At 71.3% G+C, this 57,536-nt stretch carries 50 protein-coding genes (1 of these 50 cut by a window edge); 21 read left to right on the forward strand and 29 right to left on the reverse strand.

Features of this window, described 5'->3' with window-relative positions; genetic code table 11:
• Positions 1-332: 332 nt before the first annotated feature.
• Entirely contained in the window at positions 333-533 is a 201-nt protein-coding gene (locus ACPXBU_RS17395; RefSeq protein ID WP_425758830.1) for a DUF397 domain-containing protein, read from the reverse strand.
• The gene (locus ACPXBU_RS17400; RefSeq protein ID WP_425758831.1) at positions 526-1,413 is read right to left on the reverse strand and encodes a helix-turn-helix domain-containing protein; all 888 of its coding nucleotides are present in this window, start codon (positions 1,411-1,413) and stop codon (positions 526-528) included. The genes ACPXBU_RS17395 and ACPXBU_RS17400 overlap by 8 nt, the downstream gene beginning before the upstream one ends.
• A gap of 217 nt (positions 1,414-1,630) precedes the next feature.
• On the opposite strand from ACPXBU_RS17400, the gene ACPXBU_RS17405 reads away from it, so the two are divergent.
• From ACPXBU_RS17405 to rocD, 5 genes are all read left to right on the forward strand, one after another.
• On the forward strand, positions 1,631-1,801 hold the full coding sequence (locus ACPXBU_RS17405; RefSeq protein ID WP_393371845.1) for a hypothetical protein: 171 nt from the start codon (positions 1,631-1,633) through the stop codon (positions 1,799-1,801).
• On the forward strand, positions 1,798-2,136 hold the full coding sequence (locus tag ACPXBU_RS17410) for a hypothetical protein (RefSeq protein ID WP_425758832.1): 339 nt from the start codon (positions 1,798-1,800) through the stop codon (positions 2,134-2,136). The genes ACPXBU_RS17405 and ACPXBU_RS17410 overlap by 4 nt, the downstream gene beginning before the upstream one ends.
• A gap of 223 nt (positions 2,137-2,359) precedes the next feature.
• Positions 2,360-3,307, forward strand: a complete 948-nt coding sequence (locus tag ACPXBU_RS17415) for a thrombospondin (protein ID WP_425758833.1) — start codon at positions 2,360-2,362, stop codon at positions 3,305-3,307.
• Positions 3,308-3,847: 540 nt separating this feature from the next.
• The gene (ddaH, locus tag ACPXBU_RS17420) at positions 3,848-4,663 is read left to right on the forward strand and encodes a dimethylargininase (RefSeq protein ID WP_393372421.1); all 816 of its coding nucleotides are present in this window, start codon (positions 3,848-3,850) and stop codon (positions 4,661-4,663) included.
• Positions 4,660-5,874, forward strand: a complete 1,215-nt coding sequence (rocD, locus tag ACPXBU_RS17425; RefSeq protein WP_425758834.1) for an ornithine--oxo-acid transaminase — start codon at positions 4,660-4,662, stop codon at positions 5,872-5,874. Before ddaH ends, rocD begins: the two co-directional genes overlap by 4 nt.
• A 130-nt stretch (positions 5,875-6,004) precedes the next feature.
• On the opposite strand, the gene ACPXBU_RS17430 is transcribed toward rocD, so the two are convergent.
• From ACPXBU_RS17430 to ACPXBU_RS17475, 10 genes are all read right to left on the reverse strand, one after another.
• Positions 6,005-7,159, reverse strand: coding sequence for an FHA domain-containing protein (locus tag ACPXBU_RS17430; RefSeq protein WP_393371857.1), 1,155 nt, complete (start codon positions 7,157-7,159; stop codon positions 6,005-6,007).
• The gene (locus ACPXBU_RS17435) at positions 7,156-7,449 is read right to left on the reverse strand and encodes a 4a-hydroxytetrahydrobiopterin dehydratase (protein WP_393371860.1); all 294 of its coding nucleotides are present in this window, start codon (positions 7,447-7,449) and stop codon (positions 7,156-7,158) included. Before ACPXBU_RS17435 ends, ACPXBU_RS17430 begins: the two co-directional genes overlap by 4 nt.
• Before the next feature lie 75 nt (positions 7,450-7,524).
• Positions 7,525-7,923 (reverse strand): hypothetical protein, encoded by a 399-nt coding sequence (locus tag ACPXBU_RS17440; RefSeq protein ID WP_425758835.1) that lies wholly within the window; start codon positions 7,921-7,923, stop codon positions 7,525-7,527.
• Positions 7,924-8,018: 95 nt separating this feature from the next.
• Positions 8,019-8,393 carry an SCO4402 family protein gene (locus ACPXBU_RS17445; protein WP_425758836.1) on the reverse strand — a complete coding sequence of 125 codons (375 nt, stop codon included), beginning with the start codon at positions 8,391-8,393 and terminating at the stop codon, positions 8,019-8,021.
• Complete coding sequence (locus ACPXBU_RS17450; protein ID WP_425758837.1) at positions 8,390-17,014, reverse strand: DNRLRE domain-containing protein; 8,625 nt, start codon at positions 17,012-17,014, stop codon at positions 8,390-8,392. The genes ACPXBU_RS17445 and ACPXBU_RS17450 overlap by 4 nt, the downstream gene beginning before the upstream one ends.
• A gap of 392 nt (positions 17,015-17,406) precedes the next feature.
• Positions 17,407-18,456 (reverse strand): fatty acid desaturase family protein, encoded by a 1,050-nt coding sequence (locus ACPXBU_RS17455; protein WP_425758838.1) that lies wholly within the window; start codon positions 18,454-18,456, stop codon positions 17,407-17,409.
• Positions 18,457-18,596: 140 nt separating this feature from the next.
• Positions 18,597-22,154 (reverse strand): SCO7613 C-terminal domain-containing membrane protein, encoded by a 3,558-nt coding sequence (locus ACPXBU_RS17460; RefSeq protein WP_425758839.1) that lies wholly within the window; start codon positions 22,152-22,154, stop codon positions 18,597-18,599.
• Positions 22,155-22,202: 48 nt separating this feature from the next.
• Positions 22,203-22,523 (reverse strand): divalent-cation tolerance protein CutA, encoded by a 321-nt coding sequence (gene cutA, locus ACPXBU_RS17465; protein WP_393371872.1) that lies wholly within the window; start codon positions 22,521-22,523, stop codon positions 22,203-22,205.
• Positions 22,524-22,596: 73 nt separating this feature from the next.
• Positions 22,597-23,601, reverse strand: a complete 1,005-nt coding sequence (locus ACPXBU_RS17470; RefSeq protein ID WP_425758840.1) for a 1-acyl-sn-glycerol-3-phosphate acyltransferase — start codon at positions 23,599-23,601, stop codon at positions 22,597-22,599.
• Positions 23,601-24,434, reverse strand: coding sequence for a patatin-like phospholipase family protein (locus ACPXBU_RS17475; protein WP_425758841.1), 834 nt, complete (start codon positions 24,432-24,434; stop codon positions 23,601-23,603). The genes ACPXBU_RS17470 and ACPXBU_RS17475 overlap by 1 nt, the downstream gene beginning before the upstream one ends.
• Positions 24,435-24,599: 165 nt before the next feature.
• On the opposite strand from ACPXBU_RS17475, the gene ACPXBU_RS17480 reads away from it, so the two are divergent.
• On the forward strand, positions 24,600-26,060 hold the full coding sequence (locus tag ACPXBU_RS17480) for a serine/threonine-protein kinase (RefSeq protein ID WP_425758842.1): 1,461 nt from the start codon (positions 24,600-24,602) through the stop codon (positions 26,058-26,060).
• 18 nt (positions 26,061-26,078) lie between these two features.
• Here the strand turns inward: ACPXBU_RS17480 and ACPXBU_RS17485 are convergent, their stop codons facing one another.
• From ACPXBU_RS17485 to ACPXBU_RS17525, 9 genes are all read right to left on the reverse strand, one after another.
• Positions 26,079-27,134: a glycosyltransferase family 4 protein gene (locus ACPXBU_RS17485; protein ID WP_425759018.1), complete on the reverse strand. Its 1,056-nt coding sequence runs from the start codon at positions 27,132-27,134 to the stop codon at positions 26,079-26,081.
• Between the two features lie 157 nt (positions 27,135-27,291).
• On the reverse strand, positions 27,292-27,963 hold the full coding sequence (locus ACPXBU_RS17490) for a BON domain-containing protein (RefSeq protein WP_425758843.1): 672 nt from the start codon (positions 27,961-27,963) through the stop codon (positions 27,292-27,294).
• A 185-nt stretch (positions 27,964-28,148) separates the two neighbouring features.
• Positions 28,149-29,882, reverse strand: a complete 1,734-nt coding sequence (locus tag ACPXBU_RS17495; RefSeq protein WP_425758844.1) for a trypsin-like peptidase domain-containing protein — start codon at positions 29,880-29,882, stop codon at positions 28,149-28,151.
• A 62-nt stretch (positions 29,883-29,944) separates the two neighbouring features.
• Entirely contained in the window at positions 29,945-31,492 is a 1,548-nt protein-coding gene (locus ACPXBU_RS17500) for a sensor histidine kinase (RefSeq protein WP_425758845.1), read from the reverse strand.
• Entirely contained in the window at positions 31,489-32,190 is a 702-nt protein-coding gene (locus ACPXBU_RS17505; RefSeq protein ID WP_355033347.1) for a response regulator transcription factor, read from the reverse strand. Before ACPXBU_RS17505 ends, ACPXBU_RS17500 begins: the two co-directional genes overlap by 4 nt.
• A 154-nt stretch (positions 32,191-32,344) precedes the next feature.
• Positions 32,345-32,956 (reverse strand): PadR family transcriptional regulator, encoded by a 612-nt coding sequence (locus ACPXBU_RS17510; RefSeq protein ID WP_357806225.1) that lies wholly within the window; start codon positions 32,954-32,956, stop codon positions 32,345-32,347.
• A complete protein-coding gene (locus ACPXBU_RS17515; RefSeq protein WP_393371892.1) occupies positions 32,953-33,777 on the reverse strand; it encodes a DUF4097 family beta strand repeat-containing protein in 825 nt (274 codons plus the stop codon). Before ACPXBU_RS17515 ends, ACPXBU_RS17510 begins: the two co-directional genes overlap by 4 nt.
• A 265-nt stretch (positions 33,778-34,042) precedes the next feature.
• Entirely contained in the window at positions 34,043-34,987 is a 945-nt protein-coding gene (locus ACPXBU_RS17520) for a lysophospholipid acyltransferase family protein (protein WP_425758846.1), read from the reverse strand.
• Positions 34,984-35,757 carry a GNAT family N-acetyltransferase gene (locus tag ACPXBU_RS17525; protein ID WP_425758847.1) on the reverse strand — a complete coding sequence of 258 codons (774 nt, stop codon included), beginning with the start codon at positions 35,755-35,757 and terminating at the stop codon, positions 34,984-34,986. The genes ACPXBU_RS17520 and ACPXBU_RS17525 overlap by 4 nt, the downstream gene beginning before the upstream one ends.
• Positions 35,758-35,907: 150 nt before the next feature.
• Between ACPXBU_RS17525 and ACPXBU_RS17530 the strand changes: the two genes are divergently transcribed.
• The 7 genes from ACPXBU_RS17530 (at position 35,908) to ACPXBU_RS17560 (ending at position 46,243) form a co-directional block, all read left to right on the forward strand.
• The gene (locus ACPXBU_RS17530) at positions 35,908-36,555 is read left to right on the forward strand and encodes a hypothetical protein (protein WP_393371897.1); all 648 of its coding nucleotides are present in this window, start codon (positions 35,908-35,910) and stop codon (positions 36,553-36,555) included.
• 143 nt (positions 36,556-36,698) lie between these two features.
• The gene (locus ACPXBU_RS17535) at positions 36,699-37,634 is read left to right on the forward strand and encodes an ABC transporter ATP-binding protein (protein WP_393371900.1); all 936 of its coding nucleotides are present in this window, start codon (positions 36,699-36,701) and stop codon (positions 37,632-37,634) included.
• Entirely contained in the window at positions 37,631-38,443 is an 813-nt protein-coding gene (locus tag ACPXBU_RS17540; protein ID WP_393371903.1) for an ABC transporter permease, read from the forward strand. Before ACPXBU_RS17535 ends, ACPXBU_RS17540 begins: the two co-directional genes overlap by 4 nt.
• Before the next feature lie 275 nt (positions 38,444-38,718).
• Entirely contained in the window at positions 38,719-42,483 is a 3,765-nt protein-coding gene (locus ACPXBU_RS17545; protein ID WP_425758848.1) for a multifunctional oxoglutarate decarboxylase/oxoglutarate dehydrogenase thiamine pyrophosphate-binding subunit/dihydrolipoyllysine-residue succinyltransferase subunit, read from the forward strand.
• Between the two features lie 140 nt (positions 42,484-42,623).
• The gene (locus tag ACPXBU_RS17550) at positions 42,624-42,809 is read left to right on the forward strand and encodes a DUF6104 family protein (RefSeq protein ID WP_007464679.1); all 186 of its coding nucleotides are present in this window, start codon (positions 42,624-42,626) and stop codon (positions 42,807-42,809) included.
• A 252-nt stretch (positions 42,810-43,061) separates the two neighbouring features.
• Positions 43,062-45,131 carry a phosphate acetyltransferase gene (gene pta, locus ACPXBU_RS17555; RefSeq protein WP_425758849.1) on the forward strand — a complete coding sequence of 690 codons (2,070 nt, stop codon included), beginning with the start codon at positions 43,062-43,064 and terminating at the stop codon, positions 45,129-45,131.
• Positions 45,128-46,243 carry an acetate/propionate family kinase gene (locus ACPXBU_RS17560; protein ID WP_425758850.1) on the forward strand — a complete coding sequence of 372 codons (1,116 nt, stop codon included), beginning with the start codon at positions 45,128-45,130 and terminating at the stop codon, positions 46,241-46,243. The genes pta and ACPXBU_RS17560 overlap by 4 nt, the downstream gene beginning before the upstream one ends.
• A gap of 21 nt (positions 46,244-46,264) precedes the next feature.
• Here the strand turns inward: ACPXBU_RS17560 and ACPXBU_RS17565 are convergent, their stop codons facing one another.
• Positions 46,265-46,783 (reverse strand): hypothetical protein, encoded by a 519-nt coding sequence (locus tag ACPXBU_RS17565; RefSeq protein WP_425758851.1) that lies wholly within the window; start codon positions 46,781-46,783, stop codon positions 46,265-46,267.
• Between the two features lie 104 nt (positions 46,784-46,887).
• Positions 46,888-47,058, reverse strand: a complete 171-nt coding sequence (locus ACPXBU_RS17570; protein WP_393371915.1) for a hypothetical protein — start codon at positions 47,056-47,058, stop codon at positions 46,888-46,890.
• A gap of 54 nt (positions 47,059-47,112) precedes the next feature.
• On the opposite strand from ACPXBU_RS17570, the gene ACPXBU_RS17575 reads away from it, so the two are divergent.
• Positions 47,113-47,658: a nucleotidyltransferase domain-containing protein gene (locus ACPXBU_RS17575; protein WP_425758852.1), complete on the forward strand. Its 546-nt coding sequence runs from the start codon at positions 47,113-47,115 to the stop codon at positions 47,656-47,658.
• Here the strand turns inward: ACPXBU_RS17575 and ACPXBU_RS17580 are convergent.
• Positions 47,540-48,001, reverse strand: a complete 462-nt coding sequence (locus ACPXBU_RS17580) for a MerR family transcriptional regulator (RefSeq protein ID WP_393371920.1) — start codon at positions 47,999-48,001, stop codon at positions 47,540-47,542. The genes ACPXBU_RS17575 and ACPXBU_RS17580 overlap by 119 nt on opposite strands.
• Before the next feature lie 91 nt (positions 48,002-48,092).
• Here ACPXBU_RS17580 and ACPXBU_RS17585 point away from each other — a divergent pair, with 91 nt between their 5' ends.
• Positions 48,093-49,142, forward strand: a complete 1,050-nt coding sequence (locus ACPXBU_RS17585; RefSeq protein WP_393372427.1) for an aldo/keto reductase — start codon at positions 48,093-48,095, stop codon at positions 49,140-49,142.
• Between the two features lie 84 nt (positions 49,143-49,226).
• Positions 49,227-50,192, forward strand: coding sequence for an alpha/beta hydrolase family protein (locus ACPXBU_RS17590; protein WP_425758853.1), 966 nt, complete (start codon positions 49,227-49,229; stop codon positions 50,190-50,192).
• 117 nt (positions 50,193-50,309) lie between these two features.
• Here the strand turns inward: ACPXBU_RS17590 and ACPXBU_RS17595 are convergent, their stop codons facing one another.
• From ACPXBU_RS17595 to ACPXBU_RS17605, 3 genes are all read right to left on the reverse strand, one after another.
• Entirely contained in the window at positions 50,310-51,272 is a 963-nt protein-coding gene (locus ACPXBU_RS17595; RefSeq protein WP_425758854.1) for a zinc-binding dehydrogenase, read from the reverse strand.
• A gap of 221 nt (positions 51,273-51,493) precedes the next feature.
• Positions 51,494-52,672, reverse strand: coding sequence for an NAD(P)-dependent malic enzyme (locus ACPXBU_RS17600; protein ID WP_425758855.1), 1,179 nt, complete (start codon positions 52,670-52,672; stop codon positions 51,494-51,496).
• 145 nt (positions 52,673-52,817) lie between these two features.
• Complete coding sequence (locus ACPXBU_RS17605) at positions 52,818-53,168, reverse strand: S24 family peptidase (RefSeq protein ID WP_425758856.1); 351 nt, start codon at positions 53,166-53,168, stop codon at positions 52,818-52,820.
• An 83-nt stretch (positions 53,169-53,251) separates the two neighbouring features.
• Between ACPXBU_RS17605 and sodN the strand changes: the two genes are divergently transcribed.
• The 3 genes from sodN to ACPXBU_RS17620 are packed head-to-tail and all read left to right on the forward strand — an operon-like array spanning position 53,252 to position 54,668.
• Positions 53,252-53,656: a superoxide dismutase, Ni gene (gene sodN, locus ACPXBU_RS17610; RefSeq protein WP_357377472.1), complete on the forward strand. Its 405-nt coding sequence runs from the start codon at positions 53,252-53,254 to the stop codon at positions 53,654-53,656.
• Positions 53,653-54,264 (forward strand): GNAT family N-acetyltransferase, encoded by a 612-nt coding sequence (locus ACPXBU_RS17615; protein ID WP_425758857.1) that lies wholly within the window; start codon positions 53,653-53,655, stop codon positions 54,262-54,264. The genes sodN and ACPXBU_RS17615 overlap by 4 nt, the downstream gene beginning before the upstream one ends.
• Positions 54,261-54,668: an ATP-binding protein gene (locus ACPXBU_RS17620; protein ID WP_393371936.1), complete on the forward strand. Its 408-nt coding sequence runs from the start codon at positions 54,261-54,263 to the stop codon at positions 54,666-54,668. Before ACPXBU_RS17615 ends, ACPXBU_RS17620 begins: the two co-directional genes overlap by 4 nt.
• 22 nt (positions 54,669-54,690) lie before the next feature.
• Here ACPXBU_RS17620 and ACPXBU_RS17625 read toward each other — a convergent pair whose 3' ends face one another.
• The gene (locus tag ACPXBU_RS17625) at positions 54,691-55,125 is read right to left on the reverse strand and encodes a hypothetical protein (RefSeq protein WP_393371939.1); all 435 of its coding nucleotides are present in this window, start codon (positions 55,123-55,125) and stop codon (positions 54,691-54,693) included.
• On the opposite strand from ACPXBU_RS17625, the gene ACPXBU_RS17630 reads away from it, so the two are divergent.
• Both ACPXBU_RS17630 and ACPXBU_RS17635 read left to right on the forward strand, forming a co-directional pair.
• Entirely contained in the window at positions 55,124-56,074 is a 951-nt protein-coding gene (locus ACPXBU_RS17630) for a diacylglycerol/lipid kinase family protein (protein WP_393371942.1), read from the forward strand. The genes ACPXBU_RS17625 and ACPXBU_RS17630 overlap by 2 nt on opposite strands.
• Positions 56,075-56,524: 450 nt before the next feature.
• Positions 56,525-56,782, forward strand: coding sequence for a WhiB family transcriptional regulator (locus tag ACPXBU_RS17635; RefSeq protein ID WP_088950012.1), 258 nt, complete (start codon positions 56,525-56,527; stop codon positions 56,780-56,782).
• A 67-nt stretch (positions 56,783-56,849) separates the two neighbouring features.
• Here ACPXBU_RS17635 and ACPXBU_RS17640 read toward each other — a convergent pair whose 3' ends face one another.
• On the reverse strand, positions 56,850-57,536 hold the 3' portion of the coding sequence (locus tag ACPXBU_RS17640) for a sirohydrochlorin chelatase (protein WP_425758858.1). 126 nt of this gene lie beyond the right edge of the window; only the last 687 of its 813 coding nucleotides appear in the window; the start codon falls outside the window, past its right edge; its stop codon occupies positions 56,850-56,852.

The following is a 57,536-nucleotide window of genomic DNA, read 5'->3' on the forward strand; positions in this document are numbered from 1 at the left end:
AGGTCGACCCGGGCCCCGCCGCCCCACAGGTCGACCCGGACCCAACCGCCGCGCAGGTCGACCCGGGCCCCGCCGCCCCACAGGTCGACCCGGACCCAACCGCCGCGCAGGTCGACCCGGGCCCCGCCGCCGCGCAGGTCGACGCGGGCCCTCGCTGCGCAGGTCGACGACGCGAGCCTTCGCCGCGCAGGTCGACGCGTGCCTCCCGCTCCGCAGGTCGACGCCGTCCCCCGGGCCCGCAGATCGACTCGGGTTTCAGGAAGGTGGGGTGTTCAGGTGGGCGGAACGGCCCGACTTCCGGGAAGGCGAGTCGATCAGGGTGGAGGGGTCGGTCAGCTCCGACGCTGGGCGCGGATGCCGCCCACGAACGCGGCCCAGGTGGCGGGAGCGAAGGCCAGCGCCGGGCCGGTCGGGTCCTTGCTGTCGCGTACGCCCACGACGCCGGGCAGGTTGTCGGCCACCTCGACGCAGTCACCGCCGCTCCCGCCGCTGCGGGTGCTCTTGCGCCAGGTGGCACCGGCAAGGTCAGTCATGATGCTCCTCGATGATCGAAGTGATCATTTTCTCTGATTCTGCCTCACTCGGGGCGAGGGCTTCCAGGTCCGACCAGACATGTTCGTACGCGGCCACCTCGGCCGGCTTGTCCAGATAGAGCGCCCCGGTGATGTTCTCCACGTAGACGGTGGTCGGCTCGGTGGACGCCCTCCCGAACGCCTGCGGGAAGTCCAGCAGGACGAAGGTGCCACTCTCGCTGGCCAACGGCGGCCCGGCCGCGAGCGGCAGGACCCGCAGACTCACCGTCGGCAGCGCGGCTACGTCGAGCAGGTGCCGCAACTGCTGCGCCATCGCCCGGCGGTCGGGGATCGTGCGCCGCAGCACGGCCTCGCTCAGGACGACCCGCAGGGTGGGAGCGGTGGGCAGCCGGCGCACGAGGATGCCCTGCCGTTGCAGCCGGACCTCCACCAGCTTCTCCCGATCCTCCTCGCGCATCGTCGGATTCTTCCGGCGGAACAGCTCGCTGGCGTACTCCCGGGTTTGCAGGAGTCCGGGGATCAGTTCCGAGTCATATCGGCGAATCAGCGTTGCGGAGGATTCCAGCCCGACGTACAGCGAGAACCACGACGGGACGACATCGCCGTACGAATGCCACCAGCCCCCGGCGCGAGTCTCCTTCGCCAGCCCGGCGACAATCTCGCCCATGGCCTCGGGCACCCGGTAGAGAGCACACATCGCGCGGGCGTCCACCACGCGGACGGGGACCAACCCCTTCTCGATGCGCCACACCTTCTGCCGTGAGCAGTCCAGCGCTTCGGCTGCGGCGTCCAGCGAGACCGAGGCATCCTCGCGGAGCTGCGTGAGCAGCCGTCCGAGCTGCCGCCGAGGGACCGTGGACCCGCTTGTTTCATCCGTCATGCAACATCACCGCGTCCCTCCTGCAACATCGAACGTTTCGCCCCGTACACAATTCTTTTCCATTCCTCGTGCGTCAATATGGCCTGACATTAGGGCGGCGGTGCGGATTGCACAAGGTGGCCAGGGTGGAACATGCTGTCACGCGTTGGCACCTCCCATGAAACAGCATCGGGAATAGCGTCAGCACAAGACCGTTATTGCGTGGAAGGACACCGCCATGCGCGTGTCGTACAACGAATACCTCTTGGTCACCGCGCTGACCTTCGCCCGTCGACACCGGCCCGTGTGGAGTTGGGTGCGCTGGCGCACCGTGTGCCGCTGCGGCGCGGAACTGCCCTGCCGGGCCCGCCACCGCATCCCGATCAATCGCGGCCACTGGCCGACATGACCGAGTGGAAGCCCGGCGACCTGCTGCTGATCGGCGGGGCGTGCTCGGTGCAGTTCTCCGGCGAGCGGGCGCTGCGCCTTCGGCTGGTGAGTGTCGATCCGCGCCCGACGTACCACGGATGGGTCTGGCTGACGGGCTACGTACTGAATGGCAAGGGCCTGGCCGTCGACAGGCGGGAGGTGTTCGTGCAGCAGGCCGGGGTGCGGCTGCACCCTGCCGTGCCTCCGCCGGCCACCGCGCCCAGGTCGAACAGGTCGGCGCGGCCCGGCGCTGATCGACTCGGCATCGCCGGCGCTGATCGACTCGGCATCAAGGAAACCGGGCGGTCCCGGTAAGCCGGACACCCCGACTTCCTGCAAACCGAGTTGATCACCGCTGAGGCCCGGTCACGGCCCGGGCGTGGGGGCTCACGGCCCGGGCGTGGGGGCTCACGGCCCGAGCGTGGGGGCCCCGTACCCGGGATTGGTGTCAGGAAACGCCCAGGTGGGTAATTCAGGACGGAACCGCGTGGGTGCCACCCCTTCCATCGGCCACCACGCATTTATCAGGAGGTGTGTAGTGGTCAGGATTCCTTCGCTGTCCCGCCGGTCCGAGCCGGCACCGACGCGGGACGAGAACCTCGACGGCCGCGTTGACGGCCGCGACACCCAGGTCGCCGACCGGGACAGCACGGCGGCCGCCGACACGGGCCGGTCCGACGACGTCGCCGGCCGGCCGGTGGTCACCGACCGGGACGCCGACCAGACGACGTACCGCAGTGCCGCCGCGCCCAGCGGCCAGCTCGGCGAGGCCGAGCGGCGTGCCGCCGAGCGGGCCGCGGTGGCCCGAGCCGCTACCGCCCGCCCGATCGACGGCGAGCCCCGCACCGGCACCGCACGCCCAGTGGTGACCGAGGCCCGGCCCGGCACCGCCGGTCCGCAGAGCGAGTCCCGGACCGGCCGGGCGGCGGAGACCGAGTCCCGGACCGCCGGCCCGCTGGAGACCGAGTCCCGCACCGCCGGCCCGCTGGAGACCGAGTCCCGCACCGGCACCGCCCCGACCCTGGCGCGCACCGCCGAGCGGGACGCCGACCTCGACACCACCACCCGCCGGCCCGACGCGACGGACGGGGTCACCACCGGCCGCCCGGTCGACCCGACCCCGGGTGAGACCACGCCGGAGCCGCCGGTGACCCGTGGCCCGAAGCCGCGAGCCAGCCTGCTCGCCACTCTCGGCCTGATCGTCTCCGTCGCCGGTGCGCTGTTCGTGCTGACCGGCACCCTGGCCGGGTACGGCATCGGGCTCGGCGCGTTCGGCGCGGTGCTCGCGGTGCTCGGCCTGATGGCCACCCGCCGCCGGCACGTCGCCGGCAAGACCGACGCGCTCTTCGGCGTGCTGATCGGCCTGGCCGCGGTGGTGATCGGGGTGCTCGCGATGACCGGGCAGTTCGACTGGCCGACCACCGACGGCGACTGGGTGGCACGCTTCCGGGAGTGGCTTGACTCACAGTTTGTCGATCGTTTCTAGCGGGCACTGTTCCGCTCGCCGGTGATGCACCGGCGAACAACCGGCGGTTCGCCGGCAGCCCGATCTCATCCGGTGGTTCACCGGCCGGGCAACACCCTTTCAGGGGCGGCGATTCGCCGCCCCTGAAGTGTTTTCCGGGCCGTGATCGACTCAGCTTCCGGAAACTCGGGGTGTCCCGGCCGCTCCGACACCGCGCTTTCCTGCAACCCGAGTCGATCACGGCCGGCGCACCCCGATCACGGCCCGCACCCGACCACGGCCCGCACCCGACCACGGCCCGCACCCGACCACGGCCCGCACCCCGACCACGGCCCGCGCCCCGACCACGGCCCGCGCCCCGATCACGGCCCGTGCGCCGGGCGCGGCACGCGCTGACACAACGAATCGCTCCTGCGGACCGCTGACACGCAATGAATGTTCGGTCTGCGCAACTCTCAGTGGTGGATCCTGCCGCTGGGGCCGCATAGCGTTGAGTCACGGCGCCAGCCCGTGGGCCACGGTGGCCGGGCGCGCCCAACCCCTGGGAGCAGGACAATGACGATGGACGCCACCAGCCAGCGCCTGTTGATGTGCCGGCCGACGTACTTCGCCGTCGACTACGCGATCAACCCCTGGATGGACCCGAGCGGCCCGGTCGACGCCGCGCTCGCCGTCCGGCAGTGGGAGAAGCTCCGCCAGACGTACCTTGACCTGGGCCACACCGTCGAGGAGATCACTCCGGTGCCCGGCCTGCCCGACATGGTCTTCGCCGCCAACGGTGGCACCGTGATCGACGGCAAGGCGATGGCCGTGCAGTTCCGCGACCCGCAGCGCGCCGACGAGGCGCCGGCCTACCGGGCCTGGTTCGAGGACGCGGGCTTCGAGATGTACGACCCGAAGCACGTCAACGAGGGCGAGGGCGACGTCCTGCTGGCCGGCGACCACCTGCTGGCCGGCACCGGCTTCCGCACGGCGCACGCCTCGCACGCCCAGTTGCAGGAGGTCTTCGGCTACCCGGTGATCACCATGCAACTGGTCGACCCCCGCTTCTACCACCTGGACACCGCGCTGACCGTGCTCGACGAGCGGACCGTGGCGTACCTGCCGGAGGCGTTCTCTCCCGGCAGCCAGGCCGTCCTGCGCCGGCTCTTCCCCGACGCGGTGCACGCCACCATGGCCGACGCCGAGGTGCTGGGGCTGAACGCGGTGAGCGACGGACGGCACGTCGTGCTGCCCGCGCAGGCCACCGACCTGGCCGCCAAGCTGCGCGACCGGGGCTACGAAACCATCGGTGTCGACCTCTCCGAGCTGCGTAAGGCCGGCGGCGGACCGAAGTGCTGCACGCTGCGACTCCGTCAGGGAAAGGCAAGCAAGTGATCGAGGACATGCTGCGGACCCCGTCCGCCGTCCGGGACGCGGAGAAGTACACCGCGCACAACTACCACCCGCTGCCGGTGGTGATCTCGTCCGCCGAGGGCGCCTGGCTCACCGACGTGGACGGCAAGCGCTACCTGGACTTCCTCGCCGGCTACTCGGCGCTGAACTTCGGCCACCGGCACCCGCAGCTCATCGCCGCCGCGCACGCGCAACTGGACCGGCTCACGCTGACCAGCCGGGCGTTCATCCACGACCAGTTCGCCGACTTCTGCCGGGAGCTGGCCGAGCTGTGCGGCAAGGACCTGGTGCTGCCGATGAACACCGGGGCCGAGGCCGTGGAGACCGGGATCAAGGTGGCCCGCAAGTGGGGCTACCAGGTCAAGGGCGTGCCCGCCGGCCAGGCCAACATCGTGGTCGCGGAGGGCAACTTCCACGGCCGGACCACCACCATCGTGAGCTTCTCCACCGACGAGGACGCGCGCGCCGACTTCGGGCCGTACACCCCGGGGTTCACGGTCGTGCCGTACGGCGACCTGGACGCCCTGACGGCCGCGATCGACGAGAACACCGTGGCCGTGCTGTTGGAGCCGATCCAGGGCGAGCAGGGCGTGGTGGTGCCACCGGAGGGCTACCTGCCGGGTGTACGCCAGGTCTGCACCGACCGCGACGTGCTCTTCATCGCCGACGAGATCCAGTCCGGTCTGGGGCGTACCGGCAAGACCTTCGCCTGTGACCACGAGGGCGTCGTGCCCGACATGTACCTGCTCGGCAAGGCGCTCGGCGGCGGCATCATCCCGGTCTCCGCGGTGGCCGCGAACGCCGACGTGCTGGGCGTGCTCAAGCCCGGCCAGCACGGCTCCACCTTCGGCGGCAACCCGCTCGCCTGCGCGGTCGCCATCGAGGTGGTCCGGCTGCTGGCCACCGGCGAGTTCCAGCGCCGCTCGGCCGAGCTGGGTGAGCGGCTGCGGACCGGCCTGGAGGGGCTGGTCGGCAAGGGGCTGGTCGGGGTACGCGTCCGTGGCCTGTGGGCCGGTCTGGACATCGACCCGGCGTTGATGAGCGGGCGGGAGGCGTGCGAGCGGCTCGCCGCCCGTGGTGTGCTCGCCAAGGACACCCACGGCTCCACCATCCGGCTCGCCCCGCCCCTGGTCATCACCGAGGAGGAGATCGACCTGGCGGTGGCGACGCTGGCCGAGGTGCTCGCCGGCTGACGCACCGCCCCGCCGAACCAGCGTTGATCATGGAGTTATTGCCACGACACGCAGTGCCGGGCAATAACTCCATGATCAACCGGGGCTCGGGCCGGGACCGGGCCAGGCCGGGGCCGGGGCCGGGGCGGGGTTAGGGGCGGGGTAGGCGCATCGCCATCGTCGGTGCCTCGGCCATCACCGAGGTGGGGGTGAACGGGGCGCCGGTCGGCAGCTCCTCGGCACGGCCGATCTGCACTCCGGGGTACAGCTCCACCATGTCGTTCTCACCGAGCACCCGGGACTGCTGCGGGGCCAGGGGAACGCGGTCCGACTCGGTCATCGAGCCGGCCGGACGGATGCCGGACCCGTTGGTGCTGACGTCGGTCACGATGACCTCGCCGACCCGCAGCTCGAACTGGACGTGACCACGGCTGATCCACCGCCGGGCCTCGTCGTTGAGCCACTGGCCGAGCATGATCCCGCCGTCCTGCTCGGGCGCCCGGCCGGCCACGATCGGCTGCTCCTCGGTGAGCACGAACCGCCGCCGGACCAGGCCGCCGACGCGCACCGCGAGCACCTCGCTCCGGGGCCGGGGGCCGCCGTCGCCGAGGCGTGCCCCGTGTCGGGGGCAGGTCGGCACGCCGTTGCGCAGCGCGGGCGGTGGCTGCGCGGCCGGGCTGCGGTCGGCGCCCCCGGCCAGGTCGGCGAACGCGCCACCCCCACCACCGCCGCCGAACAGCGCGCAACCCGACTCCGGGCAGCGCCACTGTCGGGCCAGCAGCTTCGCCCCGGTAGGCGAGCGCTTGCCGGCGACCGGGGCGTGCCCGCCGCCGACGTGCGCGATGAACGCCGGCCCGCCGGCGCCCGGCACCGGGGCCACCACCCGACCGGGCTGCTCGACCAGCCACGGGAACCGCCCGCGCAGCCCGTCGAAGCGGACCCGGCTGAGCACCGGCAACCCGAGCAGGTCGGCCACCTCCAACATCCGGTCACCCGGATTGTCGAGCACCTCGACGAGCCCGTCGTCGGCCCAGCGACGCACCACCATCCGCTCGTTGGACGTCAGATCGGCGTCGGAGAGCAGAGCCCGGTGTACGACCGCGTAGACCTGGACGCTGTCCTCCTCCAACTCGCGGGAGAGCGCGTCGATGACCATGCCGAGTCGCAGCAGACTGGCCGGCCGGCCGCCGTCGATGTCCTGGTAGCGGATCACCTCGGCCAGGTCGAGCACCGCGCGGGCCAGCGACGGGTCCGTGCAGACCCGACCCTCGATGGCATCCAGAACCTTGCTGATCTCGAATCTCATGCCGCACTCCGGACGATGTCGTCGATTCGCCGAGCCAGCTCGATGTCCCGGTGGGTGACCCCACCGGCCGAGTGCGTGACACAGCGGAAGGTCAGGGTCCGCCATCGGATGTCGATGTCGGGATGGTGGTCAAGCTCCTCGGCCACCGCCGCCACCCGGTCCACCACCGCGATGGCGGCCGGGAAACTGCCGAGCTGGGCCGTACGACCGATACCGGTCGGGTCACCCGACCAGTCGGGCAACCCGCCCAGCTCTTCTCGCACCGCGTCCGCGGTGAGCAGGTCTGCCATGAGCAGACCCTACCGGTGGCGCGCCCGACGAGCCGGACGCGCCACCGGTGTCCGGCTCACCGGACGATCAATTTCTCACAGCCCCAGACGCTCCGCCAGAACCCCGAAACTGGGTGCCACCTCACGCCAACCATCCAAGCCGTAGTAGATAACCCGAGGATCGCCGTGGTCGGAGCGGTATTCCAGCGCTATCGACATATCCGCGCCAAGGTCCCCGATGAGGACGCACCGAGCCGGATCGACGTCGGAGTCAGGGCCGACAAGGTCCAGGTGGACCTCGGGCGCCAGCGCACGGAACAACTCGTTCTGACGCAACATCGATGGAAGATCATAGAAGCGAGGATCGTCCGGATCATCGTCGAACACCTCCCTCAGCACCTGCTCGTCGGGCACCACCCAGCGGCCGGCTTCCATGACCTCGACAAGTGCGAGAGGAAGCGGGAGGCCGCCGATCGAGAATCTCGTGGAAGCCACCTAACTGACCTCTACCCGAACAACCACACCGGACATGTGGCTGAATTCGCTCGCCAACTCGGCTCCCGCCATCCGCGGAACCAATGCGCATCCCACTAACCACCATCCCGCAGGGTCGCGAGCGCCACACCTGCGGCATCCACGATCGCAGCCCAACCCGGTGCCTGCAAATATTCCTCGTCGGAAAGCTCTGTGCCCAATTCCTCGAACAACGAATCGATCGCTCGGGCCAAGTGACGCATCGCGTCGGCTTCCTCCGGAGACCTCAGGTAGGCGCCGATTGCCGCATCCGGATCCTCCAGCACCTGCGTATCATCGTAAAGGATATGGACACGGTGAGTGAACTCGTCATACTCGCCGGGAGGCAGTTCGCGTCGGACCCAGGCAGACCACTGATACACCGGATCCGCCAAGGCCTGCACGGCCCGAACGATCTCATGCCGCATCTCCGGAAAACGGATTTCACTCATGGTCGACTCCAAGACGACCAGTTCTTCCACTCACCGAGCGGGATATGCGCGTTCGTGGGATCCTGGTCGATGGCACCACTAATGGGATTACCATCTCGTCCAACCACCTTGCCGTTGACTCGAACGATCACATGGTCGACCTGTTGGCTCGGGAACGGTGAGTTCGGGTTACCTTGGTCAATCCGCACCCCGTTACCCTGGTTCTTCGGGTCCTGCCAGCGGAAGCCAACACCCTTCTTGTTTGCCTTACCACTCCCCCAGGACGCCGGGAGCTTCTCCCCAGTGTCCGGCCGCCAATCACCACAGTTGTGTACGAGAACCGGCGTGTCGCCGGCTATCACAAAGTACGTGTGGATGTCCTCAACGGTCAGGTTGTAGACCACGGCCTGCTCCGTCCAGCGGCGCGTGCTCACCACCGACAGCTCGCGGCCGTCCGAGCTGCCGACCTGGTCACCCGCGTGCAGTTGCCCCGCCTCGATCCACCGCTGCTCGTCCTCCACCCAGAACGGGTGGCCGGCGGTCGCGGTGATGTCGGCGGTCTCGCCGTCGGCCGCACCGCCCACGGCGACGGTGACGTCCACCAGGTCCCGCTCACCCTCACCACGGATCAACCTGGTGACCGGTTTGGCCTCGGTCTCACCCGTCTCCGGAGAGCTGGCCAGCACCAGATCACCGAGGTCGACGTTCTCGATGGGCTTGGTGCTGCCGTCGGCCATCAGCACCAGGGTGCCCGGCACAAAACTGTTCTTCAGGCAGTTCGTGCCCGCCCGGGAACCGAGCTTCGAGCCGCCGCCAGCGGCCCCGCTACGCACGCCACCCTTGGCGCCCGTGGCTGCGGCCCCCTTCGCCGCGCCACCCCCACCGCCGCCGGCGGCGATGCTGAACGCGTCGAACAACAGGTGCCCGGCTGCCTTACCCGGGTGACCGGCCTTGACGTCGTTGGTCAACCCGTCGGACCAGTCCTTCACGGCCTGACCCGGGTTGCTCAACGTCTTCTTCGCCGCGTCGCCCCGCGCTTTGCCCCGCCCCTTCGCCGCCTCGCTGGTGTCCTTGTCGACCAGGGGATTGCCACCGACCGCGGTGTCGTAGGAGACCTGCGCGAAGGTCTGCGCAGCCTCCTTGACGTCGGAGCCGATCGCGGAAGCCGCGTCCTTCACGAAGTCACCGACCTCGTCGGCGGCGTCGGAGAGCCAGTTGTGACCGTCCAGCTCCACGTTGCTGATCGGGTTGCCGCCGGCGAACGCGTACCGGTTGCCGGTGTACGGGTCGACGGCCAGGCCCAGGTCGTCCAGCGCCCCGTTGTACGAGTCCCGGGAGAGGAACTGGTTGATCCCCGGGTCGTAGTCCCGGAAGCCCATGTCGTAGTCGCCGGTCGACTGGTCGAAGCGCTTGGACTGGAACCGGTACGCGTTGTACGGCGCCTTGTCCGGGTTCTCGGGGTTGCCGGCGTCGGGCTTGTCCACACCGGTGAACTGACCGGCGTCGTTCTTGCCGTAGGCGCTGTAGCCGTAGGTGGCCCGGCCGTCGCCCTTGTCGTCGGTGATCTGGCCGATGTCGGCGGACCCGTCGTAACCGACGTACGAGTCCTCCTGGGTGTTGTCGGTGTTGGTCTTCACCTGCGACAGCAGGTCACCGCCCGGACCGCGCTGGTAGGACTTGACGACCTTGGTGCCCTCCAACTCGGCGGAGATGTCGCCGGTCAGCCCGAGGTACGCGTACGTGGTGGTCTTGCCGCCGTAGGTGCGGGTCGCCTGCCGGTCCAGCGGGTCGTACGTGTAGGTCGTGGTCTTGCTGCCCGGGTTCTTGACGTTGGTGACGACGTGGTCGAAGCCGTCGTAGGTGTAGCTCTCCACAGTGGTCCCGAGCGAGGTCACCGTCTTGAGCCGGCCATACGGGTCGTACGCGTAGTTCGCCGAGGCAAGATCGGTGGTGGCCTTCGTCAGGCGGTTCTTGTCGTACTCGAAGTTGGTGGTGACGTTGTCGACGGTCTGCTTGACGACGTTGCTGTTGGCGTCGTGCACGTAGCTCTCGGTGCCCGCGCCGCTGCCGGTCTTGGTGACCGTACGGACCCGGTCCTGCGGGTCGTAGGCGAAGGTGCTCGTCGTGTCGACGTACGCGCTGCGGTTGTCCGCGTTCTGCTTGTGCGAGACGTCCTTCGACTTCTGTCCGTTGGCCGCGTACTCGTAGGTGTGCTGGTTGACCACCGCGCCGCCGGACTTCTTCTCCACCTGGCTCTGCACCGAGCCGTCGAGGAAGTAGTCGGTGGTGACGACGTTGCCGTTGCCCTTGGTCTCGGTCGCCGTCTGCCCGCGCTTGTTGTAGGTGTAGCGCGTGTACTTCGGCTTCGGGTCCGTCGGCGAGGTCGAGTTCTTGATCTCGCTGGCCAGGTCCCGCTCGGTCTCGTAGGTGTACTCGGAGATCTGCGTGTCGTGGGTGCGCTTCTTGAGCAGATCGTTGGGCTCGTACGAGAACGTGGTGGTGTTCTTGACCGCCGTACTCTTCTTCTCCTCCACGCTGGCGACGCGGTTGAGCATGTCGTACGACACGGCGTAGGTGTCGATGGCCGCCCCGGTGCTGGTATCCAGCATCTTGGCGAGGTTGCTGTTCACGTCGTACTCGTAGGCGAAGTTCTTGCTCGGCGTGCCCGAGCCGGCGCCGTTGTCGGACTGGCTCTTCTTCTTGCCGTCCGGGTAGTAGGACCAGTCCATCTGCCGCGGCGTGCCGCTGGCGCCGGTGACCGTCCGGGAGGTCTGCGCGCCGTTGTTGTCGTAGTCGTACGCGGTGGTGATGTTCCAGCCGACGTCCTTCGAGGTACGGATCCAGCCGTTGTCGAAGAACGTCTGCACGGTGTCGTTGCGGGCCGACTGGTTGTTCGACGGCGGCGCGGAGATCAGCTCCAGGTTGCCGACCTTGTCGTACTGGTACTTCGTGACCGGCGGGGTGGTGAACTGCGAGTCGTCCCGGTCGTACGGTTGCTGGACCTCACGAACCCGGTTCAGCGCGTCGTAGAGCGTGACGGTCGCGAAGTCGTCCGGATCGTCGGTGGTCTCGACCCCGCGCGGGCTGATCTGCCGGCTGAGGTTGCCGACCTCGTCGTACTCGTACTTGGTGGTCCGGTAGGTGCTCGTGCCGCCGGACGACTGGTACGGCACCTTCTGCTCGATCAGGGCCGAACGCTCGTCGTAGTTCATCAACGACCGGTTGCCGTCCTGGTCGATCGCGACGGTCGGGTTGCCGTCCCGGTCGTACTCGACGCCGGTGCTGTTGCCCTTCGGGTCGATCGTCGTCTTGATCCGGCGGTTCAGGTCGTAGGTGAACTGTGCCGTCCAGTCGTTGGGGTCCGACGTCGCGTTCTTCCGCTGGTCGATCTGCTGCCGGACGTTGCCGGCCAGGTCGTAGTCGATGCTGACGCGGCCGTTGAGCGCGTCGGTGACCTCCTTGGGCCGGTTCAGCTCGTCGTAGACGTACACCGTGGCGTAGTCCAGCGTGTCGGCCGCGGTCAGCACGCCCTTCGGCTCGGTCACCTTGCTGACGTTGCCCACCTGGTCGTACTCGTACTTGGTGGTCGACGCCTCGGAGGTGGAGGTGTCCTTCGGCGTGGTGACCGTGCTCGGCCGGTCCAGCGCGTCGTAGACCGCGGTCGTCACCGCCCCGGTCGGTGTCGTCTGTTGGGTGACGTTGTCGTTCTTGTCGTACACCGGAGCGGGGGTGGTGATGTAGATGCCGTTCGCGGCGTCCTTCGGCACCTTCTGCGTCAGCGGGCGACCGAAGCCGTCGTACGTGTAGGTCGTGACGCGCTGCTTCGGGTCGGTGACGGTGAGCACGCTGCCGATCGACGAGTACGTGTACGTCGTGTCCTCGGTCAACGCGTTGGTGATCGTGCGCGGGTAACCGACCGGGTCGTAGTCGGCGTAGTCGGTGCTGTGCTTGTTGGCGTCCGTCGCCTTGGTCATCCGCCCGAACGGGTCGTACACGTAGCTGGAGGTGTAGTCACCCTCGAGGCTCGTGGCGGTGCCCTTGGGGTCGGTCACCGAGGTGAGGTTGCCGACGGCGTCGTACCCGAACTTCCAGTGCCGGCCCTCCGGCGAGTACTTGTCGGTCAGCTCGGCGGTGTGCCCGGCCAACCCGTACCGGTAGTCCATCCGCAGGCCGGGGGTGTTGTTCCGGTTGGCCTCGGGATCCTTGACCTCCAGCGGGTAGCCGGTCACCTGGTCGAACCGCCAGGTGGTGATCGCCCCGCCGGCCTCCTCCAACCGGCTGACGTTGTTGTCCGCGTCCCAGCCCAGGAGGGTGGCCTGGTTCAGGGCGTTGGTGATGCGCGTGGCCCGACCGAAACCGTCGATCAGGCTCTCGGTGGCCCGGCCCTTGGGGTCGGTCACCGTGGTGAGCACCCCGCCGCTGGCGTCGCCGTCCGGGTCCTGGTAGTCCACCAGGGTGTTCTTGAGCAACCGGTCGGTGACCATGTTCACCTTGCCCTGGAGGAACTGGTCACCTGCCTCGTTGTAGGCGATCTTCGACACGGCCGTCCGCGGGTCGACCACCCGGGTCAGACGGGCGTTCTGCGGCCCCTGCGACTCGTCGTAGACGAAACCGAAGGGCTTGGCGTCGGCGGTGCCGGACCCGTCGGTGACCTCCCGGAGCAGGCCACCGTCGCTGTAGACGAAGGACATCACCCGCCCGCTCACGTCGGTGATCGACTTGAGCTGGTTGATGATCTGCCGGTCCTGCAGGTTCGTCAGGCTCTGCTTCGTGCCGTTGACGAACGCGGTGTAGCTGTCCCCCGCGGCGTAGTAGTCCAGGGACAACGTCCGCCGGTTCTCCGGATCGGTGAGGTAACGCAGCACCGCGGTGTCGCGGTAGTCGATCTGCATCCGCTCGTAGGTGAACAGGAGCTGGTTGCCGTTGCGGTCCCGCACGGCACTCTGGTAGCCCTGCTCGTCGAAGACGAACTGGCTGCGGTCCGGTCGCGTCATCGTCCACGCCTGGCTGGTGTCACCGCTGCCGGTGCGTTGCAGGTACAGGTGCACCCCGGCGGGCTGCACGTAGCGCCAGTCCGCGGTGTTCGCGCTGTTGTGCTTGTCCAGCTTGAACAGGTGGGTGGTGCCGTCACCGTCGGTCATCGCGACCTGCTGCGGCCACGTGCTGTCCCCGCCCCGGAACTGCAACGGCGACCCGAGCCGGACCGCGCTCGAGGTGGACAACGACCAGCCCAACCCCATCGACGAGGTGGACGTGTCCTGGCTGTTGTAGGTCAGCCGGACGAATGTCGACACGCCCCGGCTCGGGTTGGCCAGCGGGTTGTAACCGAACACGGCGTTACCCGAGAACTGGTTGACCATCAGCGAGGAGCCGGAGCCCGCGCTGCCGCCGGCGTACTGGTAGAACTTCTCCAGCCCGAGCTGGTCGGAGGTGGGGTCCTCGACGGCCACCGCCTGGTCGAGGGGTTGGATCTGGGTGCCCTCCGACAGCCACTGTCCGGAGTTCTTGTTCCGCAGGTCCCACTTGAGGACGTAGTCCTCCCGGCGATCGCCGTCCCCACCGCCGGCGGGGGCCTTCACTGTGGCGTTGATGGTGACCACGCCGCCGGGTGCCTGCGCCGACGGCAGGGGCGTCTCGATCGGGTTGCCCGCGTTGGTGGCGGGGGTGCCGTCCGGACGCGTCCAGTGGTACGACAGCACCCAGTCCGACGGCGACCACACCGACGACGACGTGGTGTTGGTGACGGTGACCGGCACCAGGTACTGGTCGCCCGGGACCATCCGGCTCGGCGTGTTCGGCGCGTGGTAGGTGCTGGCGCTGTTCGGCACGGTGTAGATGACCCGCAGCCGGGGCCGCAGCGACGGCTCGGCCGCCTCGGCGGAGAGGAACAGCACCCGCTGCTCCACACCGGCCTCGTTGGCGAGCCGGATCTGCACACCCTTGTTGTTCGTCGAGCTGTCCACCCAGCGCTGTACCAGCGGGCCGGCTTCCCAGTTGACCCAGCCCGGGTCACCGTTGAGCGAGCCGACGGTGGACTGCACTGTCGACTCCACGTCGCCGCCCGCCGTGGTCCAGGCGATCCCGGACTGGGCGCTCTTCCACGTCGACGTCGTCTCGCTGAAGTCACGGGTCAGCCCACGGAGCTGGAACTGCTGCTGGCCGGCGCCGTCGCCCTCGGTGTACCAGCCCCACAGGCCGACCTGAGCGTTGACGATCTTGGCCTGCGCGGGCAGCCCGGTGACGTTGGGGAATTTCAGCACCACCCGGCTGTTGCCGTAGATCGAGCCCTTGTTGCCGACCTGAAGCTCACCGCCGGCATCCAACTTGTCCCAGTTGTTGTCCGGCTTGAGGCTTGTCAACGTGTTGTCGTCCGCGCCGGTGAAGAACCTGATCACCTGGCCGGCCTTGGGCAGCCGCACCATCTGGGTCTGCGCCGGGATGACCGTGCCGTCCCGCAACCGCACGGCGATCATGTAGAAGTAGGCCTCGCCGAACTGGCTCGCCGAGTCCGCCGGGGTGGGCGTGGCGTGGGTGTCCGAGTACGTGGTGCGGCCCGGTCGGATCGGGGCGACCAGGGTGGACGCGTTCGGCATGAAGTTCTGCGTCTTGCTGGAGTGCACCTGGTACTCGACCAGGTCGTCATCCGGCGACGACGAGGGGTCGGTGTAGGAGGACCAGGACAGGTCGGCGCCGGTGGCTCGGACATTTGTCACCGGATTCAGCGCGACGCCGGGCTTGCCCCAGGTCAGCACCAGCTTCGGGCCGTGGCCGTCCTCGCCGCCGTAGGAGAAGTCGCCGGACTCGTACCGTGGGCCGCCGTTCTTGTTGGTCTCGTCCTTGCCCTTGAGCATGAAGCCGTAGTTCGTCGCGGGGTTGTCCAGCCAGCTCTGCACGATCGAGCGGACGCTGTAGCTGTGCCAGGCGTTGGTCTGGTTCAGCGGCTTGGTCACCTCCGCCCGCTTGACCAGCCGCACCGCGTCGGCCACGACCTTCTTGTTGGCCACGTCGCCGAGCACCACCTTGTGCGTGGTGCCCGCCTTGAAGCCGTAGGTGCCGATCGACACCCAGTTCTGACTGCCCGAGCCGGTGGTCTGGTTTACCGTCTTGACCACCGAACCGCCGTCGTAGAACACGGTGTAGGGCGCGTTCGTGGCACGGTCCGAGCCCGGCACGTAGTGCACGTACACCTCGTACTGACCGTCCTCGGTCAGGCGCGGCACCCAGGTGAACGTCTGACCGGTGGACGCGTCGGCGTTGTACCGGTACGCGCCGTTGTTCGCCTGGGTGCGGTCGGTGGCCGTGGCGCCCACCCACTCACCGCTGGCGGACACCTTCGCGGTTTCCGCCTCGTCCACCTGCTCCCGGTTCTCCCCGACCTCGGCGAACTTGGCGCTCATGCTGCTCCACGTCGCGGTGGTCTCGCTCCACGCGGCGGTCACCCGACGCGCCTCGAACGCCATCGCGGCGTCGTCGGCGCCACCGTGGGTCTGGTCGAAATACATCTGCAACTGCGCGGAGTCCAGCACGGTGTTGGCCGGAACCTTGGACAGGTCGAACTTGGTGAGCGATCGGAACGTGCCCCCGGTGGAGGCGCCGGCCGACAGCTTCCAGGTGCTGTCGAAGTTCTCCGTCGGGCCACCGGAGGCGAGCATCACGTCCTGGGCCTGGTTCAACGTGGGTTGGACCTTGATCGTCGGATCGATCACCACCGGGTACTTACGGGCGGGGTCGCGCAGCCAGGCATCGTCCGCGGTCACCGTCACCACCGTGCGACCATCCTGCTGGCTGACCCGCTGGCTGACCTGGTAGCTCATCGCCTTGCCGACCACCGACGCCTGGTCGTCGGCACTGTCGTACATGTACGGCCGAGGCATCGTGAACAGCGCCGGCCCCTGCCGGTCCGTGGCGAAGAACGACAACGAGCCGTCGGCCTCCGGCACCGCGCGAACCGAGTCCGTGTCCAGCGTGAACGTGTACGTCGCCGGCCCGCTCGGCGCGGCGGGCAGCACGATCTGCTCCTTGACCGCCGACGGGGTCACCTCGTAGACCAGGTCGGCGCCGCCGAGCGCGCCCGGGTAGGTGACCCGGGACCCCTTCGCCGTCGGCCGCAGGGCCTGCGGGCCGCCGGCGAGCCCGAGGGTCAACCCGTAACCCCCCATCGAGTACGAGAGCACCCGGTCAGTGCGGTCGCCGAACCTGCCGACGAACGTGTTGCGGGTGGCGGCGAAGGGATAGCCCGACGTGTCCCCGGCGGACACGGTCGACTCGATGTCCTGCCAGCGGCCCTTGCCGTCGCGGTAGTGGACCGGCTCGCGGCTGGCCTCGGCCTGCATCCGCCCGTCGGCCAGCAGGTAGACCTTGGTGCTCGCGGTGCGGCGGTCGACCAGCTCCCGGACCCGGCGTGCCGGCGGTATCGCCTCGGCGGTCGTCGGTTGGGCCACCGAGGGCAGGACCTTCGCCGGACCCGGCGGGGTCTCCGGCACGTCCCGACCCTGCGGCGTCGGCGGGCGCAACACCGTGCCCGGCCGGCGTGCCGGCTCCGCCCCGTCCGCCGGTCGCGCAGATGCGGGGCTGCCCGAGACCACCAGCACCACGCCGACCAGGACCGCAATTAGGCGGCGTCCATTACCGACAATGCTCATTCATTTTTCCTTCACGCGAAGCCGACAACGAAGACACAATTGCCCACGGCACATGACGTGCCGGTCGAACTGCCGCGAAGAAGGAATCGGCGCGCACGGAAACAGCGCCGGACACCGCGACGAGGCTCAGAAATGAGTCGGATCAGCGCCCCCCGTGGGTGCCGCAGTGAACCTAGCAAGCGTTGATTGACCTTGGCAACTATTGACCTGTGGCAATTTTCGGCTCGTGTGGTGGCAATGGTGGGCGGGATACGAACATTGGGAAGATCCGGATCTACCGGATGCGTTCCCCGGGGTCGGATATGTCGGCCAGAAACACATCGATGGGGCGGCATCATCAGATGCCGCCCCATCGATCAGTCCGCATTACCGCCGCGCAGCGGCCGTGCCGTTCAGCCGCGCAGCGGCCGGCCCACCTCGTGCAGGTGACCGAGCGCCTGCCGGTACGACTCGATCAGCCCGGTCTCGGCGTACGGGATGCCCTGCTCGGCGCAGTAGGCCCGCACGATCGGCTGGGCCCGGCGCAGGTTGGCGCGCGGCATGTTCGGGAAGAGGTGGTGCTCGATCTGGTAGTTGAGCCCGCCGAGCGTGGTGTCCACCAGGCGGCTGCCCCGCACGTTGCGAGAGGTCAGCACCTGCTTACGCAGGAAGTCCAGCTCGTCCTCGGCGGTCGGCATCGGCATGCCCTTGTGGTTCGGGGCGAACGCGCAGCCCATGTAGAGGCCCCACAGCGCCTGGTGCACGGCGGCGAAGAGCAGCGCCTTGACCGGCGACATGACCGCCAACAGCAGCGCCACGTAGCCGACGGTGTGCGCGACGAGCAGGACGGCCTCGACCGCCCGGTGGCGCATCGGAACTGTGTACTTGCCGTCCTCCCGGCCGACGATCGCCCGGATGCTCGCCACGTGCAGGTTCAGACCCTCCAGAAGCAGCATCGGGAAGAAGAAGTACGCCTGCCGCTGAGCCATCCAGCGGCCGAACCCACGGGTCTCCAGCGCCTGCTCGTGCGTCCACACCAGGGCGCCCGCGCCGACGTCCGGGTCCTCGTCCTCGTGGTTCGGGTTGGCGTGGTGCCGGTTGTGCTTGTCGACCCACCAGCCGTAGCTGATCCCCACCGCCACGTTGCCGGCGAACAGCCCCACCAGCTCGCTCGCGCCCCGGCGTCGGAACATCTGTCGGTGACCGGCGTCGTGCCCGAGGAACGCGACCTGGGTGGTGGCGACCGCCATCACCGCCGCGAGCGGTAGCTGCCACCAGGAGTCGCCGAGCAGGAAAACGGCGATCCAGCCGGCCACGAAAGCGCCGAGGGTGAGCGTGATGCGGGTGACGTACCAACCGGGGCGCCGCTCCAGCAGGCCCGCCTGGCTGATCCGCCGGGACAACTGTGCGTAGTCACTGCCTCGCCGTCGTACCGGCGGTTCCGCCACCGCTCCGAGCGCCATTGCTGCTCCCGATCCGCTTGTGCCTGAACCGGTGCGGCTCGGGCTCGTTGTTCAAGTCTCCGGCTTAGCAGTAGCGCTGAGTAACCCTGACAACCCCCGAATCGGGGGTAGGGCGGGCACTACCCCCGATGGTGTGCGGCTCAGCCCAGCCGGGCCACCGTGGCCCGCAATCGCGCCAGATCACGCCGCCGCCGCTCGTAGGTGGCGGCCAGCCCGACCAGCGCCAACCCGCCCACACCGAGGTAGATCCACCGGGGCAGCAGGTCCCAACCTCGCGCCAGCTCGTGCAACGCCAACAGCGCCAGCACGCCACCGCCGAGCAGCACCGGCGCCTGCCATCGGCGGGTAGCGCCGGCCAGCACCACGCCCAGGGCCGCCGCACCGAGGAACAGTCGCCGCCACGGCTGCGGATCCGCCCCGGCCAGCACCGACACGAGGCTCGGGAGCAGCGCCGCGACCAGCCCCGGGCCGAGGGCCGGCCAGCTGGTCAGCCCCGGCCGGGTGCGCAGCGCCAGCAGACCCGCGCCGAGGGCGAGCGCCGAGGCCGGCAGGGTGTACGCCTCCAGCACTGTCACGCCGCCGGCGGCGAGCAGCACCCAGGCCCCGAGCAACTCGCTGCCGGCGGCGATGCCGGCGAACGCCCACCGCCGGCCGACCGGCTCACCCCGGCGCAGCAGCCGCAGCGCGACGGCCACGCCCCAGAGCACACAGACGGTGGCGAGATGCCGCGCCACCTCGACGGCGAGCACCGCCGCCACGAGCGCGACCGCCTGCGCGGCAGCGTCCAGCACCCGCCCGACCCGGGCCCGCGACGAGGTCGCCGCGGCGACGGCCAGCACCAGCGCGGCCACCGCCAGCAGCGGGTACGCCGCCGCCCGCAGCGGCAACCCTCCGGCGAGCGGTGCGGTCACCGCCAGCGCGGACGCCGCCCCCACCGCGGCCAGGCAACCCGTGACACGTACCTCGACCACGCGCGCCCCGACGGCGACGACGACCGCCGCCACCAGCAGCACTCCCTGCGCGGCGAGCGTGCCGGCTCGGGTGGCCAGCAGCCCCGCCACACCGGACGCGGTCAGCACCACCCCCACCGGTACGAGGACCGGTGCGAGCGCCGGGCGCGCGGCAAGCGCCGCGAACAGCAGCGCGGCCAACCCGGCGAGCAGGACAGCAGCCGGTAGCACCGGCCAGGGCGTGCCGATCGCGACGAGCAGCACCGGCAGGGCGACCGCGACGAACGGCAGCGCGGGCAGCACCCGTGGGCGGACCCGCCGACCGGCCAGCACGACGGCCACCGCCAGCACGGCCAGCGCCAGCCCGCGCGGAAGCGCCGTCGGGTCGGTGACGATCGTGGGCACGCCCGACCACACCCGCCCCCGATCGCCGTACGGCGACACGATCGCCGTCAGCACCGTCGGCAGGGCCGTCAGGACCGCGACCACCGCAAGTACGCCACCCGCCGCCACCGGCAGGCCCCGCCGGGTTGGCTCCCGCTCGCCGGCCGCCGGCCGGTCCCACCGGTCGACGAGCGCGACGCCCAGTGCCGCCAGCGCGGCGTACAGCGGGACGGACTCGTTCCCCGCCACGACGAGCGGCGCGAGTCCGGGCACGGTCACCGCGACCACGGCGCCGGTCACCGCGTACCCGGTCAGCTCCATTCGGTGGCGACGCGCCGCGAGCACCGCGACCAGCGGCAGCCCGGCGGCCAGAAGTGCCAGCCGCGCCTGCCACCAGGTGGGCGCACCCGCGGCGAACAGCGCCACGGCGGCGACCCCGGGGAGCGCGAGCTGCGCGACCAGCAGCCCCACGCCGGCCACCTGCCGGTACGGCCCGGTGTCCGGTCGTGCGGCCAGGGCCAGCCCGACCACGGCGATGCTGCCGAGCGCCACCAGGGCGCCGGTCGGGGTGGCCAGGGCGACGAGCAACCCGTGCCCGAGCAGGACAGCGCCACCGAGCGCGCGGGTGCGCAGCGTGACCGGGCGGCTCGCCGGGCGGGCCAGCACGGCGACAAGCAGCGCCGCCCCGCCGATCAGGTCGACGGCCACCACCGCCGGCCAGGGGGCCGCCCAGCCGACGGGCAGGGCGAGCAGCGCCGCCACCGCGCCGGCCAGGGCGAGCACCGTTCGCGCCCGGCGGGGCAGCAGCAGCACCGTCGCGCCGAGCGCCACCACCACGGCGGGTGCGAGCTGCCAACCCCAGTCCAGGTCCGGGCCCGTCGCGGCCCCGCGCCACGGCGGCAGCGAGCGGCTCACGGCCGCCACCGCGAGCACGGCGGTGATCAGCGCGGCCACCTGGGCCGTGCCGGCCGCGACCAGCAGCGCACCGGCACGCGGCCCGCTCCGCCAACCCCCGACGCCCACCACGGCCGACCCGAGGGCGGCGGAAGGCCCCCGCCCGGACACCTCCGGCCCGGCCACGCCCGGCGACTCCGACTCCGCCGCACCCGGCGACTCCGACTCCGCCGCACCCGGCGACTCCGACTCCGCCGCACCCGGCGACTCCCGCACCGGCAACTCCGCCGCGCCCGGCAGCAGCCGCACCGCGCCGGCCAGCACGAGGGCCACCGTCGCCGCCGCGATCAGCAGCAGTGACGGCCGCAGCTCGACCACCGGGCGCAGCAGCGCGGCGGCGAGCACCGGCACCACCAACCCGCCGGCCACCGCCCGCAGCGCCGGGCCACCGACCAGCCAGGCCGCGCCGACCCCGGTAAACGCGACGAGCAACAGCGGCAACCCGGCCAGCAGCGGCGAACCCGCCGCCCGCCCGACGGCCAGCGGCACCAGGGCACAACTCGCGGCACCGACGAGCGCGATCACCAGACCGACCGCCGCGAACACCCGGCCGACCAGCAGGGCCACGCCGTCCCGGCCGCGCAGCGCAACGAGCACGGCCAGGTCCAGCAATGCCACGGCGAGCAGGACCAGCGCCCATCCGGCCGCACCCGGCTCGGCCTCGACGGCCAACAGCGGCACCACCGGCTGGGCGGCCAGCAGGGCTGCGAACCAGGGGCCGGTCAACCTGCTCCACCGGCCGTACGCCACGGCGACCGCCGCGCTGGCCCCCCCGACCAGCGCGGCGTACCGGCTGCCGGGCCAGCCGGCCACCCCGGCCAGGTCCACCGACCAGGCCGCGTAACCGTCCAGCAGCAGCAACAGCAACCCGACCGCGGCGAACGTCTCCGCCGTGCCGCGCAGCCCCCGACGGACCGCCAGCAGCGGTACGGCCAGCATGAGCGCGGTGAACACGGCCAGGATCAACGCCCGTCCGCCGACCCCCACCGCCGCCCAGGCCACCGCGGTGAACACCACCGCCGCGGTGCCCAGCAACAGTCCACCGAGGACGAAGAGCAGACCCTGGACGGTCCGGGTGGAGGCCTCCGCCGCACCCGCCGGTGCGCCTGGGCGGTCGACCGGCAGTGGTCCGACGACAGGCGTGGGGCGCGCCGCCGCCGGAACGGCCAACCCCGCGCGGACGACCGCCGCCAGCTCGGCCCGCCGCCGCGACGTGGCCGACAGGCGTCCCGCCAGCTCGGTGTACGCGAGACGGGCCCGCTCCACCTCCGGCTCAAGCTGGGCCACCTCTCGGCCCAACCGGAACACCTCGGCGGCGATCGGGTCGGGCGCGCGCCGGCAGCCGGTGCAGCCGGTGCTCAGACCGGCGGGAGCACCACAGGCCGGGCAGGGATATCCGGTGTCATCCACCCGGTCATCATCGGCGGCCGACCCGGGCACGGCCCAGAGTCCGCGTACTCAGGGTCGGGTGTGCTCGAACACCCAGGTCACGTACGCGGGGTCGCCGCTGTCCACCCTGGACACCAGGATCTCCGGCACCTCGTACGGATGGCTGACCCGGATCTGATCCACCAACGCGGCCAACCGGTCCGGTGCGGTCTTGAACTGCACCGACCACTCGGAGCTGGTCTCCACTCCGGACCGCCACCAGTAGGTGCTGTCCACCTGACCGCCCACCTGTGCACAGGCGGCGAGCCGACCGGCAACGGCCGCGGCCGCCAGCACGTCGGCGACCGAACGCGCATCCACCACCGTCGTCACCACGCAGATCTGATCCACGCCCGCACCCTACGCGGCGCCATCGCTTCGAGCCGGCTTTTCGCTCCCGACCGCGAGGCCGCGCGGCGCACGCTCATCGATTCACCGCGATCCAGGCGTCGATCTGCGCCCACCAGTCGAACAGCCAGTCGATGCGCTGCTGCCGTCCGGCCGGCACGTCCTCCGGCGGCACCGACCAGAACCGCATCACGATCTGCTTGTCCATCGGCAGTTCCCGCCACACGTCGGCGACGGTGAGCATCCGGTCCAGCCCGGTGTGGGCGACGAAGATGACCCCGGCGTCCGGGGCCGCGTCCAGCGCGGCGAGCATCCCGCCGGGCTGCGGGGCGAGGACGTGCCGCATCCGCTCCGCGCGCAGGGCCATCCGTTCCAGGCCGAGGGAACGCAGCCGGGCGATGGCGCGCAGTCGCCGCTTGGGGGTGAAGTTGCCGCCCTCGGGAAAGATGACGAACGCGTCGTTGTCGTCCAGGCCCGTGGCCAGGTGCCCGACCTGGCGTACCGTCTCCTCGCCGCGCTCCGGCGTCGGCGCGATGAAGCGGTTCGGCAGCCGGTTGAGCAGCACGTCGATCGCCGGGTCCCACTGGAGGCTGTCCTTCAGGACGATCCGTGGCTCCCGTTTGAACCAGTTGACCAGGCCGTGGATCAGGATGAACGAGTCACCCGGCCCGGCGTGCCGGCAGAGCACCAGCTCGGGCCGGCCGGGCAGTGCGGTGTCCGGGTCGGTGCCCACCACGTCGATACGCAACCGCAGTGTCCAGCGGGCCTGCCAGAACAGCACCCGCAGGAACCAGCCGGCCAGCACGTAGTGTGCGCGCTGGAAGGCCGGGGACCGCACCCGCCAGCCGAAACCGGAGACGACCCAGAGCACGAAGAGCGCGAGCAGCGCGGCGGCGTTCCAGACCAGGTAGACGCAGCCGATCCAGAGCAGCCGCAGCGGGCGTAACCGGCCCGGGACCAGCGGCGACGCGGCTGCGGCGAGGAATGCCCAGACCGGCAACGTGGTGACCACGACGAAGGCGAGCACCACCACGGCGGGGGCGAGCAGCAACCGGCGTAGCCACCTCGGGGGCAGCGGCATCACCGCTCCTGGTGGGTGGCGAGGTAGCGCCGGGAGGCGGTGTACGCCCGGCTGATCCGCCGCCCCACCGCCGCCATGTCCCGGTACGCCCACGGGGTGTCGTCGCGTGGGTTCAGCCCGCCGGTCGGCAGGACGTGCACCTCCACCCCCTCGGGCAGCGCGGCCATCTCCCGGAAGAAGCGGTGCCGGCGGGAGATCTCGAACGCGACCTGCGCGATCTCCCACGGCCGTCGGGGCGGCGTCAGCTCGCGTTCGATCCGACCCACCTGGAGGACGTAGATCCGACGGGCGCCGACGGCCACCGCCTCGCCGATCGGGATGGAGTTGACGATGCCGCCGTCCACGTAGTGCGCGCCGTTGATCTCCATGGGCGGGAGCAGGCCCGGCACCGACGCCGACGCCATCACCGCCGGCACCACCGGACCGCTGTCGAACCAGTGCTCGGCGGCCCGCTCGATGTGCGCGGCGCAGCAGCGGAACGGCACCCGCAGGTCGGCGAACGTGGTGTCCACCCCCAGCTCGGATTCGAGCAGCCGGCGCAGTGGCCGGGGCGAGTGCAGGTGGGTACGGGCGGCGAAACGACGCAACTGCCGGGCGACCGAGTCGCCGTACACCTCGCTCGCCTCCGGCGAGGCCCAGAGCCGGACCAGCCGGTCGGTCACCGCCTCCGACGGGTCGGCGGCGACAAGCGCGCCGTTCACCGCGCCGATCGAGGTGCCGAGCACCATGTCGGGCTGGATGCCGGCGCGGAACAGCGCGCGCAGCATGCCCACCTCGACCGCGCCGAGCACTCCCCCGCCGCCGAGCACGAACGCCACAGGTCCCGCCGCCATGCCCCTCATCCTGGCACGGGCCCGCCGCCGACCGACCGGCCGCCGTCGCCGGGCGGTCGGCGCACGCCAGACACCGCCCGGCGACCGGAGCCGTTGACGGCGTTGACAGGCCGGACGCATTCGCGCAACCTGATACCGCTCCCACCCCTGAGGCAGGTGCGATCGGTGAAGGCAGCACTGCATCCGGGCCGGTTGCTGGCCCAGAGATACCGACTTCTCGACCAGATCGGCGCCGGCGGCATGTCCGTGATCTGGCGTGCCCGCGACGAGGTGCTGGACCGGGTCGTCGCGCTCAAGGTGCTCGCCCCCTCGCTGGCCGCCGACGCGCGGTTCCGGGGCATGGTGCGGGACGAGGCGCGGGCGGCCGCCCAGTTGGTGCACCCCCATGTGACATCGGTGCACGACTACGGCGAGACGGTCGCCCCGGACGGCTCGATCACCTCGTTCGTGGTGATGGAGCTGCTCAGCGGCGAGGAGTTGGAGCTGCGACTCACCGAGGGGCCGTTGCCGTGGACCGAGGCGGTCCAGGTGGGCGCGCAGGTCGCCGACGCCCTGGCCGCCGCGCACCGACTGGGCATCGTGCACCGCGACATCACTCCGGCCAACGTGATGATGACCGGTTCGGGGGTCAAGGTCCTCGACTTCGGCATCGCCACCCGGATCGGCGCGCCCGACGAGGACGAGGACGGCGGGACCTTCGGCACCCCGGCGTACGTCGCCCCGGAACGGCTCGACGGCGCACCGGCCCAGCCGTCCACAGACGTGTACTCACTCGGCGTGCTGCTGCACGAGGCACTCACCGGCCGGGTCCCCTATCCGGCGGAGACCTGGGAGCAACTCAGCGCCGCGCTGGCCGACGGTCCGGCGCCGACGCTCGCCGAGCTGCCGGAGCTGCCTCCGGCGGTGGCCCGGATCTGCCTGCGCAGCCTCGCCCGGGACCCGGCGGACCGGCCGACCGCCCGACAGGTCGCCACCACTCTTCGCGACCAGTTGGCGTCGGCCGACCCGCCACCCACGACCGTCCGGGTGCCCACCCGGCCCCTGCCACCGCAGCCCGTGACCGTCGCGGCGGCGACCGGTGACACGGCGGCCGGCGGGATCCCCACCGGAGACACCACCGTCGGGTCGCGCTGGTCGCGGCGGCGGCTGGCGCTGCTGCTGGTGCCCGTGGTCCTGGTGGTCGCGATCGCGCTGATCGGCGTGGCCCTGCGGCCCGACCAGCAACCCACCCGGCGGGCGCAGCCCACGGCCGGCCCCGTGACGACTCCGACGACCGCGCCGCCGACCTCCGCGCCGCCCGAGCCGACGACGGCACCGCCGGCGGTGCCACGGACCGGCGCACCCACCTCGGACCCGACCACCCTCGTGGAGGCCGCCAACCGGGTCGACGAGCTGATCACGGCAGGGCTCAGCGCCGGCGAGATTCGCAGCGACGTCGGCCTCGACCTGCGCAACGAGCTCCGCAACCTGACCGCCGCGGTCAGCTCCGGCCGCGACGAGCTGGCGCCACCGGTGGCCCGGCTGCGCAACAAGGTCGCGGTCCGCCTCGGCGAGGGTGGCATCAGTCCGGCGTACGCGCAGCGGCTCGACGTCGCCATCGTCGAGTTGGGCATGGCCCGGGTCTGACCGCACGGCGCCCCGGGATCAGCGGGCCGAGACCCCGGCCGACTCGCGTACGTCGTGACCACCGGCGGCGAAGCGCCGGTAGATCTCCGCGTAGCCGTACGCCATCCGCTCGACCGAGAAGTTCCGCGCGACGTGCGCCACGCAGTCCTCCGGGTCGAGCTGCTCCGCCGCGCGCAGGGCCCCGGCCAACTCCCCCGGGTGCGCACAGGCCAGCCCGGTCACCCCGGGCCGGACCAGCTCCGGCACCGCACCCCGGTTGAGCGCGACCACAGGTGTCCCGGTCGCCATCGCCTCCAACATGACCATGCCGAACGGCTCGTCCCACTGGATCGGCATGATCAGGCAACGGGCGTCGACGAGCATCCGCAGCGTCGCCGCGCGGTCGGCGTTGAGCACGACTGTCACGTTCTCGTCGACCAGCGGGGCGACGACCTGCTCGTAGTAGCGGCGCTCGGCCGGCTCGTTGCACTTCCCGGCGAGCAGCAGGGGCAACCCGGCCTCCCGGCAGGCCTGGATGGCGACGTCGGGCCCCTTGTCCGGGCTGAACCGGGCCAGCCACAGCACCGGCCCCCGGCCGGGCTCGGTCTTGCGCGGGAAGCCGCGGATGTCGAGCGCGTTGTGCACGGTGCCGGCCCAGGGCAGGCTCGGGTTCAGTCGGCGCTGGGCATGCGAGATCGCCACCAGGGCCACGTCCGAGTCGATCTCGCTGAGCACGTCGCCGTACTCCCCCACGGGGTTGCCGTGCACGGTCGCGACAGTCGGCACGGCCCGGCGGCCGGCGATCAGCGGACCGATGGTGGTGTGGTCGTGGATGACGTCGAAGTCGGCCGCCGTGATCAGCCGGTTCACCCGGGCCAGGTGGGCAAGCTCGGGCAGTGACTCGCCGAGCCGCTCGTACTGGACGTCGGGCACGGTCGAGACGAAGCCGTCGGCGGCGGTGCCGTGGTGGCTGCCGGCGCCGAACAGGGTCACCGCGTGTCCCTGGCCGCTCAACGCGTCCACGAGCGCGGCGACGACCTGCTCAAGGCCGCCGTAACCGGGTGGCGGCACGGACAACCAGGGCGGAACCACCATCGCGATGCGCAGCGACCGCTCCGGAGGGCGGCCCGCGGGCGGGTGGTTCACGGCCACGAGTCCTCCCCGTTGATCCCCGGTACGACGTGACCGCCGACCGGCGTGGTCGGCGGCGGGTTCCCCGTGACGTCCCGGGTAAACCGGACAAGGCGGACGCTCACCCGCCGACCAGGAGCTGGTCGTGCACCATCCGCACTCCCGGCGCAGACCAGGCGACCCGTTCGACCTGGTCGCGTTCCCACCAGGACCGGACCACCCCGGCGAGGACGAGCGTGTCGCCGTCCACCTCGACGGTCACCCGCTCGCCGCCGATCGTGCGGGCCAGCGCCCGCTGGACGTCCTGACGCAGTCGGTCAGCGACCGGCGGGGCCAGCGGTCGTACCTCGATCAGGTTGGTGATCCCCCGTACGCCGTCGAGCCGGCGCACCTCTCCCTCGGCGGCCCGCCGCTGCCACCCGAACTCGACCTCACCGCGCAGCATCAGCCAGCCGTTGGCCACCGTCACGTCGATCCGTTCGGCGGGCACGAAGCTGTCCCACTCCAGGGCACGGGAGGCGGCGACGGCGATCTCGCCGTCGGTACGCCCCGGCGTGCCCGGCAGCCGCACCTCGATCTCGTCGGCCACCGCCCGTACGCCACGGACCCGCTGGGCACACCGGGTCGCGGCCCAACCGTGGGCGGCACCGTCCACGTACCCGGTCAGGGTGACCACGCCCGCATCGACGCTCACGCCGATCTCGTTCGGTCGCAGTCTTGCGTCCCAGGCCAACTCCGCCAGGACGTCGCGTTGGATCCGCTCGTCGTCGCGGACGTCCACCACCTCGGTCATGGCACCCACCCCCGGTTCCGGTCGCCGAGACCCGCTTCCCGCAACCTGCCGGGCACACGGGTGACGGCGGTTCACCCGATCCGGGTGAACCGCCGTCTTGGGGAGAAAAGCGCGGCGGGTGACGGAGCCGACCCCCTCGGCCCCGCCACCCGCCGCCGGAGGGAGGAAGCAGGTTCAGATATCTGTCAGGACGTCTCGGCGAGCGTCACGGACACCGACTTCTCGGCGCCGTTCCGCTTGAACTGGACCTCGACCCGGTCGCCGACCTTGCCGGCCTGGACCGCGCCGACCAGGTCGTCCGAGTCGTTCACCAGCTTGTCGCCGAACCGGGTGACGACGTCGCCGCGCTGGAGGCCGGCCTTCTCGGCCGGGCTGCCCGGGGCGACCGAGGCGACGAGCGCACCGCCGCCCTCGGCCTGGTTGACGCCCACGCCGAGCGACGGGTGGCTGACCTTCTCGCCGCGCTGGAGCTTGCCGGCGACGTCCTTTGCCTTGTTGCTGGGGATGGCGAACCCGACCCCGATGTTGCCGGTGCTCTGCCCGGAGGTCGCGATGGCGGTGTTCACGCCGATCACCTCACCCCGGGTGTTGACGAGCGCGCCGCCGGAGTTGCCCGGGTTGATCGGCGCGTCGGTCTGGAGCAGACCGGAGATCGAGCTGACCGGCTGGCTCTGCTGGGTCGGGTCCTCCTGCTGGCCCTGGCCGGCCCGGATGGTGCGGTCCCGGGCGCTGAGGATGCCCGAGGTCACCGAACCCTGCAGGCCGAGCGGGCTGCCCAGGGCGAGCACCTGGTCGCCGACCTGCATGGCGTCGCTGTCGCCGAACTTGGCCGGCTTGAGGTTGGTGACCCCGTCGGCCTTGACCACGGCCAGGTCGGTCTTCGGGTCGGTGCCAATGATCTTCGCGGGCGCCTTCGTGCCATCGGCGAAGACCACCTCGACGGTGTTACCGCTGGCGGAGGCGACCACGTGGTTGTTGGACAGCACGTAGCCGTCGGCGGTGAGCACCACCCCGGACCCCTCGCCACTGCCGGTGGTGATCGAGACGACGCTGTCCTGCACGGAGGCGGCGATCTTCGGCAGGTCGGCGCTGTTGAGCACCGGCGCCGCGGTGTAGGTGCGGGTGACGCCGCCGCTGTCGCCGTCGAGAGCGAGGGCGAGCGCCCCACCGGCCACGCCGGAGCCCAGCATCAGCGCGAACACCGCCACGCCGGCGCCGGCGAACTTCGCGATCCGGCCCGGCCGGGGACCGCTCCCGGGCGGCGCGACCTGCGGACCCCACGGCGGAACCGGCTGACCCGGGTGCTGTCCGGGGTGCTGCGGGTGCTGTCCGGGGTGCTGGGCGTGCTGCCCCGGGTGCTGCTGGTGCTGCCCGGGGTGCTGCTGGTGCTGCTGGTGCTGCCCGGGGTGCTGCTGGTGCTGCGGGTACGCCATGCCCGGCTGTCCCCCGCCGGCCCAGCCGGACTGCTGGCCCGCGTACCAGGGAGCACCTGGGTACTGGCCGGCGTTCGGCTGCGGGTAGCCGGACTGGCCGGGCGCGGGGTAGCCGGGCTGGCCGGGCTGGCCGGGCGCCGGGTAACCGGAGACCGGGTACGGCGGCGCGGACGGGGTAGCGGCCGGCGGCTCGTACCCGGTCGGCTGTGCGGCGGCCGGCGGCGTGCTGGCGGGCTGCTCGCCGTAGGCGACGGGTGCGGCCTCGGTGACCGCGGTGGTCTCCGTGTCACGGGTGGTCGGCGTGTCACCCGTGGTCGGCGCGTCACCGGTGACCTGCGCGTCACCGGTGGTCGAGACGACCTGGACGGGAGTGGTCGGGGAGTCGGACTGCGCGCGCTCGTCGCGTGGCAGCTCGGCGGTGGGGTGCGACGGCTCGGCGTCGGTGGGGGCCGGCCGGCGCTGCGGGTCGGACTCGTACTCGGTCATGGCACTACCTTCTCCCTCGGCACTGCAATCAACCTGGAACCGTCCTGGAAGTTGGCTGAAAGTCACTCGCCGACGTCGTCGACGTGGGGCAGCAGCGGCAGCCGGACCCGGAAGGTGGCCCCGCCGCCGGGTGTCTCGGCCACCTCGACCGAGCCGTGGTGGGCCGCGACGAGCGCCGCCACGATCGCCAGGCCGAGGCCGGTGCCGGTGTTGCCGTCGGCCCGCCGCGTGCGTGCCGCGTCGGCCCGGTAGAACCGCTCGAAGACCCGTTCCGCCTGCTCCGACGAGAGGCCCGGACCGCTGTCGGCCACCTCGATGACGGCGTGACCTCCCGGTTCGGCCCGCAGGCGCACCCGGATCTCGGCGTCCGGCGGGGTGTGGGTGAGCGCGTTGGTGACCAGGTTGCCGATCACCTGACGCAGCCGCGCGTCGTCGGCGGAGACGACGAGCGGACCCGATCCGGGCGCGATCTCCAACTCGATCCGGCGGTCCGGGGCGATCACCCGGGCGGCCTGCACCGCGTCGGAGGCGAGCACCGGCAGCTCCACGGGGGTCAGCGAGAGTGGCCGTTCCCGGTCCAGCCGGGCCAGCAGCAGCAGGTCCTCCACCAGCAGCCCCATCCGGGCCGCCTCGTCCTCGATGCGGCGCAGCAGGCCGGCGGTCTGCTCGGGCTCCCGGGCGGCGCCCTGCCGGTACAGCTCGGCGAAACCACGGATGGTGGTCAGCGGGGTCCGTAGTTCGTGCGAGGCGTCCGCGACGAAGCGTCGCATCCGCTCCTCGGAGCGGATGGCCCGCGCCTCGGACGCCTGAGCGGCGTAGGCGGCGTCCCGCGCGGAGCTCTCCGCCGAACGCGCCGACATCTCCGAGGCGGCTCGGGCGGTGAACGCCGCCTCGATCTGGGTGAGCATCGCGTTCAGCGCGCGGGAGAGGCGGCCCAGTTCGGAGGTCGGGTCGGCCTGGCCCTCCTCCGGGTCGGGCACGCGCTGGGTCAGGTCGCCGCCGGCGATGGCGGCGGCCGTTCGTTCGATCTCCACAAGCGGTTTGAGGCTGGTCCGGACGATCGCCGCGCCCACCGAGGCCAGCATGATCAGCACCGACCCGCCGACCAGCAGGTCGATCCAGACCAGCCGCTTCACCGCCTGGTCGACGTCGGTGAGGTGCTGACCGATGGCCAGGGGCTGACCGTTGGGCAGCTGGGTGTAGAGCATCCGCCAGCGCACCTTGCTGTCCTGTGCCCGGACGGTGAAGGGTTTGCCCTCCAGCTTCTCGAAGCCGGCGGCGTCCGACGGGATCGGTGGCAGGTCGCTCAGGACGAAACGCTTGTCGTCGTAGGCCACCTGCCGGCCGGATATCGGATCGATGACCGCCAGCAGGTAGTCGGTCGGAAAGCGCACACCGCCTTGCTGGGCGGTGACGACCTTGTCGATGCTGCGTGCCGAGACACTCAGCTCGGTGTCGACCTGGGTGACCAGGTAACTGCGCAGGAAGATAGTGGTCAGCGAACTGATCACCAGCAGCGCGGCGGCGACGAGCAGCAGCACCGCGGTCACCAACTTGATCCGCAGCGGTACGCCCCGCAGCCGTCCCTTCGCCTGCTGGACCGTGTTCACGCCGCCGGCTTGCGCAGGACGTACCCGACTCCACGCAGCGTGTGGATCAACCGGGGTTGGGTGGTGTCGACCTTGCGCCGCAGGTAGGAGATGTAGGACTCGACGATGTTGTCGTCACCACGGAAGTCGTAGTTCCAGACGTGGTCGAGGATCTGCGCCTTGGAGAGCACCCGGTTGGCGTTGAGCATCAGGTAGCGCAACAGCTTGAACTCGGTCGGCGAGAGCTGCACCCGCTGACCGGCCCGGTGCACCTCGTGGGTCTCCTCGTCCAACTCCAGGTCGGCGAAGGTGAGCCGGGAGGGCGCCTGCCCGCCGGTCGTGGTGCGGCGCAGCACGGCCCGGATCCGGGCGGTCAACTCCTCCAGGCTGAACGGCTTGGTGACGTAGTCGTCCCCACCCAGGGTCAGCCCACGGATCTTGTCGTCGGTGGCGTCCCGAGCGGTCAGGAAGACCACCGGGGTACGCGTGCCGCCCTCACGCAGCATCCGGATGACCTCGAAGCCGTCCAGGTCCGGCAGCATGACGTCGAGCACCACCAGGTCGGGCCGGTGGTCCTTGGCGGCGTTGAGCGCCGCGCTCCCACTTGTCGCGGTGGCCACGTCGAAGCCCGCGAAGCGCAGGCTCGCGGAGAGCAGTTCGAGGATGTTGGGGTCGTCCTCGACGACGAGAAGTCGCGCCTCGGTCTGGGTAGCGGGCATGCGCCCATCATCGGCGACAGGACTGCGCCCGCGCTGGGCACTTCCTGGAAAAAAGCTGTGAGTCACCGCCGCCCGGCGACGGCTTGCACCGCCGCCCGGCGACGGCTTGCACCGCCGCCCGGCGACGGCTTGCACCGCCGCCCGGCGACGCCGGTCAGCGCAGCAGCCTGCGCAGCCCGTCCAGGGCGCCGTCGAGCAGCCGGATCGCGGTGCGCAACTGGGTGTCGCTGAACTGCCGGGCACGCGTCAACCGGCCCACCTCGGCGCTGAACGCGTGCAGCCGCTTGTCGAGCTCGTCGAGCAGCTCGGCCTGCGGCCCGGCGGTCGACGCCGGCCGGGGCGGCGGGGCCGGCGCGTCCCACCGGGTGCGCCGGGTCTGCCGGGTGGCCTCGCTCAGCTCCCGCTTGAGGTCGCGCACCGAGCCGCGTACCTCGCTGCGGATCTCGCCGGCCAGAGTGGAGAGGTCTGCCACCGAGGCCGCGATGTCCGCTTCGAGCGCTTCCAACTCGCCGGCCCGCTGGCGCAACTCCGCGCGACCGGCGTCGGTGATGTCGTACGTCTTGCGGCCACCGGCGGCGGTGTGGCTGACCAGACCCTCGACCTCAAGCCGTTGCAGCCGGGGGTAGATGGTGCCGGCGCTGGGCGCGTAGAGCCCGAGGAACCGGTCCTCCAGCAGGCGGATCAGCTCGTAGCCGTGCTTCGGGCCGTCGTCGAGCAGCTTGAGCAGGTAGAGCCGGAGCCGCCCGTGGCTGAACACGGCGGTCACGGCAGCTCCTCCCCATCGTGGTCGACAGCGCGGGCGAGCAGGGCGATGCTCCCCGAGGTCGCGGAAGCCCAGAGCTTACCTTCGCCGGCGCCGAGCACTCCCTCGCTGCTGCGCAGTGGGAACGTCGAGGTGCGTACCTGCGGAAAGCCGCTGGTGATCCGGCCCGAGGCGGTCTGCAACTGGACGGTGAGGTCGCTGTCCTCGCGGACCCGGACGGTGATGCCGCCCGAGATCGTGGTCAACCGGATCTCGCTGCGCCGAGGGTTGTCCAGGTCGCAGGTGATCGCGCCGGAGACGGTCTGCGCCCGCACCCGATCGGCGGCGCTGTCGGCGATGATCACCTCGCCGGAGACCGTTTCCAGGGTGAGATCGCCGCGGACGCCGAGCGCCTCCACCGGGCCGGAGGTGATGTTCGCGGTGGTGTTGCCGCGCAGCCCCCGGAGGGTGATCTGGCCGGCGGTGACGTGGATCCTGGTCTGCCGGCGCAGGCCGGAGGCGACGAGCGAGCCGGCGACCAGGCCCAGGTCGGCGAGGACGTCGGCGGACACGGCGACGGAGACGTCCACCCGGGGATAGCGGTGGATCATCCGGAACCACCGCAGGACGTCCGACCAGCTCCGGCCGCGTTCCTGACGGATGCTGAGCCGGCCGTCGGCATGTTCGATCCGGACCGGCCGACGGCCGACCTGGGTCACGTCGATCCGGGTCGGCCCGTCGGCGGCGACCACGTTGAGCCGCCCGCTGACCAGGCGCACGTCCAGCCGGGTGACCGGCCCGTCCACGGTGAGCCGCTGCGGGCTCTCGACCGTCCATGCGGCCATGGCATCCCCCTCTCGACGGCGCGCGGACACGCGCCTGACAGGGAGAACAGTAACGCGATACATCGCGACACCACAAGACAGTCGCGAGCTGGCCCCCCTCCAACCGTGGGCCGGCCGCGCCCGTTGATCATGGAGTTATCGTCCGACACGCCGACGACACGCGCGGATAACCTCATGATCAACGCGCGAGGGGGGTGGGGGTGGGGGTGGGGGTGGGTGGGGTGGGGTGGGGTGGGGTGGGGGTGGGGGGTGGGGTTTCGCAGGGTTAGGCTGCTAGATCTAGCCCTGCTCCTACGGCCGATGTCGGCACCGTGGGCACCGCCAGGGCTGCCGCGGTTGCCGTGGGAGCCGGGTGCGGCCGGGTCCGCGTCAGCGCGCCTGCCGCAGGCACCAGGTGTACGGCCGACTCGGCGGCCCGAGCCAGCAACCGCCGGTCGGCGGTACGGGCCGGATGCAGCGCGGCGGCGATCGTCACCGACACCACCAACTCCCGTGCCGCGACCACCCGGACCATCGACCGCAGCAACGTGTCCGCGCCGAGGAAGGCAGCGGCCGTGGTGGTCGTACCGGTGGCCGCGCAGCGGTAGGCGAGCCGCAGCGGCACCACCGGGCTGCCGGCGTCGATGGCCGCCTGGAACGTCGCGGGCCGGAAACCGCCGCCGGGGCGGCAGTCGCCGGCGGCGGCGCACCAGGTCGTCCCCTCCGGAAAGACCGCCACGGACCGGCCGGCGCGCAGCGTGTCGGCGATCCGGCCGACCATGGCCGGCAGCGCGCGCGGCCGGGCACGGTCCACGAAGACGGTGCCCGCCGCCGCGGCCAACAGGCCGAACACCGGCCAGGAGCGGATCTCCCGCTTCGCCACCATCCGGCTGGGCGCGACGGCAAGCACCGCGAGGACGTCCAGCCACGAGACATGGTTGGCGACCAGCAGCGCCCGCCGCCGAGGCAGCCGACCCCGGATCACCAGCCGGACCCCGAAGGCCCGCGCGGTGCACCGGGCCCAACCGCGCACCGCCGCCTGCCGTTCCCGAACCGGCAGTACGGGCAGCAGCACCACCAGGCCGACACCGGCCAGCAGCATGCCGGCCACGGCGACCAACCGCAGCGCCCGACGGGTCACCGACACGGTGGGCACCGCGCCGGTCGGCGGCAGACAGTCGTCGTCGCAACCCGACGACGGCCGCCACAGGTCGTGCGACCCGGCGGTCATCGCTGTGCCTCGCCCAGGAAGTGCCGCAGGTAACGCGGATTCATCCGGTCCAGGCAGAAGAGCACGTAGAAGTCCGCGCAGCCGAAGTCGCTGTCGTACGACGGCTCGCCGCAGATCCACGCGCCCAGCCGAAGGTAGCCGCGCAGCAGCGGCGGCACCGCGACACGGCCGGCCGGATCGGCGGCGGCCACCGAGGGGGCTGTCGCCTCGGCGAACCAGGGCCGCAGCGGGCGCACCCGGAGCGGCGGCGGTGACAGGTGTCGGGCCTGGGCCTGGGTCCACACCTCGGCGACCGTCCGCCCACCGTCGGCCACCGGCACCGACGCGCAGCCGCCGAGCCAACGGGAGCCCCGCAGGTGCAGGTACCGGACGATGCCCGCCCACATCAGGTTGATCACCGCGCCGGAGCGGTGGTCGGGGTGCACACAGGACCGGCCCGCCTCGACCAGGTCATCGCGGAGCGGATCGAGCGCGCCGAGGTCGAACTCGTCCTCGGCGTAGCGTCGGTTGGTGCGGCCCGGCGGCAGCAGCCGGTACGTGCCGACCACCTCGCCGGTGCTGTCCTCCCGGACGATCAGATGGTCGCAGTACGCGTCGAAGGGATCCACGTCCAGCCCGGCCGCACCGGGGAGGAGGGTGGCGCCTAACTCGGTGGCGAACACCTCGTGGCGCAGGCGTTGCGCGGCCGCGACCTGGATGGGGTCGTCGGCGATCAGCAGGGTGTATCCGCTGGTCGTCAGGGGTGCGCCAGCGGCATGCAGAACGGCCATGCAATCTGTGTAGGTGCTCGGGTTGCCATTCACTCGGACCACCGGTGTCGGCAGGATGAACGCCGGCCGGCAGATGCGCCCCACAGGTGGTCGTGCGAGGCTGCGCGACGGACCGGCGACGACGCCGGCAAGCCCCACCGGAGGTCGACGATGCGGATCGAGTCCCGCTACAACGGGCCGCCCGGCTCCGGCAACGGCGGCTGGAGCGCGGGAGTGTTCGCCGCCGGGTCGGGCGGCACGGGCACGGTCGAGGTGACGTTGCGCCGACCGCCACCACTGGACACCGAGCTGAGTCTCACCGACGGCGAGGTCCGTGACCCGGCCGGCGACCTGGTGGCCGAGGTGCGCCCGGCCGGCGTGGTCGATGTCGTCGTACCCCCGGTCGACCTGGACACCGCGGTGGCCGCGGCGGACCGCTACCCCGGCCTGGTCGAGCATCCGTTCCCCGGTTGCTACGTCTGCGGGCCGCAGCGGACCGACGGGCTGCGGATCTTTCCCGGCCGGTTACCGGACGGGCGGACCGCGGCGCCGTTCCGGGTGCCCGAGCGGGTCAGCGCGGCCACGATCTGGGCGGCGTTGGACTGCCCCGGCGGTTGGACGGTGCTCGCGCCGGGCCGCCCGTACCTGTTGGGTCGGATCGCCGCCGTGGTCACCGCGCTGCCGGAGCCGGGCGACGACTGCGTGGTGACCGGGGCGTTGCGCGGCGTCGACGGGCGCAAGGCGCTCGTGCACACGAGCCTGTACGGCCCGGACGGCACGCTGCTCGGCGCGGCCCGGGCAACCTGGATCGCCCGCTGACCTCCGGCCCGTCGTCCGCAGGGCGGATGCGTCTCCACCCTGCGGTGGAGGCGAACATACGGACCGCGCCTGATTGACCTTGTTGCCCCGGGCCGTCACGCTGTGCCACGGCGTACCTCGACGCCACACACGGGAGGAGAACGATGACTGACGGGCAGCGAAGCCCCACCAGCGACGGTCAGATCGTGGTGTCCGGTCTGACGAAGCAGTACAAGAACGTGCGGGCGGTGAACAACCTGTCCTTCACCGTGGCACCGGGGCGGGTGACCGGCTTCCTCGGCCCGAACGGCGCTGGCAAGACCACCACCCTGCGCATGCTGCTGAACCTGGTCACGCCGACTGCCGGCACGACCACCATCAGCGGCCACCGGTACGTCGACCTCACGGACCCGCTGCGGCACGTCGGCGCGGTGCTGGAGGCCTCGAGCGCGCACAAGGGCCGCACCGGCATCAACCACCTGCGGGTCATCTGCGCGGCGGCCGGGCTGCCCCGCCAGCGGGCCGACGAGGCGCTGGCCCTGGTCGGGTTGACCCCGGCGGCGAAGCGCAAGTTCAAGGGCTACTCGCTGGGCATGAAGCAGCGGCTGGGCATCGCCGCCGCGATGCTCGGCGACCCCCGCGTGCTGATCCTCGACGAGCCGGCCAACGGGCTGGACCCGGAGGGCATCCGGTGGATGCGTGGGTTCCTCAAGAACCTCGCCGTCGAAGGCCGCACCGTGCTGGTCTCCAGCCACCTGCTGTCGGAGATGCAGTTGCTCGCCGACGACGTGGTGATCATCGCGGCCGGGCAGTTGGTCCGGCAGGGACCTGTCGACCAGGTCCTCGGCTCGATGGCGCAGAGCGCCCGGGTGCGGGTGCGCACGCCGCAGGCCGAGACGCTCGTCGCTGCCCTGAAGGCGCAGTCGGCGACCGTCGACACCGACGAGCAGGGCGTGCTGCTGGTCGCCGGGGTGGACGCCCCGACGATCGGCAGGGCCGCCCTGGCCGCCGGCGTCGAGCTGCACGAACTGTCCACCGAACGGCCCGATCTGGAACGGGTCTTCCTGGAGCTCACGGCCGGAAAGGCGGGCATCCGATGAACCTGGTCCGAGCCGAACTGCTCAAGATCCGTACCACCAGCACCTGGTGGTGGCTGGCCCTCGGCGCGTTCCTCTCGATCGCCCTGGCGTTCGCGATCAACGCGTGGTTGCTCGTCACGGCGCTCGGTGGCGACGCCGAGAACATCGGCGTCAGCGCCGAGCAGGCGACCGCGCCGGCGCAGGCGGCGAACCTCTACACCTCGGGCCAGTACCTCGGGCTGATGTTCGTGATGCTCATCGGCATCCTGATGGTCACCAACGAGTTCTTCCACCAGACCGCGACCACGACGTTCCTGACGACTCCCCGGCGCACGTCGGTCATCGTCGGCAAGCTCGTCGCCGCCAGCCTGCTCGGCTTCATGTTCTGGCTGGCGACCACGCTCATCGACCTGGCCGCCGGCTCGATCTTCCTGTCCCTGAACGACTACGGCACCCAGCTCGGTGAGTGGCCGGTGCAGCGGGCGCTGCTGTTCAACCTGCTCGCGTACGCCATCTGGACGATCCTCGGCGTGGGCATCGGCACGCTGATCACCAACCAGCTCGGCGCGGTGATCACGGCGGCGGTGCTCTATCTGATCGGCACGCAGGTGGTCGGTCTGCTGTTCCTGCTCCTGTCGAACGTGCTCGACAGCGAGGCGGTACTCAAGTGGCAGGTGGTCTGGCCGGCGGTGGCGTCCCAGGTCATGATCACGGAAGGCACCACGGAGTTCACCCCGTCCTGGTGGGTCGGCGCCCTGGTGCTCATCGGCTACGCGCTCGTCAGCGGGGTCGCCGGAGTCCTGATCACGCGACGTCGCGACATCGCCTGACGGCGGTTCCGACCCCGGGGGCGGCGGCGACACGCCCCGCTCCGGGGTCGGTGCCCGCCCCGCGCGGGTGACCATGCGTTACCAGTCCCGCACCGGGCCGCGCAGCGGTTGCTGAACTTCTGGCATCTTCTGTGAAACCGGCCACGGGACCGAGGCTGAAATGCTTGCGGGATCGGTACGGCGTAGCCTGGGAGACGTCCAGTCCGTGCTCCTAATCGGGCACGAGGGACACACCGCGTGCCACACAACCCGCGTGAAAGAGGCGATTACCGGCCGTGTCGACCCAGCAGACTTCGCAGGAGAACCCACTGGCGGGTTTCGGCCCGAATGAGTGGATCGTCGAGGAGATGTACCAGCGTTACCTCGCCGACCCAACGAGCGTCGATTCGGCCTGGCACGACTTCTTCGCCGACTACCGACCGGCGCCCGGGGCGGCCACGCCCCGCAAGGCCGAGTCGGCGGAGAAGCCGGCCGCCGCTCCGGAGCCGGACGGGCAGCCGGAGCCGGCCGCCGCGGTGAGCCAGCCGAGCGCCACCGCGCAGCCGAGCGCCACCGCGCAGCCCGCCGCCGCCAGCAAGCCGGCCGCCGCGCCGTCGGCACCGGCCAAGGCCGCGCCGGCGAAGGCCGCACCGGAGAAGGCCGCCCCGGCCAAGCCGGCCGCCAAGGCCGCCGCCCCCACCGCCGACGGCCCGCAGACCACGCCGTTGCGGGGCGTCGCCGCGAAGATCGTCCAGAACATGGACGCCTCGCTGAGCGTGCCCACCGCGACAAGCGTGCGCGCGGTGCCGGCCAAGCTGCTCGTCGACAACCGCATCGTGATCAACAACCACCTCGCCCGGGGGCGCGGTGGCAAGGTCAGCTTCACCCACCTGGTCGGCTACGCGCTGGTCCGGGCGCTGGTGCAGCACCCCGAGATGAACAACTCCTTCGCCGAGGCCAACGGCAAGCCGGCGATGGTCCGCCCGGCGCACGTCAACCTCGGCATCGCGATCGACCTGGCCAAGCCGGACGGCAGCCGCAACCTGGTGGTCCCCTCCATCAAGGGCTGCGAGTCGATGGACTTCCGGCAGTTCTGGCAGGCGTACGAGGACGTGGTCCGGCGGGCGCGGCGCAACGAGCTGACCATGGACGACTACGCCGGCACCACGATCTCGCTCACCAACCCGGGCGGCATCGGCACCGTGCACTCGATGCCGCGCCTCATGCAGGGGCAGAGCGCGATCATCGGCGTGGGCGCGATGGAGTACCCGGCCCCCTACCAGGGCATGTCCGAGGCCACCCTGGCCGAGCTGGCCGTCAGCAAGATCATCACGCTGACCAGCACGTACGACCACCGGATCATCCAGGGCGCGCAGTCCGGCGAGTTCCTCAAGGTGATGCACGAGCTGATCCTCGGCGAGCACGGCTTCTACGACCAGATCTTCACCTCGCTGCGCATCCCGTACGAGCCGGTGCGCTGGATGCGCGACGTCGCGGTCAACTCCGAGGGTCAGATCAACAAGACCGCCCGGGTGCACGAGCTGATCCACGCGTACCGGGTGCGCGGTCACCTGATGGCCGACACCGACCCGCTGGAATTCAAGATCCGCAAGCACCCCGACCTGGACGTCCTCCAGCACGGGCTCACCCTGTGGGACCTGGACCGCGAGTTCCCGGTCAACGGCTTCGCCGGCCGGCAGCGGATGAAGCTGCGCTCGATCCTCGGCGTGCTGCGCGACTCGTACTGCCGCCGCGTCGGCATCGAGTACATGCACATCCAGGACCCGGAGGAGCGGCGCTGGGTGCAGGAACGGATCGAGCGCAAATACGAGAAGCCGGCCGCCGACGAGCAGAAGCACGTGCTAAACCGGCTCAACGCCGCCGAGGCCTTCGAGACCTTCCTGCAGACCAAGTACGTGGGCCAGAAGCGCTTCTCGTTGGAGGGCGGCGAGTCGCTGATCCCGCTGCTCGGTGAGGTGCTGGAGTCCTCCGCCGAGAACGGCCTGGACGAGGTCGTCATCGGCATGGCGCACCGGGGCCGACTCAACGTGCTGGCCAACATCGTCGGCAAGCCGTACGAGAAGATCTTCTCGGAGTTCGAGGGCCACCTGGACCCGCGCTCGACGCAGGGTTCCGGTGACGTGAAGTACCACCTGGGCCAGAACGGCAAGTTCACCACCCCCGACGGCGCGCACTCGGTGAAGGTGTCGGTGGTGGCCAACCCGTCGCACCTGGAGGCCGTCGACCCGGTGCTGGAAGGCATCGTCCGGGCCAAGCAGGACCGGATCGACCTCAAGCTGGAGGGCTACACCGTGCTGCCGCTGGCGGTGCACGGTGACGCGGCGTTCGCCGGGCAGGGCGTGGTCGCCGAGACGCTCAACCTGTCGCAGTTGCGCGGCTACCGCACCGGCGGCACCGTGCACGTGGTGGTCAACAACCAGGTCGGCTTCACCACCGCCCCGGAATACAGCCGGTCCAGCCTCTACAGCACCGACGTGGCCCGGATGATCCAGGCGCCGATCTTCCACGTCAACGGCGACGACCCCGAGGCCGTGGTCCGGGTTGCTCGGCTGGCCTTCGAATACCGGCAGACGTTCAACAAGGACGTCGTGATCGACATGGTCTGCTACCGGCGGCGCGGGCACAACGAGGGTGACGACCCCTCGATGTCCAACCCCCAGATGTACAAGATCATTGATTCGAAGCGCTCGGTGCGCAAGCTCTACACCGAGGAGCTGATCGGTCGCGGCGACATCACCGTGGAGGACGCGGAAGAGCTGCTGCGCGATTACCAGGCGCAGCTGGAGAAGGTCTTCAAGGCCACCCGGGACGCCGCCTCGGCGCCCCGGCAGCTCAACCGGCCGCGCCGCGAGGAGGAGCCGGAGCCGCAGGTCGACACCGCCACCGACGCGTCCGTGGTGAAGGCGATCGGCGAGGCGCACACCAACCTCCCGGAGGGCTTCACCCCGCACAAGCGGATCCAGCAACTGCTGGACCGGCGGGCCAAGATGTCCGTCGAGGGCAACATCGACTGGGGCTTCGGCGAGATCATCGCGCTCGGGGCGTTGCTGCACGACGGGGTCACCGTCCGGCTCGCCGGGCAGGATTCGCGTCGCGGCACGTTCGTCCAGCGACACGCCTCGATCGTCGACTCCCGCACCGGCGACGACTACCTGCCGCTGAAGTCGCTCACCGGCGACGGCGAGCGCTCCCGGTTCTTCGTGCACGACTCGCTGCTGAGCGAGTACGCGGCGATGGGCTTCGAGTACGGCTACTCGGTGGAGAACATCAACGCCCTGGTCGCCTGGGAGGCCCAGTTCGGCGACTTCGTCAACGGCGCCCAGTCGGTGATCGACGAGTTCATCTCGTCCGGCGAGGTGAAGTGGGGTCAGCGCTCCGCCGTCACCCTGCTGCTGCCGCACGGCCACGAGGGCCAGGGGCCGGACCACACCTCCGGCCGGCCGGAGCGGTTCCTGCAGATGTGCGCCGAGGACAACATGCGGGTGTCCATCCCGACCACCCCGGCGAACTACTTCCACCTGCTGCGCCGCCAGGCGCTGTCGCCCAAGCGCAAGCCGCTCGTGGTGTTCACGCCGAAGTCGCTGCTGCGGCACAAGCTCTGCGTCTCCCCGGTGGAGGACTTCACCACCGGTACCTTCCAGCCTGTGCTGCGCGACACGGCAGCCCCGGCCCCGGAGGCGGTGAAGCGGGTGCTGCTCTGCTCCGGCAAGGTCTACTACGACCTGTTCCAGGCCCGGCAGGAGCGTGGCGTCACCGACACCGCGATCCTCCGGATCGAGCAGCTGTACCCGCTGCCGGTGGAGGAGATCCGGGCCGCCCTCGCGCAGTTCCCCAACGCGGAGGACTTCGCCTGGGTGCAGGAGGAGCCGGCCAACCAGGGTGCCTGGTCGTTCGTCGCGCTCAACCTGCTGGAGCACCTCACGGACGTCCGGCTGCGGCGGATCTCCCGCCCGGCCGCGGCCGCCCCGGCGGTCGGCTCGGCGAAGACCCACGAGGTCGAGCAGAACGCGCTGATCGAGGCGGCTCTCCCCCGCCCGTGACCTGACCTGTGCACGGAAGCCGGGGCAGGGCCGTTTCACCACGGCCCTGCCCCGGCTCTCGTAGGCCCCGCCGGCCGGTCGACCATCCACCCACCCATCACCCGCCCGGCCCGAGCCGGGCCGAGCACGAGGACGTACCCATGTACTTCACCGACCGTGGCATCGAGGAGCTGGTCGAACGCCGGGGCGACGAGCAGGTGACCCTGGAGTGGCTGGGCGAACGCCTGCGCGACTTCGTCGACCTCAACCCCGACTTCGAAACCCCCATCGAACGCCTGGCCACCTACCTGGCCCGCCTGGACGACCCCGACGACGAAGACGCCTAACGAACCCCCACCGCACCCCCACCGCCCACCGCCCACCCCCACCTCGTTGATCATGAGGTTATGCGCGCGTGTCGTCGGCGTGTCGCGCGATAACTCCATGATCAACGGGGCGGCGGGGCGGGGCGGCAGGGGCGGGGCCGGGGCGGCGGGGCCGGGGCGGCGGGGCCGGGGCGGGGCCGCGGGGGTGGGGTGCAGGGGTGGTCGGGGTGGGAGGGGACCGGTCGGGGGTTCGCGATCTTTTAGGGTGGGGCTGTGGCTCGCAGTGTGTATCTGACTAGCGTGGGGTCCGGCGGAGGCAAGTCGACGATCGCCCTCGGGCTGGCGGAGTTGCTGTCCCGTCAGGTCGGGCGGATCGGCGTGTTCCGGCCGCTGGTCGCCGACACCGGTCCCGACCCGATCCTCGCCCTGCTCAGCGAGCGCTACCGGGTCGAACTGCCACTGTCGGAGCTGGCCGGGGCGACGTACGCCCAGGCGGCGGCGCTTGTCGCCGACGGCCGGCGTGAGCAACTGATCTCCACGGTCGTCGAGCGGTACCGGGCGGTGGAACGGCAGTGCCCGGCCGTGGTCGTGGTGGGTAGCGACTTCGACGACCCGGGCGATCCGGCCCATCCTCGGGAGTTGGCCTTCAACGCGAGGCTGGCCACCGAGTTCGGCAGCGTGGTGGTGCCGGTGGTGGACGGCTTCGGGCAGGAGCCGGCGGCCGTCGCGTCGGCGGTGCGCGGGGCGTACCACGATCTGGCCGACCTGGGCGCGACGGTGCTCGCGGTGATCGCCAACCGGGTGTCCGAGCCGATGACGCTGCCCGATCTGCCGGTCCCCGCGTACACCATTCCGGAGGTTCCGAGCGTCTCGGCGCCGACGGTGGCCGAGGTGGCGGCGGCGCTCGGCGCCACCCTGCTGGCCGGGGACGACGCCGCGCTCAGTCGCGACGTACTGGACTTCGTGGTCGGCGCGGCGCACGTGCCGACGCTGCTGGACCACCTCACCGAAGGCGCCCTGGTGATCACCCCCGGGGACCGGGCCGACCTGCTCGTGGCCGCGAGCGCCGCGCACGTCGCCGGTCAGGCGTCGGTGGCCGGGCTGGTGCTGACGCTCGGCGAACAGCCGGACCCCCGGGTCATGCGGTTGGTGGAGGGGCTGAACACCGGGTTGGCGGTGCTGTCGGTGCCCAGTGACAGCTACGACACGGTGGCCGCGTCCAGCCGGATCGAGGGCCGGCCCAGCACGGCCAACCCGCGCAAGGTGGAGGCCGCGCTGGGCGCGTTCGAGCGCTGCGTGGACACGGACGACCTGGCTCGCCGGCTGCGGGTCAGCCGGTCGACCCGGGTCACCCCGCTGATGTTCGAGAACGAGCTGATCGACCGGGCCCGTTCGCAGCCCCGGCACCTGGTGCTGCCGGAGGGCACCGAGGAACGGATCCTGCGCGCGGCGGAGATCCTGCTGCGCCGCGGGGTGGCCGAGCTGACGCTGCTGGGCCGGCCGGACGACATCACCCGGCGGACCCGCGAACTGGGCATCGACCTCGGCGACGCGAACGTCGTCGACCCGGTCACAAGTGGGTGGCGGGACGACTTCGCGGACGAGTACGCCCGGCTGCGCGCCCACCGGGGCGTCACCGCCGAGCTGGCGCACGACATCGTGGCCCAACCCAACTACTTCGGCACGCTCATGGTGGCGACCGGACGGGCCGACGGCATGATCTCCGGCGCCACGCACACCACCGCCGCGACCATCCGACCGGCGTTCGAGATCATCCGTACCGTGCCGGAGGTCTCGGTGGCCTCCAGCGTCTTCTTCATGCTGCTCGCCGACCGGGTGCTGGTCTACGGCGACTGCGCGGTCAACCGCGACCCGGACGCCGCGCAACTCGCCGACATCGCGATCTCGTCGGCCGACACCGCCGCCCGGTTCGGCATCGAACCCCGGGTGGCGATGCTGTCGTACTCCACCGGCAGCTCCGGCGCGGGCGAGGACGTGGAGAAGGTCGCCACGGCCACCGCCCTGGTCCGGGAGCGCCGGCCCGACCTGCTGGTCGAGGGGCCCATCCAGTACGACGCGGCGATCGACCCCGCGGTGGCGGCGACGAAGCTGCCGGGCAGCCCGGTCGCCGGCCAGGCCACCGTCTTCATCTTCCCGGACCTGAACACGGGCAACAACACGTACAAGGCGGTGCAGCGCTCCGCCGGGGCGGTCGCCGTCGGCCCGGTCATGCAGGGCCTGCGCCGGCCGGTGAACGACCTGTCCCGCGGCGCGACCGTGCCGGACATCGTCAACACGGTGGCGATCACCGCCATCCAGGCGGCCACCGAGGAGGCATCGTGAGTCGGGTGCTCGTGCTCAACTGCGGGTCGTCGTCGGTGAAGTGGCGCCGGTACGACGGGGACCAGGCGCTCGACCACGGCACCGTCGAGCGGATCGGTGAGCCCGGTGGTGGTCCGCCGGACCACGCCGGCGCGGTCCGGCAGATCCTGGACGGACTCGACCTGAGCGGGCTCGCCGCGGTCGGGCACCGGGTGGTGCACGGAGGCCGGACGTTCAGCGCGCCGGTGCTCGTCGACGACGCGGTCCTGGCCGCGATCAAGGACCTGGTGCCGCTCGCTCCGCTGCACAACCCGGCCAACCTGGCCGGCATCGAGGTGGCCCGCGCCGCGCTGCCGGACGTCCCGCAGGTCGCCGTCTTCGACACCGCGTTCCACCACACCCTGCCGGAGGCCGGCGCGACGTACGCGATCGACCGGGACATCGCCGAGCGCTACGACATCCGCAGGTACGGCTTCCACGGCACCTCACACGCGTACGTGTCCCGGCGCACCGCCGAACTGCTCGGCCGCCCGTACGACCAGGTCAACACGATCACCCTGCACCTGGGCAACGGGGCCAGCGTCTGTGCGGTGGCCAACGGTCGCAGCGTCGCCACCTCGATGGGCATGTCCCCGTTGCAGGGGCTGGTGATGGGCACCCGCAGCGGCGACCTGGACCCCACCGTGATCTTCCACCTGCGCCGGGAGGCCGGGCTGTCGGTGGACGAGATCGACGACCTGCTCAACCACCGCAGCGGCCTGCTCGGGTTGACCGGCGTCAACGACATGCGCGAGGTGCTCGCGCGCCGGGCGACCGGGGACCGGGCGGCGGAGCTGGCCTTCGACGTCTACTGCCGGCGGATCACCGAGTACGTCGGGGCGTACTACGCGCTGCTCGGCCGCGTCGACGCGATCGCCTTCACCGCCGGGGTGGGCGAGCACGCCGCGCCCGTCCGGGCGGCCGCCCTGGCCGGCCTGGAGCGGCTCGGCATCGCCGTCGACGACGCCCGCAACGACGGCACGGGCGACCGGGTGATCTCACCCGACGACGCCGAGGTGAGCGTGTGTGTCATCCGGACCGACGAGGAACGGGAGATCGCCCGGCAGACCCGGGACGTGGTCGCCCGCCAGTGACGACCGGTCCGAGACGGCGGATCAGCGACGGGTGTTGCGCCGACGCCGGGCACTCACGGTACGGCGGACCCGGTCCCGGCCGGGGCCACGTCCGGCCCGCGTCGGGCCGGAAGCCCGGCCCGGCAGGGTGGCCGCCCAGACCGTAATTCCACCGATCACGGCGAAGGCCAGACCGAAGGGGACGCCGCCCCAGGCGTTGAGGACGAACACCGAATCATCGGTGTTGCCGTTCTCGGCGAGGAACTCCTCGGGGTGCACAGGATCGACCCACACCCGCAGCACCGTCGGCGATTCCTCGGTGCAGCCGCCGGCCGAGCCGCAGAGGATCCGCTCGGAATACCGGACACCCTCGTAGTCGTATCCGACCTGGATGGTGTCGGTGCCGCCGCCACGTCCGACGGTGTCCCGGCGGTCGCCCACGTCAGCCAGAACCGGCACGCCCTCGGCTCGTAACCGCTCAGCCTTGGTGTGCAGGTGCCACTTGTAACCGGCGATGCTTGTCGCGTACGCGAGGCTGGTGAGCAGGAGCAGGGCACCCACGACGGCCGGACCGCGGCGGATGCTCCGGAGCCTGGTCAGTAGGGACGCAGACGGGTCGTCGTCCGCCGTCTGCGAGCTGGGCGCGTCGGCCCGGTCCGGCACGCTCAGCTCGCGAGCCAGACGACGAGGGCGACGAGCACGACCACCACGACCGCCGCGCCGATGATCAGCGGCAGGCGGGACGGCGACTCCGCCGGCGCGGCGGCCTCCGGGGTCTGGTTGAACGCGCGGAACGCCTCGGTGTTGCCACTGGGGTCGGTGTAGTTCTCAGGCATGCCGGTGACCCTAGCGAAGCCGGTCGCGACGCACCGCCCCGGTAGGGTGCCCTGGTGGACGACCTCGCGCGCCGCCAGTTGGCGAGCATCGCCGAGGTGGTCGAGGTGGCCGCGTCGGCCGCTGTTCCGGTGTGGTTGCGGGGCGGCTGGGCGATGGACTTCCAGCTCGGCGAGGTGTCCCGTTCCCACGTCGACGTCGACTGGTACTGCTGGCGTGCGGACGCGGACCGGCTGGCCGCCCTGCTGCTGGCCCGGGGCTGGCAGCCCGACCCCCGGATGCCGGTGTGGAACCAGCTCGACCTGTTCGCCGCCGAGGTGGAGGTGAGCTTCGCGTACCTGGGTCGGGACGACAGCGGTCGACCGACGGTGGGTGCCGGGCCCTGGGCCGGCACGCCACTGCCGGCCGGGATACTCGACGCACCGCCCGGCCGGATCGGCCCGCTCGTCGTTCCGACGATCTCGGTGCCGGCCCAGATCGAGTTCAAGCAGATGTACCCGGTGTGGATGCCGGAGCGACCCCGCCGTCCGAAGGACGCGGACGACCTGGCTCGACTGCGGGTCTGGCCTCGTCGAGCAGATCCTCGTACACCCCGACCTTGAAGGTGATCAGGTCCAGGCTCTGGGTGAGCCGGCCGATCTGGTCCGTGACGCGCACGTGGTGCTCACGCATGAGCGCGAGCCGTTCCTCCTCGTTGCCCGCGCCTTCGCGGACGAGTTCGGTGTAGCGACGAAGCGCCGGCAGCGGCATGCCGGAGGCGCGGAGGATGATGCAGACGGTCAGCCAGTCCACGTCGTCCTGGCTGTAGACGCGACGTCCGGTGGACCCCCGGCGTACGGGGCTGACGAAGACGCCCTGCTGCTCGTAGAAGCGGAGCGCGTGCACGCTCAAGCCGGTGCGCTCGGCGACCTGTCCGATGCTCAGACCCGCGGTGACCTCACCCATGCCGAGCAGGGTAACGGGGGTTGACCTAGAGCCGACTCAAGCTCCTACCGTGCCAGGTGATCACCAATCAACCACCTGGGAGAGCATCGGCATGCGCTATCGCACCCTCGGCGGCACCGGCATCGAGGTCAGCACCCACTGCCTCGGGACCATGATGTTCGGTGCCGTCGGCAACCCCGACCACGACGACTGCGCCCGCATCGTCCACACCGCCCTCGACCAGGGCATCAACGTCATCGACACCGCCGACATGTACGGCCGGGGCGAGTCCGAACAGATCGTGGGCAAGGCGCTGCGCGGGCGCCGCGACGACGTCGTGCTCGCCACCAAGGCGCACTTCCCGATGGGCGAGGGCCCCAACCAGGGTGGCAACTCGCGGCGGTGGATCCTCAAGGCGGTCGAGGGGAGCCTCCGGCGGTTGGACACCGACTGGATCGACCTCTACCAGATCCACCGTCCCGACCCCTCGACCGACATCGAGGAGACGCTCTCGGTGCTCACCGACCTCGTCCGCGAGGGCAAGATCCGCGCGTTCGGCTGCTCGACGTTCCCCGCCGAGGAGATCGTCGAGGCGCACCAGGTCTCCGAACGTCGCGGCCTCGGCCGCCTGCGCACCGAGCAGCCGCCGTACTCGATCCTGGCCCGCGGCGTCGAGGCCTCGACCCTGCCGGTCTGCCAGCGCTACGGCATGGGGGTGCTGGTCTGGAGCCCGCTGGCGTTCGGCTTCCTCAGCGGGAAGTACCGCAGGGACCAGCCCGTCGACCTGTCGACCGGGCGAGCCGCCCTGCGGCCGGCACAGTTCGATCCCACCATCGCCGAGAACGCCGCCAAGCTCGACGCCGTCGAACAGCTCGTCGACCTCGCGGCGAGCATCGGCTGCACGCTTCCGCAACTCGCCATCGCCTTCACCGTGGCCCATCCGGCCGTCACCTCGGCGATCATCGGACCGCGCACCAGGCCGCAACTGGACGATCTGCTCAAGGGCGCCACGCTCACCCTGGACGACGCGACCCTCGACCGGATCGACGAAATCGTGCCGCCCGGCACGAACCGGTACAACCCAAATGCCGCCTTCCCGGTGCGCGCACTCACGGACATCGCACGCCGACGCCGCCCGCTCGCCGACCGTGCCGCGGCCTGAGCCGGCAGCACACCCAATGACCGGAAGGACACAACGCGTCAATGCCCGCCGAGCACCCCTGCCGGTCGGGGCACAATCGGAAACATGTCGCGTCGCGTCACTCCCGCACTGCTGGCCAGCGCCGTGCTCATGGCCGGTCTGGTCGGCTGCTCCACGCAGACCCGCCCGAGCCAGCACGCGCCGGCACCCGTCGAGCCGAAGGCCGCCGCCACGCCGACACCGCAGGTCCCCGCCGGCAGGGCCCCGCAGCACACCTTCGCGGTCGGCGTACGCCAACTGAAGCTGAACCGGAACGGCCGTGCGCTGCCGACGACGCTCTGGTACCCGGCGGCCGGGCAGTCCGGCGGCGCGGCCAGGCGGTCGGCGGCGGCGGCCGAGGGCCGGTTTCCGGTGGTGATGTTCAGTCACGGCCTGGGCGGTCGGCCGGACGACTACGCCACGCTGCTGACCCGGTGGGCGGCGGCGGGATTCGTGGTCGCCGCGCCGGCCTTCCCGCACACCTCGGCGGGCGCGGACAACAACGTCCTCGACGTGCTCAACCAGCCGGCCGACGTGTCGTACGCGTTGGACCGGGTGCTCGCGCTGGGCACCACGGCCGACGACCCGTTGCGGGGCCGGTTGGACGCCGAGCGGGTGGCCGCGGCCGGGCACTCGGCGGGCGGGGTGACCACCATCGGGCTGTTCACCATCGCCCGGGACGAGCGGCTGGACGCGGGCGTGGTGTTCGCGGGCACGGCGCTCGGCGTGGGCACCGCGTTCGCCGGCGCGGCCGCCCCGCAACTGTTCGTGCACGGTGAGCTGGACGAGGTGGTCGAGTACGCGGCGGGCAAGGCCGCGTACGACAAGGTGCCCTGGCCCAAGGCGATGCTGAGCCTGCCGAACGGCGACCACGGACGGACGATGCTCAAGGACAAGGCCGCGCTGCGGGTCGTGTCGGACACGTCGGTCGAGTTCCTGCGCTGGTCGCTCTACGGCGACGCGGCGGCCAAGAAGCGCATCCCCACCGACGCGACCCGCGGCGACATCGCCACCTTCGACGACCACCTCTGAGCGGGCGGGCGGGCCGGCCGACCAGGGCGAAGATCCGCGCAACATCAGGGATGGTGCTGCCTCAGCGCGGCCCGAGGCAGCAGTTTCCCCGTTGTTGCGCGGATCATGGAGGCCGCGTCAGGCGGTGTGGTCGATGACGACCTTGCCGAAGGCGTCGCCGGAGTGCAGGCGGGCGAAGGCGTCCTCGACCCGGCTGAACGGGACGACGCTGTCCACCACCGGGCGCACCTCGTTGTCGGAGCAGAACGCCAGCAGTTCGTACAGCTCACCCGGCGTGCCCATCGAGGTGCCCAGGATCTCCAACTGCATCGCGAAGACCCGACGCAGGTTGACCGACGGCTCGTGCCCGGCGGTCGCGCCGGAGACCACGATCCGGGCCATCGGGGCGGCCGACTTCAGCGAGTGGTCGAAGGTGGCCGCGCCCACCGTCTCGATCACCACGTCGACGCGTTCCGGCAGCCGGGCACCGGGTTCCACGGCGGTGGCGCCGAGAGCCGAGATCCGGTCCCGCTTGCCGGCGTCGCGGCTCGTCGCGTACACCCGCTTGCCCATCGCGACGGCGAGCGCGACGGCCGCGGTGGCGACGCCGCCGCCCGCGCCCTGGACCAGCACGCTGTCGGCGTCCGCGACGCGGCCCTTGGTGGTCAGCATCCGCCACGCGGTCAGCCAGGCCGTGGGCAGGCACGCCGCGTCGGTCGCCGCCATGCCGTCCGGCAGCGGGATCAGGTTCGATCGGGGTACGGCGACCCGCTCGGCGAGGGTGCCCGCGAAGTGCTCGGAGAGGATGGAGACCCCGCGTGGGTCACCGGGAGTGACGACCACCGGGTACACGACCACCGGGCGGTCCTCCGGGTCCAGCCCCACCGCGTCGCAGCCGAGGATCATCGGCAGCTGGGCCTCGGTGAGCCCCACACCGCGCAGCGACCAGAGGTCGTGGTGGTTGAGCGAGGTGGCCCGCAACCGCACGGTCACCCAGTCGTCGGCCGGGGGCGTCGGCTCGGGCCGCTCACCGACGGTGAGGGCGGCGAGCGGATCGGCGTCATTGAAGCGGGAGGCAAAGGCGGCACGCATGATCGGCACGGTAACAAGCTGAGCGGCCGTTAAGAAGGCGCGCGACGCACGCCGCGCCCGTGCGCCCCGGCCGGCACACAGGCGTGCGGCACATGCCGCGCCGGAACGCCCCGGCCCGGGCCGGCACACAGGAGTGCGGCACGTGCCGCGCCGGAACGCCCCGGCCGGCACACAGGAGTGCGGCACGTGCCGCGCCGGAACGCCCCGGCCCGGGCCGGCGCACAGGCGGGCTAGCGGCGGGCGACGCCGTCGCGGCGGGCGGCTTCGGCGACCGCCTCGGCGACGGCCGGCGCGACGCGCGGGTCGAGCGGCGAGGGGACGATCGCGTCGACGGTCAGCGACTCGGCCACCACGCCGGCGATGGCGTCCGCGGCGGCGACCTTCATCGCCTCGGTGATCCGGGTCGCGCCGGCATCGAGCGCCCCGCGGAACACCCCGGGGAAGGCCAGCACGTTGTTGATCTGGTTGGGGTAGTCACTGCGCCCGGTGGCGACCACCGCGACGTGCCGGGCGGCGACCTCGGGGTGCACCTCGGGGGTCGGGTTGGCCAGCGCGAACACGATGCCGCCGGGTGCCATTCCCGCCACCGCCGCTTCGGGGATCTGCCCGCCGGAGACCCCGATCAGCACGTCCGCGTCGCGCAGGGCCTCGGTGATGTCGCCGTGGCGGCCGTCGGCGTTCGTGGTCGCCGCCAACTCGGCCTTGGTGCCGGTCAGCTCGGTGCGGTGCCGGCCGATGATGCCCTTGGAGTCGCAGACCACCACCTGGTCGGGGTTGACGCCCCCGGCGATCAGCATCTTCGTCACGGCCACGCCGGCCGCGCCCGCACCGCTCACGGCGACCCGCAGGTCGCCGAGCTTGCGGTCGAGCAGGGTGGCGGCGTTGCGCAGCGCGGCGAGCACCACGATCGCGGTGCCGTGCTGGTCGTCGTGGAAGACCGGGATGTCCAGCGCCTCGTCGAGCCGGCGCTCGATCTCGAAGCAGCGCGGGGCGCTGATGTCCTCCAGGTTGATCCCGCCGAACGAGGGGGCCAGCGCCCGGACCACGGCGACGATCTCGTCGGCGTCCTGCGTGTCCAGGCAGACCGGCACGGCGTCCACCCCGCCGAACTGCTTGAACAACACCGCCTTGCCCTCCATCACCGGCAGCGCGGCACGTGGGCCGATGTTGCCGAGCCCGAGCACCGCCGAGCCGTCGGTGACCACCGCGACGGTGTGCGACACCCAGGTGTAGTCGTCCACCAGGGCGGGGTCGGCCGCGATCGCCTCGCACACCCGGGCCACCCCCGGGGTGTACGCCAGGGAGAGGTCCTCCCGGCTGGTCAGCGGCACTGTCGACGTGACGGCCATCTTGCCGCCCCGGTGCAGCAGGAAGACGGGATCGGCGGGGTCCACGGTGGACGAAGACATGGTGGTGACTCCAGGATCTGTCGAGCAGATGTGAGGCGGCCGGGCCTGGCCGCGAGGTGGGCGGCGAGCGGTGGCACGCGGTACGGGGGGTCACCCGAGCACTTCCGAGCATAGTGTCGACACCCCCACCCTGATGTGAGCGGGGTCATAACCGGTGACGACGTACCCGACCGGGGCGCGGCCAGTAGCGGATCACCACCCGTCCCCGTACGTCGGCGACCCCGTACGCCCGGGAGTCGTCGGTGACCAGCTCGTTGTCGCCGCGCAGCCACCAGCCTCCGTCCTGCTGCCGGACCGCCCGCTTCACCACCAGCAGGTCGGGACGGGTCCGGAAGACCGCGACCACCACGTCTCCGGGCCGGATCCGGCGGCCGCCGGGGCGGACCAGCACCGAATCGCCGTGCCGCAACGTCGGCGCCATGGACGGGCCGACCACCAGGACAGCGGTCAACGGTCCGCGCAACGGCGACACCTCAGGCGGGTGATCGGCGCCCACGGGTTTCACCTCCGTCCGTTCGGAAAGCATCCCCAGGAGTAATGTCGCCTTTGATCATCGCAAACTTCCCATGGAGGATCCTGATGCGATTTCCGCGCATCCTCGCGCCCCGCGTAACCGCGAGCGCACACTGCGACCTGCCGTGTGGTGTCTACGACCCGGCTCAGGCTCGGATCGAGGCCGAATCGGTCAAAATGATCTGCGAGAAGTACCAGGCGAACACCGACCCGGAGTTCCGTACCCGCGCCATCATCATCAAGGAGCAGCGCGCCGAGCTGGTCAAGCACCACCTCTGGGTGCTCTGGACCGACTACTTCAAGCCGCCGCACTTCGAGAAGTACCCGAACCTGCACAGCCTGTTCAACGAGGCCACCAAGCTCGCCGGCGCCGGTGGCGTCAAGGGCAGCCTCGACCCGGCCACCGCCGACAAGCTGCTCTCGAAGATCGACGAGATCTCGAAGATCTTCTGGGAGACCAAGAAGGCGTGACCTCTCCGGTCATCCCGACGATCCGGCCGGCACGTCCCGAGGACGTGCCGGCCGTCGTCGCCATGGTGCACGAGCTGGCGGAGTACGAACGGGCCCCCGACCAGTGCCACCTCACCGTCGAGCAGCTGATCTCGGCCCTGTTCCCGACGGCTCCGGATCCCGGCGTGACGTCGGACCCGCCGAGCCGGAGTGGCCGGTCGCCCGCACCGGCGCTCTTCGGTCACGTCGCGGTCGACGAGCGGGACGAACCGATCGGCTTCGCGCTGTGGTTCCTCAACTTCTCCACCTGGGCCGGCGTGCACGGCATCTACCTGGAGGACCTCTACGTCCGGCCGACCGCCCGGGGCTCCGGGGCGGGTCGGCTGCTGCTCGCCACCCTGGCCGAGATCTGCGTACGACGCGGCTACCGGCGGCTGGAGTGGTGGATGATCGACTGGAACCCGGCCGCCGGGTTCTACGCCTCGATCGGCGCGGAGCAGATGAGCGAGTGGGTCCCCTATCGGCTCAGTGGTGACGCGTTGCGGACGCTTGCCGGCCATGCCGCCCCCGCTGGCACGCGTGCGGACGACCGACCGGGTAGAGTCCCCGACCGGGGGGATGAGGCGTGACTCAACTGACTGGCCAGCCAGCGATCGACGACGACGTGGTGCACCTCACGGTGCCCGCCGACGGCGGTTACCTTGGCGTGCTCCGCACCGCCACCGCAGGTCTCGCGGCCCGGTTGCAGTTCGCGCTCGACGAGATCGAGGATCTGCGGATCGCGGTCGACGAGGCGTGCGCCATGTTGCTCGCCATCGCCACCCGCGATGCCGAGTTGGAGTGCCGCTTCGCGGTCACCGAGGACGCGCTGACCGTCGAGGTGACCGTGCCGACCGTGCGTGGTGCCACGCTGCCGGCCGAGTCGTCCTTCGCCTGGAAGGTGCTCACCGCGTTGACGACGTCGGCATCCGCCACGGCCGCCGACGGTCGGGCCACGATCGCGCTGCTCACCCGCCGCTCCGGCGGCTACTGACCGGCTCCGCGCGCCGGGTCGGTCACTGCAGGCCGAGTGCCCGGGTCGTCGGAGGGCTGACCAGCAGCCAGCCCACGCCCAGGCCGAGCGCCATCAACGGCACGCCCAGCCAGCCCAACCCGCCCTGGATCATGAACCATCCGATCGGCAGCAGCATCAGCTGAAGCACGATCGCGGGCGCGCGGGCGCCCGCCCTGCGGCGCGACAGGGCCCGGCCCAGCGCCCAGAGCACGACCGCGGCCCCGATGGCGAACGCGGTCACCAGCAACGCCGACGCCAGATCGGTGGTGGTGGCCGTGAGGTCGGCCCAGACCAGCCATGCCGCGATCAGCCCGACGACGGCCGCCTCCGCCCACAGCAGCCGGACCGCCCAGCGGAGCGTGACGGGGAACGGGGCCGAGTCGATGGTCACGCGCGCCACGATACCCGGGCTACCGGGAGGTACAGTGCCGCCCATGCACGCCGTCCTGGTGGTCAATCCAAAGGCCACCACCACCAGCGAACGCAGCCGGGACGTGCTTGTCCGGGCGCTGCGCAGCGAAGTCGACCTCAGCGTGCGTTACACCCGGCGGCGCGGACACGCGATGGCGCTGGCTCGGGAGGCCGCGGCCGAGGGCGTCGATCTGGTCGTCACCCTGGGTGGGGACGGCACCGTCAACGAGGTGGTGAACGGCCTGATGACGGCCGACCCGCCACCCCGCGCCGGCGACGCGCCGATGGCCGAGCGGTTGCCCGCGCTGGCGACCGTGCCGGGTGGCTCGACGAACGTGTTCGCCCGTGCCTTGGGTCTGCCCCGGGAGTGGCCGGAGGCGACCAGCATGATCCTCGAAGGGCTGCGGCTGGGCCGGAGCCGGACGGTGGGGCTGGGCCGCGCGGACGACCGCTACTTCACCTTCTGCGCGGGGTTCGGCCTGGACGCCGCGGTCATCCACCGGGTGGAGCAGGCCCGGCGCAAGGGCCGGGTGTCCACGCCGACGCTCTATCTGCGCTCGATCATGAACCAGTATTTCTTCGCCTCGGACCGCCGGCATCCGGCGATCGTGCTGGAGCGTCCGGGCGAGCCGGCCGAGGAGGAGCTGGCCACCGTCATCATCCAGAACACGGCACCGTGGACGTACCTGGGCGACCGGGAGGTCAACCCGAACCCGGCGGCGTCGTTCGATCTCGGGCTGGATGTGCTGGCGTTGCGTCAGCTCCGAGTGGCTAGCACAACACGGACAGTGACTCAGTTCCTGGCTCGGCAACCGGATCCGCGCGGTCGACAGGTGTTACGACTCCATGACACGGCGGAGTTCACCCTGCTCTCCAGCCGTCCGCAGGCCTTCCAGCTGGACGGCGACTATCTCGGCGAGCGGGAGAAAGTCAGATTCACCTCCGTTCCCGCCGCACTGAGAGTAATCTGCTAGGTCTCGGGTACTGCCCTAGGTCGACACGGTGGCCGCAACCGATCGACGTGGTCACCGCCACACCGAGGGGCAGGTGCCGGAAATGTCAGCAATGTCACGCGGACTGTACTATATTGATCCTCGGCTGTGGCACACCGGGTAATCGGGAAAGCTTCGAAAACCGGACAAAGGGGCTGTGGGCTTGCTCACCGCCCGGAGTTTTTCCGAGCGTCACCCTTGACATCACGACTGTTCGTGAAAGTATTCACAAGCGAACTTGAGTTACCGGGACATTGCCTGGATATGCTCGACAGGTTGAGCTGTTCCAGCAGGTCCCCGGCGCTGAACGCCTGCTCACGCACTGCCGAATGGACGGACGCTAACCGTCACCATCGGCACTGCGGATGCATATAGAAAAAGCACGACCAAGCAATTGTTCGCCACCCATCCAGAATGAGGAGTGTTGCCGCCATGGACTGGCGTCACCATAGTGTCTGCCGCGACGAGGACCCGGAGCTGTTCTTCCCGATCGGGACGTCTGGACCGGCTCTGCTGCAGGTCGAGCAGGCAAAGGCCGTCTGCAGGCGCTGCTCCGTGACCGACCAGTGCCTGCAGTGGGCGCTCGAGTCGGGTCAGGACGCCGGCGTCTGGGGCGGGATGAGCGAAGAGGAACGGCGGGCCGTCAAGCGGCGCGGCGGCCTCCGCGTGCTGCGCGCTCACTCCGCCTGAACCCAACGACACCGCTGTACGCCCCGGTGGGTCCACCCACCGGGGCGTTCCGCTTTCTGCCCCCGCCTCAGCCGGCCGGTGCCACGACGTGGCCGGACGACTCGTCATCGACCCGGCGCAGCACCACCTCGACCAGCTCCGGCGCGTCGGTCAACGGGGCGGACACCGCCACCGCGCCGGCCGCCCGAGCCGCCTCGGTCACCGCGTCATGGAACAGGCCCGGCGCCAGGAAGTACGCGGACACCGCGACCCGCCGTGCGCCGGCCGCCCGCAGCCGGGAGACCGCCACACCTGCCGCCGGCGGAGCCGCCGAGGCGTACGCCACCCGACAGGGCACCCCGAACTCCGCGCCGAGCGCGTCCGCGGCCTGACCCACCGATCGGCGGGCCCGCGCGTCCCGGGTGCCCGCCGCGGCCAGCACCAGCGCGTCGAAGCGGCCCGGTCGCACCTCGGCGAGCCGTCGCCGCAGCCCGGCCAGCAGCCCCGGATCGACAGTGCCGTCCGCCGGGCCCAGCACGTCGGTCACCCGTACCGTCAGTGGTGACTCGGCCCGCACCGCGGCGCTGACGGCCGCCGGGATGTCCACCCGATGGTGGTACGCGGCGGTCAGCAGCAGCGGCACCAGCACCGCCCGACGGTGACCGGCCACCGCCAGACCGCGCAGCACCTCGGTCGGCCCCGGCTCGGTGTGGTCCAGCCAACTCGCCCAGACCTGTGTGCCGGGCCGGGCCGCCGACACGGCCCGGGCGAGTGC

Source organism: Micromonospora sp. DT231 (genome assembly GCF_049847025.1).
Taxonomy (GTDB): Bacteria; Actinomycetota; Actinomycetes; order Mycobacteriales; family Micromonosporaceae; genus Micromonospora.

What these genes read in the sequence shown, in the direction of transcription:
- ACPXBU_RS17635 (WP_088950012.1), top strand. Translation starts at nt 56,525, where the DNA reads ATGGACTGGCGTCACCATAGTGTCTGCCGCGACGAGGACCCGGAGCTG.
- sodN (WP_357377472.1), top strand. Translation starts at nt 53,252, where the DNA reads ATGCGATTTCCGCGCATCCTCGCGCCCCGCGTAACCGCGAGCGCACAC.
- ACPXBU_RS17475 (WP_425758841.1), bottom strand. Translation starts at nt 24,434, where the DNA reads ATGGCGGCGGGACCTGTGGCGTTCGTGCTCGGCGGCGGGGGAGTGCTC.
- ACPXBU_RS17430 (WP_393371857.1), bottom strand. Translation starts at nt 7,159, where the DNA reads ATGAGATTCGAGATCAGCAAGGTTCTGGATGCCATCGAGGGTCGGGTC.
- ACPXBU_RS17455 (WP_425758838.1), bottom strand. Translation starts at nt 18,456, where the DNA reads ATGGCGCTCGGAGCGGTGGCGGAACCGCCGGTACGACGGCGAGGCAGT.
- ACPXBU_RS17395 (WP_425758830.1), bottom strand. Translation starts at nt 533, where the DNA reads ATGACTGACCTTGCCGGTGCCACCTGGCGCAAGAGCACCCGCAGCGGC.
- ddaH (WP_393372421.1), top strand. Translation starts at nt 3,848, where the DNA reads ATGGACGCCACCAGCCAGCGCCTGTTGATGTGCCGGCCGACGTACTTC.
- ACPXBU_RS17470 (WP_425758840.1), bottom strand. Translation starts at nt 23,601, where the DNA reads ATGCCGCTGCCCCCGAGGTGGCTACGCCGGTTGCTGCTCGCCCCCGCC.
- ACPXBU_RS17580 (WP_393371920.1), bottom strand. Translation starts at nt 48,001, where the DNA reads ATGGGTGAGGTCACCGCGGGTCTGAGCATCGGACAGGTCGCCGAGCGC.
- ACPXBU_RS17590 (WP_425758853.1), top strand. Translation starts at nt 49,227, where the DNA reads ATGTCGCGTCGCGTCACTCCCGCACTGCTGGCCAGCGCCGTGCTCATG.
- ACPXBU_RS17630 (WP_393371942.1), top strand. Translation starts at nt 55,124, where the DNA reads ATGCACGCCGTCCTGGTGGTCAATCCAAAGGCCACCACCACCAGCGAA.
- ACPXBU_RS17405 (WP_393371845.1), top strand. Translation starts at nt 1,631, where the DNA reads ATGCGCGTGTCGTACAACGAATACCTCTTGGTCACCGCGCTGACCTTC.
- ACPXBU_RS17520 (WP_425758846.1), bottom strand. Translation starts at nt 34,987, where the DNA reads ATGACCGCCGGGTCGCACGACCTGTGGCGGCCGTCGTCGGGTTGCGAC.
- ACPXBU_RS17450 (WP_425758837.1), bottom strand. Translation starts at nt 17,014, where the DNA reads ATGAGCATTGTCGGTAATGGACGCCGCCTAATTGCGGTCCTGGTCGGC.
- ACPXBU_RS17530 (WP_393371897.1), top strand. Translation starts at nt 35,908, where the DNA reads ATGCGGATCGAGTCCCGCTACAACGGGCCGCCCGGCTCCGGCAACGGC.
- ACPXBU_RS17525 (WP_425758847.1), bottom strand. Translation starts at nt 35,757, where the DNA reads ATGGCCGTTCTGCATGCCGCTGGCGCACCCCTGACGACCAGCGGATAC.
- ACPXBU_RS17400 (WP_425758831.1), bottom strand. Translation starts at nt 1,413, where the DNA reads ATGACGGATGAAACAAGCGGGTCCACGGTCCCTCGGCGGCAGCTCGGA.
- ACPXBU_RS17550 (WP_007464679.1), top strand. Translation starts at nt 42,624, where the DNA reads ATGTACTTCACCGACCGTGGCATCGAGGAGCTGGTCGAACGCCGGGGC.
- ACPXBU_RS17435 (WP_393371860.1), bottom strand. Translation starts at nt 7,449, where the DNA reads ATGGCAGACCTGCTCACCGCGGACGCGGTGCGAGAAGAGCTGGGCGGG.
- ACPXBU_RS17625 (WP_393371939.1), bottom strand. Translation starts at nt 55,125, where the DNA reads ATGGGCGGCACTGTACCTCCCGGTAGCCCGGGTATCGTGGCGCGCGTG.
- ACPXBU_RS17410 (WP_425758832.1), top strand. Translation starts at nt 1,798, where the DNA reads ATGACCGAGTGGAAGCCCGGCGACCTGCTGCTGATCGGCGGGGCGTGC.
- ACPXBU_RS17445 (WP_425758836.1), bottom strand. Translation starts at nt 8,393, where the DNA reads ATGAGTGAAATCCGTTTTCCGGAGATGCGGCATGAGATCGTTCGGGCC.
- ACPXBU_RS17570 (WP_393371915.1), bottom strand. Translation starts at nt 47,058, where the DNA reads ATGCCTGAGAACTACACCGACCCCAGTGGCAACACCGAGGCGTTCCGC.
- ACPXBU_RS17600 (WP_425758855.1), bottom strand. Translation starts at nt 52,672, where the DNA reads ATGTCTTCGTCCACCGTGGACCCCGCCGATCCCGTCTTCCTGCTGCAC.
- ACPXBU_RS17490 (WP_425758843.1), bottom strand. Translation starts at nt 27,963, where the DNA reads ATGACCGAGGTGGTGGACGTCCGCGACGACGAGCGGATCCAACGCGAC.
- ACPXBU_RS17540 (WP_393371903.1), top strand. Translation starts at nt 37,631, where the DNA reads ATGAACCTGGTCCGAGCCGAACTGCTCAAGATCCGTACCACCAGCACC.
- ACPXBU_RS17505 (WP_355033347.1), bottom strand. Translation starts at nt 32,190, where the DNA reads ATGCCCGCTACCCAGACCGAGGCGCGACTTCTCGTCGTCGAGGACGAC.
- ACPXBU_RS17535 (WP_393371900.1), top strand. Translation starts at nt 36,699, where the DNA reads ATGACTGACGGGCAGCGAAGCCCCACCAGCGACGGTCAGATCGTGGTG.
- ACPXBU_RS17485 (WP_425759018.1), bottom strand. Translation starts at nt 27,134, where the DNA reads ATGGTGGTTCCGCCCTGGTTGTCCGTGCCGCCACCCGGTTACGGCGGC.
- ACPXBU_RS17585 (WP_393372427.1), top strand. Translation starts at nt 48,093, where the DNA reads ATGCGCTATCGCACCCTCGGCGGCACCGGCATCGAGGTCAGCACCCAC.
- ACPXBU_RS17515 (WP_393371892.1), bottom strand. Translation starts at nt 33,777, where the DNA reads ATGGCCGCATGGACGGTCGAGAGCCCGCAGCGGCTCACCGTGGACGGG.
- ACPXBU_RS17495 (WP_425758844.1), bottom strand. Translation starts at nt 29,882, where the DNA reads ATGACCGAGTACGAGTCCGACCCGCAGCGCCGGCCGGCCCCCACCGAC.